Source organism: Ramlibacter alkalitolerans, assembly GCF_016722765.1.
Classification (GTDB): Bacteria; Pseudomonadota; Gammaproteobacteria; order Burkholderiales; family Burkholderiaceae_C; genus Ramlibacter; species Ramlibacter alkalitolerans.
The window spans coordinates 1-56,526 of sequence record NZ_JAEQND010000007.1 but is presented as its reverse complement, the minus strand read 5'-3'; the positions used below and the strand labels follow the sequence as shown (position 1 = coordinate 56,526).

Sequence of the window (56,526 nt, the reverse complement as noted above, 5' to 3'; positions counted from 1 at the left end):
CTCTTCGGTGGCATCCGGGAGGAGATCCTGGACTTCCTGCTGGGGCTCTCCCGGGAGGTTTCGGCCGCGCCCGGCGAGTACTTCTTCCACGAGGACGACGAGGCGCACTCGATGTTCGTCGTGCTGGACGGGCAGGCTGCGGTCGTCAAGGGCTGGGACGGCCATTCGTACGTGCTGATGAATCTCGGTCGCGGGGACTGCTTCGGGGAGATGTCGCTCATGGACATGTGCCGCCGCAGCGCCTCGGTGGTGGCGGTCGGAACGTGCCGCGCGATCGAGCTGTCTAGCGCCAGTCTCCTGAAGCTGTACGAGAAGGATCTCGAGCAGTTCGCGCTGATCCAGATGAACATGGGCCGCGAGGTCAGTCGCAGGCTGCGCGACGCGGACGAGCAGCTGTTCCAGGCGAAGATGGGCGTTCCCGGCGTGCTGGCCGCGTACGTGGTCCGGTCCACCTGATGAAGCGCTACGCCAACGAGCCGGCCTATGTGCTCCACCGCTACGACTGGAGCGAATCGAGCCTGATCCTGGAGCTGCTGACGCGCGAGCACGGCCGCATCGCCGTGGTCGCCAAGGGCGCCAAGAAGCCCAGCTCCAATTTCCGCCCCGTCCTGCTGCCCCTGCAGCCGCTGCACGTCGCCTTCGGCGGCGATGGCGAGATCCGCACGCTCAAATCGGCCGAGTGGCAAGGCGGCCAGGTGATGCCCACGGGCGATGCCCTGCTGTCCGGCTACTACCTCAACGAACTGCTGCTGCGGCTGCTGGCCCGCGACGATCCGCATCCGCCGCTGTTCGACGTCTACGGCGACGCCGTGCGCGTGCTGGCGGGCGAGCACCCGCAGCTGCTGCAGCCGGCGCTGCGCGCCTTCGAGCTGCTGCTGCTGCGCGAGATCGGCCTCCTGCCCTCCCTGGACCTGCAGACGGCGACGCTGGCCCCCCTGGAGGCGGACCAGCGCTACAGCCTGCATGCCGAAGGCGGCCTGGTGGAAGCCGGCGAGGAGGATGCGCGGGCCAGCCTGGCCGGCGCGCAGTGGGATGCGCTGCAGCGCGCGCTGGACGACCCCGCGCCCTTCGACGCCACCTTGCGGGCCGCCGCCACACTCGGCGAGCTGAAGCCGCAGCTGCGGGCCATGCTGCACTACCATTGCGGCGTTGCCACGCTGCGCACCCGGCAACTGATGATGGACCTGCAGGCCCTATGACTTCCGATCGGACCGCTCTGTCGGTCAACCTCAACAAGGTCGCCTTGGTGCGCAACACGCGCCACCTGGGCATTCCCAGCGTCACGCGGGCCGCCACCCTGTGCCTGCAGGCCGGCGCGCACGGCATCACGGTGCATCCGCGGCCGGACGCGCGCCACATCCGCCCCGAGGACGTGCGCGAGCTCGCGGCGCTGCTGAAGGCCTGGCCCGAGGCCGAATTCAACATCGAGGGCAACCCGTTCCACAACCTGATGGAGTTCGTGCGCGAGGTGCGGCCGCACCAGTGCACCTTCGTGCCCGACGCCGAGGGCCAGTTCACCAGCGACCACGGCTGGGACCTGGCGAAGGACGGCGAGCGCGTCAGGCCGCTGATCGCCGAGGCGAAGTCGCTCGGCGTGCGCGTGAGCCTGTTCATGGATGCGGACGCGCGCAGCATCCCGCTGGCCAGGGCCGTGGGCGCGGACCGGGTCGAGCTGTACACGGAGCCCTATGCGGCCGCCTGGGGCGGGCCGCAGCACGGCGAGCAACTGCGGCGCTTCGCCGATGCCGCGCAGGCCGCGCACGCCGTGGGCCTGGGCGTCAACGCCGGCCACGACCTCAATCGCGACAACCTGCCCGACTTCGTGCAGTCGGTGCCGGCCCTGCTGGAAGTCTCCATCGGCCACGCCCTGATCGCCGACGCCCTGGAGATGGGCTATGCGGCCACCGTGCGCGCCTACCTCGCAGCGCTGTCGCGCGGCAGCCGGATGCACGAGCAGTGATCTACGGCATCGGTACCGACATCTGCGACGTGCGCCGCATCCGCGCCTCGCTCGACCGGCACGGCGAGCGCTTCGCCCGCAAGATCCTCACCGATGGCGAATTCGCCACCTGGAAGACGCGCAGCGCGCGCTGGCCCGAGCGCGGCGTGCGCTACCTTGCCACGCGCTTTTCAGCCAAGGAAGCCTTCAGCAAGGCCGTGGGGCTGGGCATGCGCATGCCCATGACTTGGCGCGCCTGCGAGGTCGGCAAGCTGGCCAGCGGCAAGCCGGTGATCGTGCTGCACGGCACGCTCAAGGCCTGGTGCGAGGCGCGCGGCCTGCAGGCGCAGGTGAGCGTCACCGACGAGACCGACTACGCAGCGAGCTTCGTGATCATCGAACAGAAAGAGCAGAACCATGAGTGAACATGCCCCGGTGATCCTGGACGTCGCAGGACTCACCCTGAGCGACGACGACCGCCGCCGCCTGGCGCATCCGCTGGTGGGCGGCGTGATCCTGTTCGGCCGCAACTGGGAAAGCCGCGAGCAGCTCACGGACCTGTGCGCCGAGATCAAGGGCGTGCGCGAGGACCTGCTGATCTCGGTGGACCACGAGGGCGGCCGCGTGCAGCGCTTTCGCAGCGACGGCTTCACGCACCTGCCGCCGATGCGCCGCTTCGGCGAGCTGTGGTTCAAGGACGCGAAGGGCCGCGAGGGCTCCGGCGCGATGCGTGCCATGGTCGCCGCAACGGCTGCCGGCTACGTGCTGGGCGCCGAACTGCGCGCCTGCGGCGTCGACTTCAGCTTCACGCCGGTGCTGGACCTCGACTACGGCGAAAGCTCGGTGATCGGTGACCGTTCCTTCCACCGCGACCCGCGCGTGGCCACGCTGCTGGCGCGCAGCCTGATGCAGGGCCTGCTGCAGGCCGGCGTGGCCAACTGCGGCAAGCACTTCCCGGGACACGGCTTCGTCCAGGCCGATTCGCACCTGGAAGTTCCCGTCGATGGGCGCAGCCTGAAGGCCATCCTGGAGGAGGACGCGCTGCCCTACGAGTGGCTGGACGCGACGCTCACCAGCGTGATGCCCGCGCACGTGATCTACCCGAAGGTCGATTCGCTGCCGGCCGGCTTCTCGCCCCGCTGGCTCAACGAGATCCTGCGCGAGCGGCTGCAATTCCAGGGCGCCATCTTCAGCGACGACCTGAGCATGGCTGGCGCGCGCAAGATCGAGGGCCGGGACGTCTCGTTCACCGAGGCCGCGGTCGCCGCCCTGAGCGCCGGCTGCGACATGGTGCTCCTGTGCAACGAGTCGGTGAACAGCGAGGGCGGGGCTTCGATCGACGAGATGCTGGACGGCCTGTCGCAGGCGCAATCGCGCGGGGACTGGCGCGCCAACGAGGTGAGCGAGCAGCGCCGGCTTGCCCTGCTGCCGTGCGGGCCGTCGGTGTCGTGGGACTCGTTGATGACCGAGGCGCGGTACATGCGCGCGCTGCAACTGCTGCCGTGACGGGAGCAGGGACCCCGGCTCAGCGCGAAGCGTACGCGAGGCCGGATGCGACCCCGCCGAAAAGGTCGCCCTCGAGCAGCGGGGTGCCCGCAAGGCGCTCCTGCAGCAGTGCCTGGAAAGGCCGCAGGGCCGACGAGCCGCCGGTCAGGTAGATCGCATCGAGCTGCGCTGCAGAAAGGCCGGCACGCTCGACGCACTCCTGCGCGCAGTCGACGACCTGTTCCAGCAGCCCCACCAGATCCTGCGCCATGTCCGCCGGCCCGAACGCGGCCGACAGCCCGGCTTCCACTGCGGACAAGTCGATCGTCGCCTCCTCGCCCGAGACCGAACTGCGGATCTTCGCCTGCTCCACTTCGCTGGCCAGCAGGTGCCCGAGGTGGTGCTCCAGCACCGTCATCAGCCGATCGTGCAGGCGCGTGTCCTCGTAGTTCACGCGCAACTCCCGCACGTGCCGCACCACCTTGGGCGCGTACATGCGGTGGATCAGGTGCCAGCTCGCGAGGTCGATGAAGGTCGGACTCGGCACCTCGCGGCCGCTCGGCCCCACATGGCCGAAGCCGAGCAGCGGCATCACCCGCCGCAGGTTCAGCTTCTGGTCGTAGTCGGTGCCGCCGATGTGCACGCCGGTGGTCGCCAGGATGTCCTTGCGCCGGTCGGCGCGGGCCAGCCGCCCCGGCCCGAGCCGCGCCACGGTGAAGTCCGAAGTGCCGCCGCCGATGTCCACGATCAGGACCGAGCCGTCGCGCTCCATGCGGCGCTCGTAGTCCAGCGCCGCGGCGATCGGCTCCAGCTCGAAGGAAACGTGCGCGAAGCCGGCTTCGGCCGCCGCCTGCGCCAGGGCCTCCTGCGCGCGCTTGTCGCGGGCCGCATCGTCGTCGACGAAGTGCACCGGGCGCCCGAGCACCACGCGGCGCGGTTCGTGCCCGAGGTGCCGGCCGGCGCGGGCGCGCAGCTCGCGCAGGAAGCGGGTGATGATCGCGCGAAAGCTCAGGGTGCCGCTGCCCACGGCGGTTTCCTCATCGAGCAGGCTGCTTCCCAGCAGGCTCTTGAGCGAGCGCATCAGCCGCCCCTCGACGCCTGCGAGGTACATGCCGACCGCTTCGCGGCCGAAGTAGGTGGCGTGGTCCTCCGCGTTGAAGAACACCGCGGTCGGCATGGCGGTGGCGTCGCCTTCCAGCGGCACGAGCCGCGCCAGGCCGTCGGGCCCGATGAACGACACCGCGGAGTTCGAGGTGCCGAAGTCGATCCCGATGGCAGGCTCGCCGCGCGGCGTCCGCGGCATCAGCCCTCGCGCCGCAGCGCCGGGAACAGGATCACGTCGCGGATGCTGGGGCTGTCGGTCAGCAGCATCATGAGCCGGTCGATGCCGATGCCGCAGCCGCCGGCCGGCGGCATGCCGTATTCCAGGGCGCGCACGAAGTCGTGGTCGTAGAACATCGCCTCGTCGTCGCCCGCGTCCTTGGCGCTCACCTGCGCCTGGAAGCGCGCGGCCTGGTCCTCGGCGTCATTGAGCTCGGAGAAGCCGTTGGCCATCTCCCGCCCGGTGATGTACAGCTCAAAGCGCTCCGTCACTTCGGGGCGCTCGTCGTTCGCGCGGGCCAGCGGCGAGATCTCGGTCGGGTGCTCCATGATGAAGGTCGGCTGCCACAGCTTCTCCTCCACCTTCTCCTCGAAGAACAGGACCTGCAGCGAAGCCAGCGAGCGGGCCGACAGGCGCTCCTTCTCCTCGGTCATGCCCAGCTTGCGCAGCTGCTGGATCAGCCAGTCGCGGTTGCCGACGTTGTCGCCCGCCTCGGTGTGCTTCACGATCGCTTCCGGGATGGTCAGGCGCTCGAACGGCCGGGACAGATCCACTTCCTTGCCGCTGTACGTGAGCTGCTGCGTGCCCACGGCCTTCATCGCGGCATCGCGCAGCAGCGCCTCGGTGAAGTCCATCAGGTCGCGGTAGTTCCAGTACGCCGCGTAGAACTCCATCATCGTGAACTCGGGGTTGTGCCGCACCGAGATGCCTTCGTTGCGGAAGTTGCGGTTGATCTCGAACACGCGCTCGAAGCCGCCCACCAGCAGGCGCTTGAGGAACAGCTCCGGCGCGATGCGCAGGTACATCTCCTGGTCCAGCGCGTTGTGGTGCGTGATGAAGGGCTTGGCGTTGGCGCCGCCGGGGATCGGATGCAGCATCGGCGTCTCGACTTCCAGGAAGCCGGCCTGCACCATGAAATCGCGGATCGACGACATCGCCTTGCTGCGCGCGACGAAGCGCTTGCGCGCCTCTTCGTCCATCATCAGGTCCACGTAGCGCTGGCGGTATTTCACTTCCTGGTCGGCCACGCCGTGGAACTTGTCCGGCATGGGCCGCAGGCTCTTCGTCAGCAGGCGGATCGAGGTCGCGTGCAGCGAGAGTTCGCCGGTGCGCGTCTTGAAGATCCTGCCTTGCGCACCGACGATGTCGCCGAGGTCCCAGCGCTTGAATTCGTTGTACGTCTCCTCGCCTACCGCGTCGCGCGTCACGTAGACCTGGATGCGGCCGCTGCCGTCCTGCAGGGTGGCGAAGCTCGCCTTGCCCATCACCCGCTTGAGCATCATGCGGCCGGCCACCTGCGCCGTGGCGCCCTCGGCTTCGAGCTGTTCGGCCGCCTTGGCGCCGTGCGCGGAATGCAGCGCCGCGCTCTGGTCGCCGGGCTTGAAGTCGTTCGGGAAGGCGGGCCCGCCACCCTGCCGCTGCGCCTCGCGCAGGGCCTTGAGTTTTTCGCGGCGTTCGGCGATCAGCTGGTTTTCGTCGGTGGGCAAGGGGGTGCGGTCGTCGGACATGCGGCGGGCGCGCGAAGCGCTGCTGGAGGGGAAACCCTCGATTTTAGTTCGCCGGGCTGGCCGCCCCTCCCGCTCAGTGGGCGACGCCGTGCTGGCCCACGACTTTCAGCACGGTGAGCAGCAGGATGCGGGCGTCCAGGGCCAGCGACTGGTGCTCCAGGTACCAGGCATCGAAGTCCACCTTCACCGGGATCGGCAGCTCGTCGCGTCCGTTCACCTGGGCCCAGCCGGTGATGCCCGGGCGCAGCACGTGCACGCCGCGGCGCGTGCGCAGCTCGATCAGGTCGTCCTGGTTGAACAGGGCGGGCCGCGGGCCCACCAGGCTCATGTCGCCCTGGAGCACGCTCCAGAGCTGCGGCAGTTCGTCCAGGCTGGTGCGCCGCAGGAAGCTGCCGATCGGGCTCAGCCAGCGCTCGGGCGAGGTCAGCAGGTGCGTGGGCAGCACCGGCGTGTCGATGCGCATGCTGCGGAACTTGGGCATGCGGAAGAGGCGGTTGTGGCGGCCGACGCGGTCCGACCAGTACAGGACCGGCCCCCGCGAAGTGAGCTTGACCGCCAGCGCGACGAGCGCGATGGGCACCGCCAGCACCAGCAGGCCGCAGGCGGAGACGAGGAGGTCGATCAGGCGCTTGCTCATGGTCCAGGCTGCGATTCTGCAGCGGCGCGCCGCACGCCTTCGGCCGCGGTCAGGCGGGGCTGCCATCCGAGCAGGCGCTTCGCCTTGCCGGCGTCCACCTGCAGCGAGCCGCACAGGCTTTCCGCCAGCCGCGCCTTGCCTGCGCCGGCGGCGAGCGCCCGTAACAAGCCGGACGGAAGCGGGAACAGGCGCGCCGGACGCCCCAGGCCTTCGGCGATGCACCGCACCAGCTCCGGCGTCGAGAGGTCCTCGGCATCGCCCGCCAGCAGCAGTTGGTTGGCGGCCGCCGGATGGTCCAGGCACAGCGCCAGCAGGTCGACCAGGTTGTCGATGGCGATGAAGGTGCGCGCGTTGCGGATCGAGGCGAAAGGCAGCGGCAGCCCGCTGCGCACGGCCCGCAGCAGGCGGCCGAAGTTGCCGGGTGCGTCCGGCCCGGCCACCAGCGGCGGCCGCAGGATCACGTGTTCCAGCGGGCCCGCGCGCACGATCTCCTCGGCGCGCAGCTTGCTGCGGGCGTAGGGCTCCGCCGGCTCCGGCGGGTCCGCTTCGGTGAAGGGCTTGCCGTGCGTCACGTTGCCGTTGACCCCGATGGAGCTCACGAAGACGAAGCGGCGTGCCCCAGCCGCCGCGGCCGCGGCGAGCATGTCCTGCGCCGCACGGGTGCTGGCCGTGAACTCCGCCGCCTCCCCCCCGCGGTGCGCGATCGAGGCGAGATGCACGACCACGCTGCCGGCCGGCACGGCCGCCGCGAGCGTCGCGACGTCGTCGTAGCCGGCGACCGCCACGGCGCGCACGCCGGCGGGCGGCGTCCACGCATGGCGCGAGACCGCGACCACCGGCCGCCCCGCTGCATGGAGGTGCCGCACCAGGGCGCGACCGATGAAGCCGCTGGCGCCGGTGACGACCACCGCGTCGTGGCGTTGAAGGGCCATGGGCGCGCTCACAGCAGCGACCGGTACAGCGCCGTCATCCCGCGCTTCATCGCTGCGACGCTGAATTCGTCGTGGGCCCAGCGCACCGCCGCCGCGCCCATGCGCGCGCGCAGGCCGGCGTCGCTGGCGAGCGTGTCGATCGCATCGGCCAGGGCGGCCACGTCGCGCGGGGGCACCGTGAGGCTCGTGACGCCGGCCCGATTGAGGTAGTTCACCCCGTTGCCCAGCTCGCAGACGATGGTGGGCTTGCCGCACGACATGGCCTCCGCGCTGGCGATGCCGAAGGCCTCCGAGGGCTCGATCGAGGGCAGGCAGAAGAAGTCGCAGGCGTGCATCGCGGCGGTGAGTTGCGCGTTGCCGACTTCACCCAGGAACAGCACGCGCTCGCGCAGGCCCAGTTCGTCGACCTGGCGCACCAGCTCCTGCGTCAGCGCGCCGGCACCGATCATCACCAGCACGGCTTCGCTGCGCACCCGCGCCATGGCGGAGAGCAGGTAGCCGTAGCCCTTGTAGTAGACGTGCCGGCCGACGGTCAGCGCCAGCGGCCGGCCGCGGGAAAAGGCCTGCAGGCGCTCCCGCAACTGCGCGTCGGCGCCGGCCGGATCGAGCCGGTCGAAGTCGATCCCGATCGGTACCTGGACCACCTTGGCGGCCACGTCGACCTGGTGCAGTTGCTCCGAGCTCGCGTAGTGGTTCGGCGTGAAGACCACGATGCGGTCGGCGCGCAGCACGGCGCGCCGCTGGATGGGGCGATAAGCCTTGAGCAGCAGCCGCTGGCGCACGATGTCGCTGTGCCACGTCATGACGACCGGCACGTCGCGGCCGCACGCCAACGCCGCGAGGTCGCCCCAGGGGTTGGGCGCGTGCACGTGCAGCAGGTTGCAGCGGCCGCTGCGCAGTTCCGCCCGCGCGTGCTGCAACACGCCGGGGCTGAGCGTCACGGACGCCAGGCGGCCGAAGGCGCGGGCCTGGATCATGCGATACGGCGCCGGCTCCACGTGGGAACGCCCGGCCGGCGACTCGCCCGCCACCAGCGTGCCTTGCACTTCGGGCAGCAGGGCGCGCAGAAGGGTGTCGGCGTGCGCCTCCACGCCGGCATAGGGCGGCGGCACGAACTTCGCGATGTGCAGCGGTCGGATCCCGGTCACAGCGGCGGCTGGTTGCGGATCGAGGAGGCGTGCGCCAGGTAGCGCATCAGCAGGAAGTAGCGGTTGGGGCCGAGCACCCACAGGGCGAACCTGAATCCGTACGAGAGGATGCGGATCTGCAGGCCGTGGCGCGACAGGTCGGCGCCGGTCGCGCGCGGGGCCTTGCGCACGCGCGGCCCCATCAGGCGCTTGCTGCGGGCGAAGCGCACCAGGGCCGAGTCCGGCTGGAACGGGTCCTCGGCGAGCGGGAAGCCATACGCCGGATTGGCATAGATGCGCCGCAGCGTCGGCGAGACGTATTCGCCGCTCGGGAAATAGTCGAAACCGTATTCGATGCGCGAGAGCGCCTCGAAGCCGGCGGCGAGCAGCTCGCGCGCGTAGTCTTCCAGCAGGGGCGCGAGGTCGGCCCGGCTGCCTTCCGGGAAGCGGGCCTGGCGCTTGGCGATCGACTGCGGCCGGTGCGGGTCGAAGCTGCTGAAGTGGAAGAGGCGCAGGGGCGCCGTGCCATTCACAAGGTAGCGCCCGTCCACCACCGACAGCGTGCGTTCGTGCAGGTTCCACTGCGCCATGTTGATGCCGGGATCCTTCAGGATGCGGCAGCCGTCGAAATAGCAGGGCGCGAGGTTCACCCACTTCTGGTCCACGAAGACGCCGCTCTGGGTTTCGTGGAAACCGTCGCTCAGGCACCGGTCCGACCACCAGCGCAGGAAGCGGCGAGCCTCGTCGCAGCGCTTGACCGCGATGAAGCCGAGATTGAAGTTCCCCACGCGCAGGAACTCGATGTCGTCGGGGCGGTGGCCGTCGAGGATCGGCGTGGTCGAGGCCGGCGTCACGACGATCGTGCCGTCGACGAGCGCCTCGTACACCGGGGACAGGTGGTCGTAGGCGACCATGTCCGGGTCGACGTAGATCGCCGTTTCGTACGCTTCGAGCAGCAGGAGCAGGCAGTGCGGCTTCACGTTGGTGCTCAGCTCGATGACGTCGAAGCGCAGTGCGTGCGCGGCGAAATCCGGCAGGCCGATGTCTTCCACCCAGGTGATGCTCACGCCAGGGTAGCGGGCGGCGAACGCGTCGTCGCGGCGGTCCACCAGCACCACGTGGAAGTCCGCGTCCGGGTGCTGCGCCGTGAACGAGCGGTGCAGCAGCAGCGCCTGCGCGAAGTAGTTGCGCGCGCAGATGGTGAACGCCGCATGCCTGCGCAGTCCGTCCCGCAAGGGTTTCAGCATTCCCTATCCTCCAGAGTCATGCGCGCTGCCCCATGCGCCGCGTCAGGCCGTCCAGCAAGCCCCGGCAGCAGGCGGCCAGGTGGTCCCACTTGTGCTCCGGTGCGATCACGGGATAGGCCGCCGTCCAGAGCAGCGCGCGCCAGCCGATCTGCAGCCGCACCGGCAGTGTCGCCGCGTTCGAATGCAGCGCCAGGTAAAGCGCGTTGCGCACGATGTAGTAGTGGCGCAGCGGGCTGCGGATCGTGATCCTGCGGCCCGCGAAGGCGACCAGCCCGTCGCCCAGCGCATGCCGGATCACCACGTCGCCGACGGCGATCACTTCCAGCCCGTGCACCTTGCGGGCCCGCCAGCACCACTCGGTGTCGACCCAGTCGATGAACAGGTCCTCCTGCATCAGGCCCACGGTGCGCAAGGCCGCCGCCGGGATGAGGGTGCCGGAGGCGATCGCATCGGCCACCACGTTCAGGCCCGGTGCGGGCGCGAAAGCCTGGATGAACGGAGCATGGCGGATGAAGGGGCGCACCTTGCCGGCGAGCGTGTCGTAGAAGGCCGGCGCCAGCGCCGCGAAGCGGATGCCCTGCTCGACGCAGCTGGCCGCCGTCGCCAGCATGCGGGGCACGAAGTCGGGCGGGTACACCGTGTCCTGGTCGCTCAGCCAGACATAGTCGGCGCCCTCTGCCAGGGCCAGCGCGATGCCGCGGTTCTGGGCCGCCGCGATGCCGACGTTCTGCCCGAGCGGCAGGTAGCGGGCAGGCGCCACATCCGGAGGGCGCCCGCTGCCCTCGGTGTTGTCGACGACGATCACCTGCGTGGCCTGGGCGACCATGCTGTCCAGGGCGGCGCGCAGCACCTCCGGCCGGGGCCGGTAGGCGACGACGACGCAAAAGATCTTGGGGGCGTTCATGCTTCGCGCTACCGCCTTGCCAGCACGGTGAGGAATTCGGCGCGGGCCAGCGAGCGATGCTGGCGCAGCGCCGGCCACAGCGCGCCCAGCGGGCGCTGCTGCTTGCGTGGCAAGGCCATGAAGCCCGCGTAGTCGATCCCGCGTCGCAGCGCCTCGCTGCTGGCGTACACCTCCATCGCGGTCAGCACCGGCGTGCGCAGCGCCTGCACGCTGCGGAATCCCGCTTGTTCCAGGGCCTTTCGCAGGGTGGGCAGCGTCCACAAGGTGAGGTGCCGCGGCGGCTCCAGCCCGCGCCAGTGCGCGCCGTAGCGGGCATGGCCGAGGCTGGCGATGTTGGGCGTCTGCAGCCACAGCGTCCCGCCCGGGCGCACCAGCCGATGCAGGGCCTGCAGCCAGGAGACGGGATCGTGCACGTGTTCCAGCACGTGGCTCAGGGTGACCCACGCGAAGGACTCGGCTTCGGTGGCCTGCAGCAGTTCGAGGCCACCCTGGCGGACCTCGAGTCCGCGCTCGCGCGCATTCGCGACCGCGACGCCGTCGAAGTCGATCCCGTGCACCGACCATCCCGCCGACCGGGCCAGCTGCAGGAAGTCGCCGCTGCCGCATCCCACGTCGAGGAGCCGGGCTTGCGCGCCAGCCGGAAGAAGCGGAAGGCTGCGCAATTGCTGCACGAGCGCATCGCGCAGCAGGGGAATGCACGGCACGACATACCGGCCCACCGGAAGCTGCGGCTCCAGGCGGGTGCCGAAGCGCGCGTTCCGGTAGCCGTTGGCGAGCGCGCGCAGCACGCGCGCGGCACGGCCGCGTGCCGAAGCGGCCGGACTCCGCCCGCGCGGATCGTCCGGCGCCGCATGGGTCAGGTAGCTCGCGTAGGCGCGGCCGATGCTTTCCTCGGTGGGCCGCGGGTCGAGGTAGTGCGTGCCGCAGGCGGTGCAGGCATGCACGTCCCAGCGGTCCTCCGAGCAGTGGAACAGTCCGTCCTCCAGGCCCGGGTGGACAAGGGTGCGGCGCTCCGTCCCGCAGACCGGGCAACGGCCGGGAGATTCCAGTTCCCTGGCGGGCCAGCGCTCGCGCATCACGTTCTTCAGCTGCGGCTCCACGCGAGCAGGCCCAGCACGCCGGCGAGCGCGAGGCTCGCTGCCAGGGAGGTGCGCAGCAGGTGCTGCCAGGCCGGCGCCGCTTTCCACGCGCAGGCGTGCAGCAGCAGCGCATCCACCGTGACGCGCAAGGTCCACACGAAGGCTGCACCGGCGATGCCGAAGCGCTCGAGCGCCCACCACAGAGCGAGCAGGTAGGGTGCGAGCTGCAGCAGGTGCAGCCAGGCGATGACGTCGGTGCGGCCCTTGCTCTGGAGCAGCGTGAGCGGCAGGTGCGCCAGGCCGTTCACGGCCACGCCCACGATCAGCCACTGCCACACCGGTGCACTGGCGCTGGCCAGCTCGGGGCCGACCCACAGGCGCAGCACCAGCGGCCCGAGCCATGCGCCCAGCGCCATGGCAGGCAGCCACGCCAGCAGCAGCAACTGCAGCGTCTTGCGGGCGGTCGCATACGCCTGCGTGGCCGGACGGTCGTCGCCCATGCCCTGCGCCTGCACGAACAGCGGGAACAGGACCGACATGATCGCGATGGGGAACAGCGGCAGGCGCGTGAGGACGTCGAAAGGCACGGTGTAGTGCGTCACGGCGGCGGCGGAGATCACCGCCGCGATGGCGAAGCGATCCAGGTACACGAACAGCGGTCCGACCACCTGGCTCACCGTCATCCAGCCGCCGAACTTCAGGAGGCCGCGCACATCGGCGGCGGGCAGGGGGGCGGCACGGGGCGCGAAGCGGTCGCGCGTCTCCCAGGCGAGGACGGTGGCCGCGGCCATGCGCGCCAGCAGCAGGCTGCAGAAGATCCAGGCGATGTCGGGCGTGAGCAGCGATGCGAGCAGCGGCCCGGCATAGGTCGCGATCCCCAACGGGATGCGCACGATGTTCACGTTGACGAAGCGGCTGTGCGCTTCCAGGATGCCCGCGCTGCTGTTGAACCACAGCGTGAAGGGGATGCACAGCACCAGCAGGGTCCACGCGATGCCCGGTGCCGCCGTCTGCGTGGACAGGACGGGCCAGCGTGCGGCGACCACGGGATAGAGCGCCAGCAGCAGCACCGTCCACAGCAGCCCCAGCCCCAGCATCAGCCGGCGCCCGGTGTGCGCCAGGGCGGCGGTGGCCTGCGGGTCGTGGTCCTGCGCCTTGCGGGCGATGTGCATGGTCAGGGCCCGGCCGATGCCCAGGTCCAGCACGCTGAAGTAGCCGACCACCGTCCAGCCGAGGGCGAGGGTGGCGAAACCCTCCTGGCCCAGGTGCCGCACGAGCGCAGGAATGGCCAGCACGCCCACCAGCACCGGAACCGCGATGCCGCCCACGTTGAGGGCGACGTTGAGGGTGTGCCGCCTGGGCAGCGCCGGAGCGGATGCGAGCTGCTTCTGGAGGGTCATGCAGTGGAAGGGAAGCGGGGCAGCGTCGGCACCGGCGTGCCACGCCAGTCGGGAGGCCCGATTCTAGGGGGCGCGCACGAGCTGCCCGCGACGATGGAAGACAATCGACGGCTACGCCCATGTCCCTGCGCCGCCTCCCGCCCTTCGACCTGACCCACGCCCTGCAGGCGCTCGTGGACGTGTTCCTGCTGCTGCTCGCGTGGGCGCTGGCGTTCTGGCTGCGCTTCAACCTCGACGTGCCGCAGGAGTACCTCGACCTCGCGGTGATCTCGGCCCCCGTGTGCGTGCTGGCCCACGGTCTCACGCTGGGCGCCATGCGCGTGCACCGGCAGGTCTGGGACTTCATCGGCCTGCCGGACCTGCGCCAGCTCACGCTGGGCGTGCTCCTGGGCGGCCTGGTGACGGCGATGGCGGTGATGATGTTTCGCCTGCCCCTGTTCCCGCGCTCGGTGCTGCTGCTGCATCCGGTGCTCGCCCTGGTGCTGCTGGGCGCGGTGCGCGCGGCCTGGCGCACGGTGGTGGAGCACCTGGGCACCGGCCGCGCCGACAAGCAGCCGCTGGTCGTCGTGGGCAGCCTGCAGGATGCATCCGGCGCGCTGCGGGCCCTCAAGGGCGCCGGCGCCTGGGAACCGGTGGCCATCCTGTCGCCCTTGCGTGCCGAGGTCGGACGGGCGCTGCAGAGCGTGCGCGTGCTCGGGACGGTCAGCGAACTGCGCGACGTGTGCGAGTTCGTTCATGCCCAGACCGTCCTCGTCGCCAGCGCTCCGGGTTCCGCCGAGCGACGGGAAGCGCTGATGCTGGCCGCCGACGCCGGCACCCGGCTGCTGCACATGCCGCGCGCGGACGAATGGCTCAACCCGCACCCGGAGGCCGTGCGCCAGGTGGAGCTGGAAGACCTGCTCGGACGCGAGCCGGTCGCCCTCGACGTCGCCGGGCTGGCGGAGCTGTTTTCCGGTCGCACCGTGCTGGTGACCGGTGCCGGCGGCTCCATCGGCTCCGAGCTGTGCCGGCAGATCGCGCGCTTCGGCGCCGCGCGGCTGGTCTGCGTCGACGTCTCCGAATACAGCATCTACGCGCTGGAACAGGAACTGCGCCAGGCGCATCCGCGCATGGAGGGCGTGTACTACACGGCCAACGTGCGCGATTTCGGGCGGCTGCGCGCGATCGCCTGCGAGCAGCAGCCGACGGTGGTGTTCCACGCGGCGGCGTACAAGCATGTGCCGCTGATGGAGGAGCACAACGCGATCGAGGCGCTGCGCACCAACGTGCTGGGCACCGTGCAGGCGGCCCGCGCGGCGGCGGCCTGCGGCGCCCGCCGCTTCGTGATGATCTCCACCGACAAGGCCGTCAATCCGACCAACGTGATGGGCGCGAGCAAGCGGCTCGCCGAGCTGATGGTGCAGGCGATCGCGGTGCAGGAGCCGGGCACCCAGTTCGTCTCGGTGCGCTTCGGCAACGTGCTGGGGTCCAGCGGCTCGGTGGTGCCGCTGTTCACGCGCCAGATCGCGCGCGGCGGCCCGGTGACGGTCACGCACCCCGAGATCGTGCGCTACTTCATGACGATCCCCGAGGCGGCGCAGCTGGTGCTGCAGGCGGGGCTCATGGGCCGCTCGGGCCAGATCTTCGTGCTGGACATGGGCGAGCCGGTGAAGATCGTGGAGCTGGCGCGCATGCTGATCCGCCTGTCCGGCAAGAGCGAGCAGGAGGTTCCGATCACCTTCACCGGCCTGCGGCCGGGCGAGAAGCTGTACGAGGAACTGCTGGCCAGCGACGAGACCAGCGAGCCGACGCCGCACCCCAAGCTGCGCATCGCCAAGACCGCCGGGCCGCTGCCCGAGGTGGCCGAGGTGCTGCGCTGGATGGAGGAGGCGGGGCCGCAGCCGCAGGTGGCCGAGGTTCGTGCGTGGCTGGGCCGCCGGGTGCCCGAGTACGCGCCGGCGGACTCAGGTCGTGATGCCGGTGCGCGTGAGGACGTCGCTGACCAGCTCGAGCCGCACGAGCGGGTTGTCCAGCTCCATCAGCCGCTGTTTCAGCGCCACCGGTAGCGGCAGCAGCTCGCACCAGCGGTTGGCGACCCAGGCGCAGTCGTCCAGGCGCCACGGCGGCAGCAGCGGCATGGGCCCGGGCTGGTCCGCCTTGAGCTGCAGCGAATGGATCAGGCGCTGCAGCGCATCGGCCGTGCCCTGCAGGTCCTCCGGGATCGGCACGTTCATGTCGGCCGGCAGGCGCTCGACGTCGGCGACCCAGAGGCCGTGGCGCAGCTGGTCGCTGGCGGTGATGCGAAAGCGCTGGGTGCCGGTGGCGCGCACGAGCATCAGGCCGGCCTGGGGCTGCTCGAAATCGTGGATGGTGGCCAGGGTGCCGACCTGCGAGAAGGCTTCCTGGGTGCCGGGCTGGCGCACTTCGTTGCCCCGGGTCAGGGAAACGACGCCGAAGGGCGCGCCGGCCTTGCGGCATTTGGCGATCATGTCGAGGTAGCGGACCTCGAACACGCGCAGGGACAGCAATCCGTCGGGAAAGAGCACCGCGCTGAGCGGGAACAGGGGCAGGGACTGCAGTGTCAGTGTGGCGGGCACGGGCGCTCTCTGTGGCTGCCGCTATGATCCCACGACTCTCCTGATCCATGTTCTTCCAGATCATCTCCTTCCTGCTCGACGTCGTCGCCGGCCTGCTCGGCGGCGCCTGCCTGTTGCGGCTGTACATGCAGGTGCAGCGGATCCCCTTCGGCAACCCGGTCGGCCGCTTCATCTTCGCGCTGACGGACTGGATCGTGGTGCCGCTGCGGCGCGTGCTGCCTTCCTACCGCAAATGGGACTCGGCGAGCATCATCGCCGCCTATCTCATCGAACTGGCGCAGTTCGGCATCCTCTGGCTGATGGCCGGCCGCAGCGGCGGCGCCGGGCTGGTGCCGGTGCTGGCGCTGTTCGGGCTGGTGCGGCTGGTGATCTCGGGCCTGATCGGCCTGGTGATCGTCTATGCGATCCTGTCGTGGGTGCAGGCCGATTCGCCCATCGCCGACGTGATCGACCGCCTGTGCGCCCCGGTGCTGCGACCCTTCCGCCGCATGATCCCCCTGGTCGGCGGCTTCGACCTGAGCCCGCTGGCGCTGCTGGTGGTGCTGCAGGTCGCCGCGATCATCGTCGCGCATCTGCAGGATGCGGTGATCCGCTGACGGCGCGTCGCGGACGCCGGGGAGCTTCAACGCAAAAGCCGCGAAAGGAAAAAACAAAAGCCGCAAAGAACCCCGTCCGGAATCCTTTTGCGGCTTTTGCGTAGCTTTTGCGGCTTTTGCGTTCGAACCTGTCCGTGCACGCGCAGGTCCGTATTTACTCCACCGCGTCCGCCGCCTGGCGCGTGAGCATCGCCAGGACGTTCGCGACGGTCTTGCGGAGTTCGCGGCGGTCGCAGATCAGGTCGACGGCGCCTTTTTCCTGCAGGAATTCGGCCCGCTGGAAGCCCTCCGGCAACTTCACGCGCACGGTCGATTCGATCACCCGCGGGCCCGCGAAGCCGATCAGCGCCTTGGGCTCGGCGATCACCACGTCACCGACGAAGGCGAAACCGGCGCTCACGCCACCCATGGTCGGGTCGGTCAGCACGCTGATGTAAGGCAGGCCCTTCTTGGCCAGGCGCGTGAGCGCGGCGTTGGTCTTGGCCATCTGCATCAGCGACAGCAGGCCTTCCTGCATGCGCGCGCCACCGGTGGCGGTGAAGCACAGGAAGGGCACCTTCTGTTCGACCGCCGTCTCCACGCCGCGGACGAAACGCTCCCCGACCACGCTGCCCATCGAGCCGCCCATGAAGTCGAACTCGAAGGCCGCCGCCACCAGGTTGATGCTGTGCACCGCGCCACCCATCACGACCAGGGCGTCGGTCTCGCCGGTGTTCTCCATCGCCTCCTTCAGGCGCTCGGGATACTTGCGGCTGTCCTTGAACTTCAGCGGATCCACCGGCACCACTTCCTGCCCGACCTCGTAGCGGCCTTCCGCATCGAGGAAGGCGTTCAGGCGGGCACGGGCGCCGATGCGGTGGTGGTGGTTGCAGCTGGGGCAGACGTTCTGGTTCTGCTCCAGGTCGGTCTTGTACAGCACCGTCTCGCAGCTGGGGCACTTGATCCACAGGCCTTCCGGCACGCTGCGCCGCTCGTTCGGATCCGTCGGCTGGATCTTCGGGGGCAGCAGTTTTTCCAACCAGCTCATGTGTGTGCTTTCCTTCGGGGGAATCAGGAGTCTAGCGCGACGCGGATCTCGCGCAGGAAGGACGAAATCGCCGGCAGGACTTGTTCACGCGGCTGGTCTTCGACCACCTGGATGACCTTGGTGCCGATCACCACGGCGTCGGCGACGCGGCCGATCGTCTTCGCCGTCACGGCATCGCGAATGCCGAAACCGACCCCGACCGGCACCTTCACGTGCTTGCGGATGCGCGGCAGCGCTTCCTCCACCGCGGCCGTGTCGAGGTGGCCGGCGCCCGTCACGCCCTTGAGCGAGACGTAGTAGACGTAGCCACTTGCCACCCGCGCGACCTGCTGGATGCGCTCGTCGGTGCTGGTGGGGGCCAGCAGGAAGATCAGGTCGAGGCCGTGCGACTTCAGCTGGCCGGCGAATTCCTCGCACTCTTCCGGCGGATAGTCGACGATCAGCACACCGTCCACGCCCGCGGCAGCGGCATCGCGGGCGAAGCCGGCCTTGCCGTGCGCCAGTTCGTAGCGCTCGACCGGGTTCGCGTACCCCATCAGCACCACGGGCGTCTGGGTGTCGCGCTGGCGGAAGCTGCGCACCATCTCCAGCACGTGCTGCAGCCCGATGCCCAAGGCCAGGGCGCGTTCGCCGGCCTTCTGGATCACGGGTCCGTCGGCCATCGGGTCGGAGAAGGGCACGCCCAGCTCGATCACGTCGCAGCCCGCTTCGACCATCGCGTGCATCAGGTCGGGCGTGATGTCGGCGAAGGGGAAGCCGGCGGTGATGTAGGGGATGAGGGCCTTGCGCTTCTCGCGGGCCAGGCGCTCGAAGGTGGCGGCGATGCGGCTCATTGCTTCGGCCCTCCCTTCAGGCTCAGGCCGCGCATGGAGGGCCGGTCGTAGAAGTCGACGCCGGCGAGATCGGCCACGGTGCCGATGTCCTTGTCGCCGCGGCCGGAGAGGTTCACCAGGATGTGCTGGTCGCTGCGCATCGTCTTCGCCAGCTTCATCGCATAGGCGATCGCGTGGCTCGATTCCAGCGCCGGAATGATGCCTTCGGTGCGGCACAGGTAGTGGAAGGCTTGCAGCGCTTCCTCGTCGGTGATGCCCACGTATTCGGCACGGCCGCTGTCCTTGAGCCACGCGTGCTCGGGGCCCACGCCCGGATAGTCGAGCCCGGCGCTGACGCTGTGCGTCTCGATGATCTGGCCATTGGCGTCCTGCAGGATGTAGGTGCGGTTGCCGTGCAGCACGCCGGGCGCGCCGCGCTGCAGCGAGGCCGAGTGCTTGCCGCTCTCCAGCCCTTCGCCCGCCGCCTCGACGCCGATCAGGCGCGTGTCCGCGAACGGGATGTAGGGATGGAAGATGCCCATCGCGTTGCTGCCGCCGCCGACGCAGGCGATCACGGCATCGGGCTGCCTGCCGGCCAGTTCGGGCATCTGCTCGATGCACTCCTTGCCGATCACGCTCTGGAAGTCGCGCACCATCATCGGGTAGGGGTGCGGGCCCGCCACCGTGCCGATGATGTAGAAGGTGTTCTCGACGTTCGTGACCCAGTCGCGCATGGCCTCGTTCAGGGCGTCCTTGAGCGTCTTGCTGCCGGACTCCACCGGCACCACGCGCGCGCCCAGCAGGTTCATGCGGTAGACGTTGGGGCTCTGGCGCTGCACGTCGTTGCTGCCCATGTACACCACGCACTCGAGGCCGTAGCGGGCGCAGATGGTGGCCGCGGCCACGCCGTGCTGGCCGGCGCCCGTTTCGGCGATCACGCGCGGCTTGCCCATGCGGCGGGCCAGCATCGCCTGGCCGATCACGTTGTTGATCTTGTGGGCGCCGGTGTGGTTGAGGTCTTCGCGCTTGAGGTAGATCTGCGCGCCGCCCTGCTCGCGCGACATGCGCTCGGCGTGGTACACGGGCGAGGGCCGGCCGACGAAGTGCTTGAGCTCGTAGTTGAATTCGCGCAGGAACTCGGGGTCGTTCTGGTACCTGGCATACGCCTCGCGCAGTTCCGCGATGGCGTGGGTCAGCGTCTCGCTGACGAAGCTGCCGCCGTAGATGCCGAAGTGGCCGGTGGCGTCAGGCTGCTGGTAGGTGGGCATTCCGGGACCTTGAAAGGAGCACGTCGGCGCCGCGCACGGCAGCGACGAACTGGGAGATCAGGCCGGCGTCCTTGATGCCCTTGGCGGACTCGACGCCGGAACTCACGTCAACGGCCAGCGTGGTGAAGCGCGGCCGCACCTGCGCGATGCCATCGGCCACGTTTGCAGGTGTGAGCCCACCAGACAAAACGGCGTGACAGCTGACGTTTGGTGGCAGGCGTGACCAAGGGAATGTCCGTCCGGCGCCGCCGTAGCCCTCGACGTGGGCGTCGAGCAGCAGGGCATTCGCCTGTGAGTACCTTGCGGCGAATTCTAGCAAGTCGAAGGCGGCGGACGCGTCGGCGGGGATGCGCGCGGCGCGCATCCACGGCCGGCCGGCGCTCGCCTCGGCGCAGAACTCCGGCGACTCGTCGCCGTGGAACTGCAGCAGCGCGTTCGGCACGCGTTCGCAGGCGGCCCGCACCACCTCCACCGGCTCGTTCACGAACAGCAGCACCGGCGTGACGAAGGGCGGCAGCCGCCGCGTCAGTTCGCCGGCGCGCCCGGCGCTCACGAAGCGCGGGCTTTTCGGGTACAGCACCAGCCCGATCGCGTCCGCGCCGGCGGCCACGGCCGCATCCACGTCCTGCTCGCGCGTGAGGCCGCAGATCTTGATGCGGGTGCGGTGGTCCAGCGGGCTCGTCATGGCAGCCAATGATACGCAGCGGCCTGCGCCGGCAGCCCCCATTGTTCCTCGTACACGGGCCCGAGGAAGTACAGGCCATCGGGGGCGAAGGTCGGCGCGGCGGCGTCGCGGCTGCGCGCCGCGAGGACCTCGCGCATCCACTCCGGCGGGCGGGCACCTTGGCCGACGTGGATGAGGCAGCCCATGATGTTGCGGATCATGTGGTGCAGGAAGGCGTTGGCCTGGAACTCGAAGCGCCAGTAGGGGCCGCGGCGGCTGATGGCGATTTCGGCGAGCGTCTTCACCGGCGTGGGCGACTGGCACGAGGAGGCGCGGAAGGAAGTGAAGTCGTGTTCGCCGAGGAGGTGGCCCGCCGCTTCGCGCATCGCCTCGCCATCGAGCGGGCGGAAGACCCAGCCGACCCGGCCGGCTTCCACGCTGGGGCGCACCGGCGCCTCCAGCAGCACGTAGGCATAGCGGCGCGCCCGGGCGCTGTTGCGGGCGTGGAAGGCGTCGGGGACGCCGCGGGCCCATTGCACCGCGATGTCCGGCGGCAGGAAGGTGTTGGTGCCGCGGACCCAGGAGAAGTCTTCGCGGCGAACGTCGGTGTCGAAGTGGACCACCTGCATCACGCCGTGCACGCCGGCATCGGTGCGGCCGGCGCAGACGGTGGCGACGGGCACCGTGGCGAAGCGTTGCAGGGCCGCTTCCAGGTGGTCCTGCACGGTGCGGCCCGAAGGCTGGCTCTGCCAGCCTTCGTAGGCCTGTCCGTTGTAGGTGATGCCGAGGGCGAGTCGCAAGGGGGCTTTGCGGCGGTTGGTAGGCTGGTGGTGAACCGCGTCAGCGCGTGAACCCCGGCGATGCGTGCCAGCGCTGGGGTTCGGCCTTCGGCGCTCACCGCAGCCTACGGGAGCAAGCCTTCCGCGGCGCTCAGCCGATCTCCGCCAGCAGCCGCTGCGCGCGCGACTTCAGGTCCCCCGACGCTTCGGCGAGGACTTCCTCGGCGAGGCTGCGCGCACCATCGGCGTCGCCGATCGCGTTGAATTCCTCGGCCAGCGCCAGCTTGGTGGCGAGCGGGTTGTCGGCGTCGCCGCCGGCCCCGGCGCCCAGGTCGGGCGAGAGGGTGGACGGCTGGTCCAGGTCGAAGGCCAGCGGCGGCATGTCGAGATCGGCGGACGGCACCTCGGCGGCCGGCGCCGGCGCATGGGCGGCGGGCAGGTCCAGGTTGAGGCCGGCCAGGTCGAATTCGAGCATGCCGCTGTCCGGCACCGTGGCCGGCGCGACCGCCACCGGCGGCGGCACCACCACGGGCGGCGGCGGCGTGAAGTCGAGGCTGTTGTCGTCGTCCAGGGACGGCGTTTCGATCCGCACCGGCTCGGGTTCCGGCGCGCTGAAGTTCACGTTCAGGGGTTCGGGTTCGGCGCGACCGAAGACGGGCTCGGCCGCGTGCGGCTGGAGCGTCTCGGGCTCGTCGTCACCGAGCGAGAAGTCGAGATCCAGGTCGACGTCGTGTGCCGGCGCGGGAGGTGCCACGTGGGTCTGCGTGGCGCCGAAGGCATGGGCGCCGGCCCCCACGGCTGCAGCCGCAGCGGCTGTCGCGACGCCCGCACCGGCCCGCGCGCCGGGCTGTCCGCCCGGGCGGTACAGCGGATTGGACGGATCGAGTTCGTGGCCGAGGTCGCAGATGTGCTCCCATTCCTGGCCGCTGCCCTGCGTCAGGTTGTAGGCCTCGGCCGCCACCGTCTCGAAGGCCTTGACGTCGCGCCGCTTGGCATAGATCTCGAGCAGCTTGGCGTGGATCGCCACGCGCTGCGGGTTGATGCGCAGCGCTTCCTTGAGGATCTCCTCGGCCTGCAGGTCGCGCCCGTAAGCGAGGTACACGTCGGCCTCGGCCACCGGGTCGACGTCGCCGGCCGCATCGAGCTGGCTGGGCGAGTACACCATCGATGAGCCGGTGGGATTGTTCGCCTCCGCGGTGTCGATGCGCTGGCCGCCGCTGGCGCCGAAGAAAGAATCGGGCTGCAGGCGGCTTTCGAGGAAGGAGCTGTCGACGGCGGCCGTCTTGCGCTTCTGCCGGAACTTGTAGAAGCCCAGGCCGGCGAGCACCGCCAGCAGGCCGACGACGAGCGCCGGCACCAGCGGGTTCTCCAGCAGGTCGTCGACCAGGCTGGGTTCGGGCGCCGGCGGGGGCGGCGCGGGCCTGCGCACCGGCGGCTTCACGGCGGCGACGGGGCCGCTGGCGGCCGGGCTCGTGCTCGCCGCGGGGCCGGAAGCGCTCGTCGTCGGACCCGAGGCGGTGGCCAGCGGACTGGAAGCGGTGGCGGCGGGGCCGGAGGCAGCGCTTGCCGCCGGCGGCACGCCCGCTGGCGTGGTCTGGGTGGCTGCGGTCGTCGCCGCGGTGGTCGCGGCAGGTGCCGCGGCCGGCGTCGCCATGCTGGCGGTCGGCGCGGATGCCGGGCGGGCGGCGGTCGCCGCGGCCGGTGCCGGCGTCGTCGCGGCCGGTGCCGAAGCCGGTCGTGCGCCAGCGGTGGCGGGCGCGGGCGTCGTGGTGGTGGCGGGCGCCGTCGTGGCGGTGGGCGCGGAGGCGCCACGCTGGGTGGCACTCACGCCGGGCGGGGCGGTGACGCCGGGCGGGGCGGTCACGCCGGCGGCGGGGCGGGCGCCGGTGCCGGCTGCGCCGCCGGTGGCGCCGGGGGTGCTGCCCGCCAGCCGGTTCAGCTCGGACAGGTTCTTGTTCAATTCGGCGACGCGCGTCGCCTCGTCCCTGGCCTGGCGTTCGCGCGCGATCTGGTCGGCGCTGCCGCTGCGGCCCTGCACGGCGCCCTTGGAGAGCGTCAGGCGATCGCCGGGGCCGGCGGGCGCCTTCTTGTCTTCGACTTCGGCCTGCACCCGGCCGGACGCTGCACGCCCGGCGGCCGGCGCGGCGGCGGTGGGCACACCCTCGGCCAGCCGGCGACGGAATTCGTTGAAGTCGCGGCTCTGCGCGACGAGCGTCTGATGGGCTTCCTCGTGCGGCACCGCGGCGGCCTGCTGCCCGCTCGGCATGTCGAGCACGGCGCCGGCGCGCAGGCGGTTGACGTTGCCATCGACGAAGGCATCGGGATTGGCACGCAGCATCGCGACCAGCATCTGGTCGAGAGAGACGGCGCCCGGCTTGTTGGCCGACGCCAGCTTGCCGGCCGTGTCGCCGGCATGCACGGTCACGCGCTTGCCCGGCTCGCCCGAAGGCGCGGGGGCCGGTGCAGCGGCGCGGGGCTCGGCCGGCGCGGTGGAGCGCGCCGAAGGCGCCGGCGCGCGGGCCTCGCCCGGGGCAGTGGCGCGCGCGGAAGGCGCGGGGGCCGGCGCGGGGATGGTGCCCGGCGTGGCCGCGGGACGTGCCGGCACGCCCTGCGTCGAAGGAGCGGTCTGCGCCTGCAGCGGTGCCTGGCGCGTGCTGGGCGGATCGAGCAGCAGCGTGAAATCGCGCTGGACGCGGCCGGTGGCCCACGTCGCCTCGAGGATCACGTCGACGAAGGGATCGTTGACCGGGCGGTCGCTGGCCAGGTGCAGGAAGTAGCTGCCGTTGGGGCGCCGCTGCAGCGTGATCTGCACGTTGCTGAGGGCGGGGCTGAACTCGACGCCCGCGGCGCGGAACTGCGCGGGCGACGCGATGGTCGCCTTGAGCGAGGAAACTTCTTCCGGCGAGATCTCGGGCAGTTCGATGTCCGCGCGCAGCGGTTCGCCCAGCGCGGATTGCACGGAGACGCGGCCAAGTGCGAGTGCCAGCGCATCGGGAGAGGCAAGGCCGAAAGCAACTGCCGCCGCGAGTGCCAGCGTGGACAGGCGTAACTTCGGCAAGCTCTTCTGTGGCGACGTCCCCACTGCTCGGTCGAGAGGCAGTTTTGTTCTCTTCATGCGGCCAGTTGCCCGGAGGCTATATTCGAAAAAGGACCATAGCAGCAACGTCTTAGGCTGACAAGCTGAGGCACCTCTTAATGTCCGGGAGCGCGGCGGGCGTGGCATGTGGGCGCTCGCATTGTGGTGGGGGGACAACGCGCCGTTACGCGGGGATACAGATGCCGTCGCCGCCGTGTTTCGGGTGGAGGCGGCACCACCGTCATTCCGCAGAGGCGCACCACCGTCATTCCCGCGGAGGCGGCACGACCGTCATTCCCGCGGAGGCGGGAATCCAGGGCTTCCAAAGACAAAGCGCCGCGATGCGGCGCTTTGCTCTGGGCCCCCGCCTGCGCGGGGGTGACGGAGAGAGGAGAGGGGCGCCGGGGTGACGGAGAGGGGCCCGGAGGTGACGGAGAGGGGCCCCGGGGGTGACGGAGCGCTCCCCTTACGCCTCCAGCAGGATGCGCAGCATCCGGCGCAGCGGCTCGGCGGCGCCCCACAGGAGCTGGTCGCCGACGGTGAAGGCGCCGACGTACTCCGGCCCCATCGCCAGCTTGCGGATGCGGCCGACGGGGATGCCCAGGGTCCCGGTCACCGCCACCGGCGTGAGGTCCTTCAGGGTGGCTTCGCGCGTGTTCGGCACCACCTTCACCCACGCGTTGTCGGCCGCGATCATGGCCTCGATGTCCGCCGTCGGCACGTCCTTCTTCAGCTTGAAGGTCAACGCCTGGCTGTGGCAGCGCATCGCGCCCACGCGCACGCAGAAGCCGTCCACCGGCGTGGCGGCGGTGCCGAAGCCTTCACCCTGGCCCAGGATCTTGTTGGTCTCGGCGCCGCCCTTCCACTCCTCGCGCGAGACGCCGTTGCCCAGGTCCTTGTCGATCCAGGGGATCAGCGAGCCGCCCAGCGGCACGCCGAAGTTGGTGGTCTCTTCCGCCGTCATCGCCTGCTGGCGCGCCAGCACCTTGCGGTCGATCTCCAGGATCGCGGACTTGGGGTCGTCCAGCAGGTTGCGCACTTCGGCGTTCAGCGTGCCGAACTGGGTCAGCAGCTCGCGCATGTGCTGCGCGCCGCCGCCCGAGGCCGCCTGGTAGGTCATGGTGGTCATCCACTCGACCAGGCCCGCCTTGTACAGGGCGCCCACCCCCATCAGCATGCAGCTGACGGTGCAGTTGCCGCCGATCCAGTTGCGCCCGCCCTTGGCCAGGGCATTGCGGATCACCGGCAGGTTCACCGGATCGAGCACGATGACCGCGTCGTCCTTCATGCGCAGCGAGGAGGCGGCGTCGATCCAGTGGCCGTTCCAGCCGGCCGCGCGCAGCTTGGGGAACACCTCGGTGGTGTAGTCGCCGCCCTGGCAGGTGATGACGACGTCGCACTTCTTCAGCGCCTCGATGTCGAAGGCGTCCTGCAGCGTGGTCTCGTTCTTCGCCTGCTTCGGCGCCTTGCCGCCCGCGTTGGAGGTGGAGAAGAACAGCGGCTCGATCAGGGCGAAGTCGCCTTCGGCCTGCATGCGGTCCATCAGGACCGAGCCGACCATGCCGCGCCAGCCGACCAGGCCGACCAGCGGTTGTTGTGCGTTGGAGAGAGTCATCGGAGTGCGCGCCTTTCAGTTCAGGAGGTGATCTGGTTCCCCCGGCTCGTCCGGGGCCGGGGGAGGCACGCGACGAACCGGAGCTTGCTAGCTCTTGGTAATCGTCTTCGTGGTGATGGCCGCAACGACGGCGTCGCCCATTTCGCGGGTGCCGACCTTGCGCGTGCCTTCGGACCAGATGTCCGCCGTCCGCAGGCCCTGCGACAGCACGTCCTTCACCGCGGACTCGATCCGGTCGGCGGCGGCGGGCTGGTTGAGGGAGAAGCGGAGCATCATGGCGGCTGACAGTATTGTAGCCAATGGGTTTGCAACACCCTTACCGGCGATGTCGGGCGCGCTGCCGTGGGACGGTTCGTACAGCCCCTGGTTGGCGGCGTTCAGGCTGGCCGAGGGCAGCATGCCGATGGAGCCGGTGAGCATCGCGGCCTCGTCGGACAGGATGTCGCCGAACATGTTGCCGGTGACCACCACGTCGAAGGACTTGGGAGACTTCACCAGCTGCATGGCGGCGTTGTCCACGTACATGTGGTCCAGCTTCACGTCTGCGTACTGCTGGCCCACTTCGGTGACCACGTCCTTCCAGAACTGGAAGGTTTCCAGCACGTTCGCCTTGTCGACGGAAGTCACCTTCCGGTTGCGCTTGCGCGCCGCCTGGAAGGCGACATGGGCGATCCGCTCGATCTCCGGGCGGGCGTAGCGCATGGTGTCGAAGGCTTCCTCGGCGCCCTGGAAGGCGCCGTCGGGTGCGGCGCGGCGGCCGCGCGGCTGGCCGAAGTAGATGTCGCCGGTCAGCTCGCGGATGATCAGGATGTCCAGGCCGGCGACCAGTTCCGGCTTCAGGCTGGAGGCGTGCGTGAGCTGCTCGTAGCAGATGGCGGGGCGGAAGTTGGCGAACAGGCCCAGGTTCCTGCGCAGGCCCAGGATGGCCTGCTCGGGGCGGAACTGGCGTTCCAGCTTGTCGTACTTCCAGTCGCCGACGGCGCCGAACAGGATCGCGTCGGCTTCCTTGGCGAGCTTGAGGGTGGCTTCCGGCAGCGGGTGGCCGTGCTTGTCGTAGGCCATGCCGCCCACATCGGCGAACTCCAGCTCGACCTTGAGGTCGAGGACTTCGAGCACCTTGACCGCCTCGTCGACGATCTCCGTCCCGATGCCGTCACCGGGGAGGACTGCGATTTTCATTTGTGCGCCTTCACAGGGATCAATTCAACAGCCGGACGCAGAGGGCGCAAAGGGTACGCAGAGGACGCAAAGAAAACCCCTTGAAGATTTCTTTGTCTCTTTTGCGTCCTCTGCGTATCTTTCGCGTCCTCTGCGTCCGGAAGTCCGTTTTAGAGCGTATGCGCCAGCCAGGGCTTCTTTGCCAGGCGCTCGGCTTCGTAGGACTTGATCTTGTCGGCGTGGCGCAGGGTCAGGCCGATGTCGTCGAAGCCGTTCATCAGGCAGTAGCGGCGGAACGGCTGCACCTCGAACGGGATCTCCTCGCCCTGCGGCTTGACGATCACCTGCCGGTCGAGGTCCACCGTCAGCTCGTAGCCGGGGAAGGCCAGCACCTCGTCGAACAGCTTCGCCACCGTGGACTCGGGCAGCACGATCGGCAGCAGGCCGTTCTTGAAGCTGTTGTTGAAGAAGATGTCGGCGAAGCTCGGCGCGATCAGCGCGCGGAAGCCGTACTGCTGCAGCGCCCACGGCGCGTGCTCGCGCGAGGAGCCGCAGCCGAAGTTGCGGCGGGCCAGCAGCACGCTCGCATTCCGGTAGCGCGGCTGGTTCAGCACGAAATCCGGATTCGGCTGGCGGCTGGCCGGGTCCTTCCCGGGCTCGCCGTGATCGAGGTAGCGCCACTCGTCGAACAGGTTCTCGCCGAAGCCGGTCTTGCGGATCGACTTCAGGAACTGCTTGGGGATGATCGCGTCGGTGTCGACGTTCTCGCGGTCGATGGGGGCGACGATGCCTTTGTGGACGATGAATTGATCCATGGGGGTCTCCGGGCTATTTCTTTCTCGCCGCGTCCTCGATCGTCTGGCCGGCCTTCTGCAGGTCCTGGCCGGCCCCCTTGATGGTGTTGCAGCCGGCCAGCACGAACAGGGCGGCAAGCAGGGTGGCGATCGTTTTCACTGGCGAGACTCCTCTGGTTGGTATGGTCTTCAGGCGAACTGGCGCACGTCGACGAAATGCCCATGCACCGCCGCCGCCGCCGCCATCGCGGGGCTCACCAGGTGCGTGCGGCCGCCCGCGCCCTGGCGGCCTTCGAAATTGCGGTTGCTGGTGGAGGCGCAGCGCTCGCCCGGCTCCAGCCGGTCGGCGTTCATCGCCAGGCACATCGAGCAGCCCGGCTCGCGCCATTCGAAGCCGGCGGCCTTGAAGATCTCGTGCAGCCCCTCGCGCTCGGCCTGCTCCTTCACCACGCCGGAGCCGGGCACCACCATCGCGAGCTTCACGTTGGAGGCCACCTTGCGACCGAGCTTCCTCACCATCGCGGCCGCCTCGCGCATGTCCTCGATGCGGCTGTTGGTGCACGAGCCGATGAACACCTTGTCGATGGTGATGTCGTTGATCGGCTTGCCCGGTTGCAGCGCCATGTACTGCAGCGCGCGCTCCATGGCGTTGCGCTTGTTCGCGTCCTTTTCCTTGTCGGGGTCCGGCACGCGGGCGTCGATGGAGGTCACCATCTCCGGCGAGGTGCCCCAGGTCACCTGCGGCACGATCTGCGTGGCATCGAGCTTGACCACCGTGTCGAACTGCGCGTCGGCATCCGAGTGCAGCGTGCGCCAGTAGGCGACGGCCTGGTCCCATTCCACGCCGGTGGGCGCCAGCGGCTTGCCCCGCACGTACTCGATCGTCTTCTCGTCGACCCCCACCATGCCGGCGCGCGCACCGGCCTCGATGGCCATGTTGCACACCGTCATGCGGCCTTCCATCGACAGCGAGCGGATCGCCGGGCCCGCGAACTCGATGGTGTAGCCGGTGCCGCCGGCGGTGCCGATGCGGCCGATGATGGCCAGCACGATGTCCTTGGCCGTCACGCCGGCGGCGAGCTTGCCGTCCACCTGGACCAGCATGTTCTTCGCCTTGCGCGCCAGCAGCGTCTGCGTGGCCAGGACGTGCTCCACTTCCGAGGTGCCGATGCCGTGCGCCAGCGCGCCGAAGGCGCCGTGCGTCGAGGTGTGCGAATCGCCGCAGACCACGGTCATGCCGGGCAGCGTCGCGCCTTCCTCCGGCCCGATCACGTGCACGATGCCCTGGCGCTTGGACAGGAACGGGAAGTAGGCGGCGGCGCCGAACTCCGCGATGTTCTTGTCCAGCGTCGTGACCTGCTCCTTGGAGATCGGGTCGGTGATGCCGTCGTAGCCGCGCTCCCAGCCGGTGGTCGGCGTGTTGTGGTCGGCGGTCGCCACCACGGAGCTGATGCGCCAGACCTTGCGCCCGGCTTCGCGCAGGCCTTCGAAGGCCTGCGGGCTGGTCACTTCGTGCACCAGGTGGCGGTCGATGTAGAGGACGGCGGTGCCGTCTTCCTCGGTGTGGACGACGTGCTCGTCCCAGATCTTGTCGTAGAGGGTGCGTCCCATGGAGGCTTTCCTTTGGCGTGAAATTCTATGCGGCGAGCGTCTGCGGCTCCTGCGCGCGGGACTGGAGGTGGTCGACCAGCAGGCGGGCGGTGAGCGGCAGCGTGGAGAAATCGCGGGCGACGAGCCGGATGTCGCGCGTGGCCCAGGCGTCGGTGAGGCGCACGCACTCCAGGTCGCCCACGCCGTGCATCAGCGTGAAGGCGCGGCGCGGCATCACGCCGACACCCAGGCCGTTGTGGATCATGCGGCACATCGCGTCCAGGCCGGTGACGTGGATGCGCAGGCGGATGGTGCGGCCGGCGGCCGCCGCGGCCTCGCGCATCGCCAGGTAGATCGAGCTGTTGGAGTGCAGGCCGACGTGGTCGACATCGAGCGTGTCGGCGAAGGCGAGCGAAGGGCGCCGGGCCAGCGCGTGGCCGCGCGGCACGATCAGCACCAGTTCGTCCTGCCGGTAGGGCAGCGCCTGCAACTCGTGCGCCGCGACCGCGCCGACGTTGCAGATGCCCAGGTCCGCCGCGCCCTCCTGCACCGCGCGGATCACCTCGGTGGACAGGTGCTCCTCGAGGTCGATCTTCACCTGCGGGTGGGCCTGGCTGAAGGCGCCGAGGTCCTCCGGCAGGAACTGCACGATGGCGGAGATGTTGGCGTGGATGCGCACGTGCCCCTTCACGCCCTCGGCGTACTCGGAGAGTTCGGCCTGCATCTTCTCCAGGCTGAACAGCACCGAGCGCGCGTGGTGCAGCAGGCTTTCGCCGGCCGGCGTGAGCTTCACCCCGCGCGTGTGGCGATAGAGCAGCGGTGTTTCCAGCGTGGCTTCCAGGTCCGACAGGCGCTTGCTCACCGCCGAGGCGGCGATGAATTCGCGTTCGGCCGCGCGGCCGATCGAACCGAGCTCGCACACCGCCACGAACAGTTGCAGCGAGGTGAGGTCGATCCGGCGGGCGAAGGAGCGTTCGGTGGGGCGCATGCGGGTGGCACAGCCATCGCCGTACGCGATGACCGAGCGCCATTTTCTCCTGAATGCGCCTGTCTGGCCATCGCGATCCGCGATGGCCTTCCTGCTAGGCGGGAAGCACGGCGGCCAGGGCGTCCGTGAGCCGGGTCACTTCGCCTCCGAACGCTTCCACGCGGCCGGCGAGCGCGTCCAGCGGCTGGCCGGCGCGCAAGGCCTGTTCCAGGTCGGCCGCGAGGCCGGCCAGGGGCACCGCACCCAGCGTCGCGGCGGCCCCCTTGCAGTTGTGGACCAGGCGCTCGGCCCCCGTGCGATCGCCGGCTGCCAGGTGTTCGGCCAGGCGCTCCCGGCAGTCGCGGTAGGCCTCCATGAACACGCCCAGCATCTGCAGGTAGAAACCGGGGTCGGTGCTGGGCGTGAACTCCAGGCCGCGCGCCACGTCCAGCCCCGGCACCCCGGCCAGCGCCGCGAGCCCGGGCTCCTGCGGCGTGGTCCCCGCAGCCGCGACCAGGGGCGCCGGGTCCGCCCCCGGCAGCCAGCCGGCGACCACCCGGTACAGCTCCTGCGGGTGGATCGGCTTGCTGACGAAGTCGTTCATGCCGGCGGCCAGGCAGCGTTCGCGGTCGCTGGCCATGGCGTTGGCCGTCATGGCGATCACCGGCACGGCGAGGCCGAGTTCGCGGATCCGTCCGGTCGCCGTCACGCCGTCCATCACCGGCATCTGCATGTCCATGAGGACGACGTCGAAATGGTCCTCCTGCAGCCGCTGGACGGCGTGCACGCCGTTCTCCGCGACCTGCACCGCGACGCCCGCCTCCTGAAGGATCTCGCTGGCCACCTGCTGGTTGACCGGGTTGTCCTCCACCAGCAGCACGCGCGCACCGCGCAGCGCCGGCGGCGCGGCGAGCGCCAGGCCGGCGGCCGGAGCCGGTGGCGCGGCCTGCCCCTCGCCGCGCAGCGCGCGCAGGGCGCCCACGGCCAGGTCGAAGACGGCCGAGGCGCTGGTCGGCTTGCGCAGCACCCGCGCGCCGGGCAGCCGCTCGGCCACCTCGGCGCCCTGGTGCCCTGCCGTGACGATCAGCACGGGCTCCACCTGCGCCTCCTGCAGCCGGCGTGGCGCTTCGTTCGCGTCCAGCCCCGGCATCTGCCAGTCCAGGAAGAAGAAGTCGAAGGGGCGGGCCGCCTGCCGCGCCTGCGCGAGCAGCGCCAGCGCTTCGCTGCCCGAGCCCGCTTCCTCCACCTGGAAGGTGAGTGCCCGCAGCAGCTCGCCGAGCGCTTCGCGGGCGCTGGCGTTGTCGTCGACGACGAGCGCGCGCAGGTTGCGCAGGTCGGGCCAGGGCAGGGCCGGGCGCGCGGCCTGCGGCGCCGCATCCAGCCAGGCGGTGAACCAGAACGTGCTGCCCTCGCCGAAGCGGCTGTCGACGCCGACCTCGCCGCCCATCATCTCCGCCAGGCTGCGCGAGATCGCCAGGCCCAGGCCGGTGCCGCCGTACTTGCGCGTGGTGGAGCGGTCAGCCTGCTCGAACTGCTGGAACACGCGCTGCGCCTGTTCCGGCGTGAGGCCGATGCCGGTGTCGCGCACGGCGAAGCGCAGCAGCATGCGGCCGTCCTCGCGCCGCTGCACCGACACGCGCAGCACGACCTCGCCGCGCTCGGTGAACTTCACCGCGTTGTTCAGGTAGTTGATCAGGACCTGCCGCACACGCAGCGGATCGCCGGCCAGCTGCGGCGGGACTTCGGCATCCACCGTGAACACCAGCTCCAGCCCCTTGGCCTCGGCCTTTTCCGCGACGACGCCGGAGACCTGCTCCAGCAGCGCGTCGAGCGCGAACACTTCCTTCTCGAGCGCCAGCTTGCCGGCCTCGATCTTCGACAGGTCGAGGATGTCGTCGACGATGCCGGCGAGGTGCTCGCCCGCCGCCTGCACCTTGCCCAGGTAGTCGCGCTGGCGCTCGGTGAGCTCGGTGTTGAGCGCCAGGTGCGACATGCCGAGGATCGCATTGATCGGCGTGCGGATCTCGTGGCTCATGTTCGCCAGGAAGGCCGTCTTCATCTCGGTGGCGTCCTCCGCCAGCGCACGGGCGCGGCGCAGTTCTTCCTCCGCCTCGCGCCGGCGCGTGACGTCTCGCCCCACCGCGACGACGCCGATCGCGCTGCCGTCGGCGTCGCGCATCGGGCTGCGCATGAACTCGAGCCGCACGCGCCGCCCGTCCGGGTAGTCGAACCAGGCCTCGGTGCTGGCGTCCTCGTTCCCCTGCAGCACCTGCGCATCCTGCGCCCGCACGTGCTGTGCCATCGCCGGCGGCAGCACCTCCTCCACGGTCCTTCCGGCCACCGCCTCGGCGGGCATGCCGGCGAGTTCCACGTAGGCCTCGTTGCAGCCCAGGAAGGTGCCGTCGGCGTCGCGGTAGGCGATCAGGTCGGGGCTGGAGGAGAGCACCGCGCGCAGCAGCGCCTGCTGGCGCTGCAGTTCGTCGCGCGCGCCGGCGCTGCGCCGCAGTTGCGTGCGCACGTTGAGCGAGAGCACCGAGACGATCAGCACGCACACGCCCAGCGTGAGCAGCAGCGACACCAGCATCGCGGCGCGGTCGCTTGCCAGCGTGAGCTTGCGCTGCGCGAGCGCCGCCTCCAGCGCGTCTTCCAGCTCGCCCGCGGCGGCCAGCGCGTGCAGGCTGGCCCCGTCCTCGTCGCGCAGGGTGTCGTCCAGTTGCGCCAGCAGCCGCGCCTGCGTGCCTTCGGCGACGCTGCGCCCCAGCGGCTCGAGGCCGGCCCGGCATTCCGGCGCGCCGCGGCCGGAGCGCAGGCAGGTGCGGATCCCGGCCAGCTCGAGGCGGGCCTCCTGGATGTCGTCCATGTCCTGGGCAGCCGCCGCGAAGCGCACGTTGGAGCGGTAGGTCAGGCTGGTGGAGGCCAGCAGCACCAGCACCATCGCCCAGAAGAACGCGTCGACGGCGCGCTCGCCGCGGCGCGAGCGCGCCCGCCCCTGGCGTTCCGCCAGGCGCTGCTGCACCACGATGGCGGCGCCCAGCAGGATCAGCGCCAGCGCGGTGTTCACCGCGACGGGCGGCAGCCACGCCTCGGCGGCGACCTGGCCGGCGTTCCAGAGATAGGCCACGGCGGACAAGGTGCCGATGGCGATCACCTGGGCGGCGCAAAGGAGCACGATCCAGCCGACGCGCGGGCGTTGCAGCAGGGCGATGCCGGGCCCGAGCAGCACGAAGGCCCAGGCGGTGTACGGCGACATGCGGCGTGCGGCGGGCCGCATGGCGTATGCGCTGTCGGGGAACAGGCGCGCGTCGATGCCCAGGTCGACGCGCGCCAGGTACTCGAACAGCGTCGCGGCGCCAAGGGCGAACACGAAGAACGCCACGGCCGCGGCGGCCGCCGTCGACCAGCGCCGGCGGCGGATCTGCAACTGCAGCGCGAGGCCGGCCGCGAGCACGCCGAGGGCCGTGTTCGGCTTCATTTCGACGGCCCCGGGGAGCGCGATCTTCAGCATGTCGAGGCCGAGCGCCCACCCGAGCAGGACGGCCAGGCCGAGAGCCATCGTCACCCAGGCGGCGGTCGATGCCAGGCGGCTGCGCGCCGGGGCAGGGGAGGCCTCATTCATCTGCAGTAAGCATTTTTCTTAGAAAAACGGGCAAACATACCCGACGAGGGCGGCACCGTCCAGTTCTGGGGGCTTGCCGGACGCAGGATCGCGCTTCAGCATCGCGCCCATGCAACGGTTTCGTTTCGGCATCGCGGCGGCGCTGCTGCTGGCCGCTGCGGCGACAGCCCAGGAACGGCGCAACGTCTTCCAGGATCCCTTCCTGCAGGTGAGCGCCGCCCTGGCTGGCTGCCCCGTGCCGCGGCCCCCCGGTCTGACCGAGGAGGAGGTCCGCAAGGCAGCGCACGTGCGCGCGCAGCATGGCACCAGTTGCTATCACTCGGGGCGCTGCCGGCTGCCGAATTCGTACCTGTACGACAAGGAGATCATCCCGCGGGTGCAGCAGTACCTGCGGCGGGATGGGCGCTTCGAGGACACCAGCGTGTGGATCCTGGGCGAGCGCCGGATCGTCACGCTGATGGGGTGCGTGCGCACGCCGGCGCAGAAGGAGGAGATGGAGCGGGCGGTGCTGCTGGTGGACGACGTGATGGGGGTGGTGAACCAGCTGATGGTGGGGACGCGGGAGAAGGCGCGCTACGAGCTGGCGAAGCCGTGAGGGAGGGAAGCCCTGGATTCCCGCCTTCGCGGGAATGACGGCTCGGACGCCCCGGATTCGTCATCCCGCGCAGGCGGGGACCCAGAAAAAAGGCCCGCGAAGCGGGCCTTTGCCGTCGAACCAAGAAACGATCAGCGCTGGCCGATCGGCTTCACGTCGCGCTTGGTCGAGCCCGTGAACAGCTGGCGCGGGCGGCCGATCTTGTACTCGGGGTCGCCGATCATCTCGTTGAGCTGCGCGATCCAGCCGACCGTGCGGGCCAGCGCGAAGATCGCGGTGAACAGCGAGACCGGGATGCCGATCGCGCGCTGCACGATGCCCGAGTAGAAGTCGACGTTCGGGTACAGCTTGCGGGAGACGAAGTACTCGTCTTCCAGCGCCACCTTCTCCAGGGCCATCGCCAGCTTGAACAGCGGGTCGTTGTGCAGGCCCAGCTCGCTCAGCACCTCATGGCAGGTCTCGCGCATCAGCTTGGCGCGCGGGTCGTAGTTCTTGTACACGCGGTGGCCGAAGCCCATCAGCTTGACGCCGCTGTTCTTGTCCTTGACCTTCTCCACGAACTCGCCGATCTTGGCCACGCCGCCCATCTTCTGGATGTCTTCCAGCATGTTCAGCGCTGCCTCGTTGGCGCCGCCGTGCGCCGGCCCCCACAGGCAGGCCACGCCGGCCGCGATCGCCGCGAACGGGTTGGTGCCGGAGGAGCCGCACAGGCGCACCGTGGAGGTGGAGGCGTTCTGCTCGTGGTCCGCGTGCAGGATGAAGATGCGGTCCATCGCGCGCACCAGCACGTCGTTGGGCTCGTAGTCCTCGCACGGCGTGGCGAACATCATGCGCATGAAGTTCGAGGTGTACGACAGCGCGTTCTTCGGATAGATGTAGGGCTGGCCCGAGCTGTACTTGTACGCCATCGCCACCAGCGTCGGCATCTTGGCGATCAGGCGGATCGCCGAGATCTCGCGGTGCTCGGGATTGTTGATGTCCGTGCTGTCGTGATAGAAGGCCGACAGGGCGCCCACCAGGCCGGTCATCACCGCCATCGGGTGCGCGTCGCGGCGGAAGCCGCGCAGGAAGAACTGCATCTGCTCGTTGACCATCGTGTGGTTGGTCACGCGCGAGACGAAGTCCTTCTTCTGGGTCTCGTTGGGCAGCTCGCCGTACAGCAGCAGGTAGCAGGTCTCGAGGTAGTCGCACGTGGTGGCGAGCTGCTCGATCGGGTAGCCGCGGTACAGCAGTTCGCCCTTGTCGCCGTCGATGTAGGTGATGGTCGACTGGCACGACGCCGTGGACATGAAGCCGGGGTCGTACGTGAACATGCCCGTCTGGGCGTAGAGCTTGCGGATGTCGATGACGTCCGGGCCGATCGTGCCGTGGTAGACCGGCATCTCGACGCTGGGGCTGCCGTTGCTGAACGAGAGAGAGGCCTTGTAGTCAGCGAGTTTCATAGTAGTTCCTGTCATGGTTCAATGCCCACGTCCCGGCGATGCGGCCGCGGGCACGCGCAGCATCTCCAGCACTTCCTGGATGTCCGGCCGGTCCAGTGCGCCCGTCGGTCCCTTGCGCTTGAGCAGCAGGTCGAGCAGGTCGTTGTCCGCCAGGTCCATCAACTCCCCGAGCGCCTTCGCCTGCCCCAAGGTCAGGCGCGACGCGAAGCGGTCGAAGAAGCGTTCGATGAACAGGTCGTTCTCTAGCAAGCCCCGGCGGCAGCGCCACCGCAGCTTGCTCAGCCCACGCTCATCGAGCAGCTCGTCGTCCATTGTCGCTCCGGTTTTGGCGTGTTGTCTTTTGACCTGCGTCAGATCGCGCGCCGGACCATCAGCTCCTTGATCTTGCCGATGGCCCTGGTCGGGTTCAGGCCCTTGGGGCAGACATCGACGCAGTTCATGATGGTGTGGCAGCGGAACAGCCGGTACGGGTCTTCCAGGTTGTCCAGGCGCTCGCTGGTCGCCTCGTCGCGGCTGTCGGCGATGAAGCGGTAGGCCTGCAGCAGGCCGGCCGGGCCGACGAACTTGTCGGGGTTCCACCAGAAGCTCGGGCAGCTGGTGGAGCAGCTCGCGCACAGGATGCACTCGTACAGGCCGTTGAGCTCCTCGCGCTCCTCGGGCGACTGCAGGCGCTCCCGGTCCGGCTTGATGCTGTCGTTGATCAGGTAGGGCTTGATCGAGTGGTACTGCTTGAAGAACTGCGTCATGTCGACGATCAGGTCGCGGATGACGGGCAGGCCGGGCAGCGGCTTGAGCACGATCGGGTCCTTGAGCGTGCGCAGGTTGGTCAGGCACGCCAGGCCGTTCTTGCCGTTGATGTTCATGGCGTCGGAGCCGCAGACGCCTTCGCGGCACGAACGCCGGTAGGCGATCGTCGGGTCCTGCGCCTTGAGCTTCATCAGGGCGTCGAGCAGCATGCGCTCGTCGCCCTGCAGCTCGATCTCCACCGTCTGCATGTACGGCTTGTCGTCCTTGTCCGGGTCGTAGCGGTAGATGTGGAAGGTGCGCTTTTGCATGTCTTGGGTCTTTGGTAACTGCTATCAGAAGGTGCGCACCTTGGGGGGCACCGATTCGACGGAGAGGGGCTTGAGCTTCACCGGCTTGTACGCGAGGCGGTTGCCTTCGCTGTACCAGAGCGAGTGCTTCATCCAGTTGGCGTCGTCGCGGCCGAGCGGCGTGACCGGATCGTCGGCCGGGCGCTCGTAGTCGCTGACGGTGTGGGCGCCGCGGCATTCCTTGCGGGCGGCCGCCGAGACGATCGTCGCCTGGGCGGCCTCGATCAGGTTGTCGACCTCCAGCGCCTCGATGCGCGCGGTGTTGAACACGCGCGACTTGTCCTTCAGGCCGATCGCGTTGACACGCTCGCGCAGCGCCGCGACCTGGCGCACGCCTTCGTCCATCATCACCTGGGTGCGGAACACCCCCGCATGCTTCTGCATGGAGGCGCGCAGGTCGTTGGCGACGGTCTGCGCGTATTCGCCGGAGGTGGCGCTGTCCAGGCGGTTCAGGCGCTCGAGCGAACGGTCGGCGGCGTCGGCCGGCAGCGGCTTGTGCGACTTGGTGCCGCTGGCGAATTCGACGATGTGGTTGCCGGCGGCCTTGCCGAACACCAGCAGGTCCAGCAGCGAGTTGGTGCCCAGCCGGTTGGCGCCGTGCACCGACACGCAGGAGCACTCGCCCACGGCGTACAGGCCGTTGAGCGGGCTGTTGTCCTCGCCGTTCTTCTGCAGCACGACCTGGCCGTGGATGTTGGTCGGGATGCCGCCCATCTGGTAGTGGATGGTGGGCACGACGGGGATCGGCTCGCGCGTGATGTCGACGTTGGCGAAGTTCACGCCGATCTCGTACACCGAGGGCAGGCGCTTGTGGATCGTCTCGGCACCGAGGTGGTCGAGCTTGAGCAGCACGTAGTCCTTGTTGGGACCGCAGCCGCGGCCTTCCTTGATCTCCTGGTCCATCGAGCGGGAGACGAAGTCGCGCGGGGCGAGGTCCTTCAGCGTGGGCGCATAGCGCTCCATAAAGCGCTCGCCGTTGCTGTTCAACAGGATGGCGCCTTCGCCGCGGCAGCCTTCGGTGAGCAGCACGCCGGCGCCGGCCACGCCGGTCGGGTGGAACTGCCAGAACTCCATGTCCTCCAGCGGGATGCCGGCGCGCGCCGCCATGCCCAGGCCGTCGCCGGTGTTGATGAAGGCGTTGGTCGAAGCCTGGAAGATGCGGCCGGCGCCACCGGTGGCCAGCAGCACGGTCTTGGCGTGCAGCACGTGCAGGTCGCCGGTTTCCATCTCCAGCGCCGTCACGCCGACGACGTCGCCCTCGGCGTCGCGGATCAGGTCCAGCGCCATCCACTCGACGAAGAAGGAGGTCTTGGCGCGCACGTTCTGCTGGTACAGCGTGTGCAGCATGGCGTGGCCGGTGCGGTCCGCCGCGGCGCAGGCGCGCTGCACCGGCTTCTCGCCGTAGTTGGCGGTGTGGCCGCCGAACGGACGCTGGTAGATCGTGCCGTCGGGGTTGCGGTCGAACGGCATGCCGAAGTGCTCGAGCTCGTACACGACCTTGGGCGCTTCGCGGCACATGAACTCGATCGCGTCCTGGTCGCCGAGCCAGTCGGAGCCCTTGATCGTGTCGTAGAAGTGGTAGTGCCAGGTGTCCTCGGACATGTTGCCCAGCGAGGCGCCGATGCCGCCCTGCGCCGCCACCGTGTGCGAGCGGGTGGGGAACACCTTGGACAGCACGGCCACGTTGAGGCCGGCCATGGACAGCTGCAGGGAGGCGCGCATGCCGGAGCCGCCGGCGCCCACGATGACGACGTCGAACTTGCGCGTCGTGGTGTTGCTCTTGGTGTAAGCCATCTTGTTCAAACCCTCCAGAGGACCTGGATCGCCCAGCCGACGCAGCCGAGGAGCCAGACGATGACGAGGATCTGCAGCACCAGGCGCGCCCCCACCGGTTTCACGTAATCCATCAGCACGTCGCGCATGCCCACCCACACGTGGTACAGCATCCCCACGATGGTGGCGAAGGTGAGCATCTTCATCGGCTGCGGCACGAAGATGCCGGCCCACTTGTCGTAGCCGATCTCGCCGCGGAAGAAGATCAGCTGCGCCAGCAGGACGAGCGTGAACACCGCCATCAGCACCGCGGTGACGCGCTGCGCGAGCCAGTCGCGCGTGCCGTAGTGGGCACCGACGACGGTGCGGCGGGAGCCGTAGTTGACTGCCATTTTTCTTGACTCCTGGAGGTCTTAGTACAGGCCGAACAGCTTGGCGCCGAGCACCACGGTCAGCACGAGGCTGGCGATGATCGTGGCCTTGGCCGTGGTCGCGCCGTATTCCTTGCCCACCGCGGCGTGGCTGACGTCGCTCCAGACGTGGCGCAGCCCGGCGAAGAAGTGCGTCAGGTAGGCCCAGAGCAGCGCCAGCAGCACCAGCTTGAGCAGCACGCCCGAAGCGCCGGTGTTGAGGGCGTTGCGCAGCCGGGCGAAGGAGATCTCGGAGGAGATCGACTTGTCGAACACCCACATCACCAGCGGCAGCAGCACGAACATCAGCACGCCGCTGATGCGGTGCAGGATCGACACGATGCCGGCGACCGGAAGGCGGTAGGTCGGCAGATCCCTGAACGCGTTGATGTTCCGGAACTCAGGACGCTTCCCGGCGGCTTCTGTCATATGTCTGTTTCTTTCAGGATGGCGCATGGGCGGAGGGGGGAGATGGGGGAAGGGGACGCGGACAACCCAAAATTCTATTTCAACGGAACAACCTGACGCCGAGGTTGCAATTGGGGCCGGCCCTGATGCGTGTCCGTTTGCGCTAGCTCAATTCGTTGCGATAGTGATAGCCGTCGGTGCGATAGAGGCCGCGGCGCAGCTCCATCGGCACGTCGTTGTAGGTGTAGGAGAGGCGTTCCACCGACAGCAGCGGGGCGCCCGCCTTCAGCGCGAGCAGCGCCGCCTGCGGCTCCTCCGCGGCCACGGCCCGGATCTTCTCCTCCGCGCGCACCATGCGCACGCCGAAGGCGAGCTCGAACAGCGCATAGGTCGGCCCCTGGTGGCCCGCCATCTGTTCGGCCGTCAGGCCCTTGAAGGTGTTGCCCGGCAGCCAGATGTCTTCCAGGATGGTGGGCCGGCCGGCGAACGAGAGGATACGCCGCACCTGCACCACCGGGTCTCCGGTGCGCAGCTGCAGTGCCCGGGCGACCTCGGCGCTCGCGCGCGTGCGCCGGCATTCGAGCACCTTGCGCTCGGCGGGCAGGTCCTCCGGTGCGCCGCTGTCCGGCACCAGCTTGAGGAAGCGGTAGCGCACGTGCTGCTCCGCGTGCGTGGACACGAAGGTGCCCTTGCCCTGCCGGCGCACCACGAGGTTCTCGGCCGCGAGTTCGTCGATGGCCTTGCGCACGGTGCCCTGGCTCACGCGGAAGCGCGCGGCCAGTTCCATCTCGCTCGGGATCGCCTCGCCGGGCTTCCATTCGCCGGCCTGCAGGCTTTGCAGGATCAGGCCCTTGATCTGCTGGTAGAGGGGGCTGAATGCGGGCGTGGCCGGATCGGCCACTGTTTCGGCGCTGGTGGGGGTGGGGGCGGCCATGGGTGTTTGCGTAGGCTGGCGGTGAGCCGCGAAGCGCGCGAACCCCAGCGCTTCGCGCATCGCCGGGGTTCGGCCTTCGGCGCTCACCGCCAGCCTACGTGTGCCTCCAATCATATCTTATATAAGACATAAGACAAATTGACTCCTCCGGGTTTGCCCGGGTACACTCCAGGGCTGTCCCGCAGGGCATCAGCATCACCGCCAAGCGCCCCTCTCGACTCCCCATCGCAACTTCCATTCGGAGATTTCCATGAGCAAGAAGCCCGTCCGCGTTGCCGTTACCGGCGCCGCCGGCCAGATCGGTTATGCCCTGCTGTTCCGCATCGCCTCCGGCGAGATGCTGGGCAAGGACCAGCCCGTGATCCTGCAGCTGCTGGAGATCCCCGACGAGAAGGCCCAGAAGGCCCTCAAGGGCGTGATGATGGAACTGGAAGACTGCGCGTTCCCGCTGCTGGCCGGCATGGAAGCGCACGGCGACGCGATGACGGCCTTCAAGGACACCGACTACGCGCTGCTGGTCGGCGCCCGCCCGCGCGGCCCCGGCATGGAGCGCAAGGACCTGCTGTCCGCCAACGCGGCGATCTTCACCGCCCAGGGCAAGGCCCTCGACAAGGTGGCCTCGCGCAACGTCAAGGTGCTGGTCGTCGGCAATCCCGCCAACACCAACGCCTACATCGCGATGAAGAGCGCGCCCAGCCTGCCGCGCAAGAACTTCACCGCCATGCTCCGCCTGGACCACAACCGCGCGCTGTCGCAGGTCGCCGCCAAGACCGGCAAGCCGGTCGCCGCGATCAAGAAGCTCACCGTGTGGGGCAACCACTCGCCGACCATGTACGCCGACTACCGCTTCGCCACCATCGACGGCCAGCCGGTCAAGGACATGATCAACGACCAGGAGTGGAACAAGAACACCTTCCTGCCCACGGTGGGCAAGCGCGGCGCCGCCATCATCGAGGCGCGCGGCCTGTCGTCCGCCGCTTCGGCCGCCAACGCCGCCATCGACCACATGCGCGACTGGGCCCTGGGCTCCAACGGCGAGTGGGTCACCATGGGCATCCCGTCGGACGGCCAGTACGGCATCCCGAAGGACGTCATGTTCGGCTTCCCGGTCACCACGCAGAACGGCGAGTACAAGCTGGTGGAAGGCCTGGAGATCGACGCCTTTTCGCAGGAACGCATCAACCTCACGCTCAAGGAACTGCAGGAAGAGCAGGCCGGGGTCGCGCACCTCCTTTGAGGTGCGCTCCGGTCGGGCGTTGAGCGTCGAGCGTTCAGCGTCCTGACACCCGCCCGACGCCCAACGCCAACGCCCAACGCTCAACCACGAACGTGCAGCATCCCCGCACCATCCTCCTCGGCGCCCAGGCGCGCACCGGCACCATCCCGGTGTGCGACCACTACAGCGGCGTCGAGGCGCGCATGCGCAAGAGCCTGCAGCTCCAGCAGGAGATGACGCAGGAGTTCGGCGCCTGCGTGTTCGACGTCACCCTCGACTGCGAAGATGGCGCGCCGGTGGGCGGCGAGGCGGAGCATGCGGCGCTGGTGGTCGAACTCGCGCTGGGCGCGCGACCCGATGCGCGCGTGGCCGTGCGCGTGCATCCGGTCGACCATCCCGCGTTCGAGAGCGACATCGCCACCATCGCGGGCCAGGCCGGCCACCGGCTGGTGCACGTCATGCTGCCGAAGGTGGAGCGGCCCGAGGACATCGAGCGCGCCGCCCGCGCCCTCGATGCGGCGGGCGCCATGGGCCTGCCGCTGCAAGGCCTGATCGAATCGCCGGCGGCCGTCCACCGCGCCTTCGACATCGCGGCGCACCCGCGCATCCAGTCCCTCAGCTTCGGGCTGATGGACTTCGTCTCGGCCCATGGCGGCGCGATCCCGTCGGAGGGCATGGGCGTGCAGGGCCAGTTCACGCACCCGCTGGTGGTGCGCGCGAAGCTGGAAATCTCGTCGGCCTGCCATGCGCACGGCAAGGTGCCGTCGCACGGTGTCGTCACCGAGTTCCGCGACGAACGGTCGTTCCGCGCCGCGGCGTCGCGCGCAGCCAACGAGTTCGGTTACACACGGATGTGGAGCATCCACCCGGACCAGATCCGGTCCATCGTGGAATTGTTCGCACCCTCGAAAAACGAAATACACAAGGCGTCACAACTTCTGCGAGCCGCAGAGCGGGCAGGTTGGGCGCCGATCAGCTTCGACGGCAAACTCGAGGACAGGGCGAGCTACCGCTACTACTGGCAGGTCCTGGAAAGGGCCCACCAGACCGGGCGACCGCTCCCCGAAGAAGCGCGCGAATGGTTCGCGCGCTCCCAGTCCAACGGAGAGACTCCATGAAGTTGCTGATTGCCTCGCTCGTCACTGCCCTGTTCGCCGCCGGCGCCTTCGCGCAGACGCCGGCGGGGTCCGCCGACAAGGCGCACGCGAAGAAGCCGGTTTCCGCCAAGAAGGTACCGCCGGCAACCAAGCGCCAGGCGATCGAGGAAGCCACGCCCACCGAAGATGCGGATCCGTCCGAGAAGCTGAACGCCGCGGAACTCGAGATCGCCAAGCGCGTGCACACCGGCGAGATCCAGTGCGAGCTGGGCCAGAAGGTGAGCATCAAGCCGATGAAGCGCGATGGATTCTTCTTCGTCTCGCGCGGCGTCTACAAGTACGTGATGCACCCGGTGGAGAGCCGTACCGGCGCCATCCGCCTCGAGGATCCCGCCCGCGGCGCCCTGTGGCTGCAGCTCGGGAACAAGTCGATGCTGATGAACCAGAAGGAAGGCAAGCGCCTTGCCGACGACTGCGTCAGCCCCGAACAGGCCGACTTCGCCAGGAACATGAAGCCCGTGAACCTGCTGGAGCCGGGCAAATGAAGACCCCTTAACCGTCACTGAGAGACCCCATGTTGCAAGCCTACGTTGAACACGTTGCCGAGCGCGCTGCGCTCGGTATCCCGCCGCTGCCGCTGTCGGCCAAGCAGACCGCTGACGTGATCGAACTGATCAAGTCCGCCCCCGCGAAGGAAGAAGGCTTCCTGCTGGACCTGCTGACCCACCGCGTGCCGCCGGGCGTGGACGACGCCGCCAAGGTCAAGGCCAGCTTCCTGGCCGCGGTTGCACATGGGGATCTCGCGGTCAACGCGATCGACAAGGCCAAGGCCACCGAGCTGCTCGGCACCATGGTCGGCGGCTACAACGTCAAGCCGCTGATCGACCTGCTGGACGACCCGCAGGTGGCGCAGATCGCCGCCGACGGCCTGAAGAAGACGCTGCTGATGTTCGACTACTTCCACGACGTCGCCGAGAAGGCGAAGGCGGGGAACAGGTTCGCCACCGAAGTGATCCAGTCCTGGGCCGAGGCCGAGTGGTTCACCAGCCGGCCCGAAGTGGCGCAGAAGATCACGGTCACCGTGTTCAAGGTGCCCGGCGAAACCAACACCGACGACCTCTCGCCCGCGCCCGATGCGTGGTCGCGCCCCGACATCCCGCTGCACACCCTGGCGATGCTGAAGAACAGCCGCCCCGGCGCGGCGTTCAAGCCGGAAGAAGAGGGCAAGCGCGGCCCCATGCAATTCATCGAGGACCTCAAGGCCAAGGGCCACCAGGTCGCCTACGTCGGCGACGTGGTCGGCACGGGTTCCTCGCGCAAGTCCGCCACCAACAGCGTGATCTGGGCCACCGGCCAGGACATCCCCTTCGTGCCGAACAAGCGCTTCGGCGGCGTCACGCTGGGCGGCAAGATCGCCCCCATCTTCTACAACACGCAGGAAGACTCCGGCGCGCTGCCGATCGAAGTCGACGTCGCGCAGTTCGAGATGGGCGACGTGATCGACATCTTCCCCTACGAGGGCACGATCGAGAAGGACGGCAAGGTGGTCTCGCGCTTCGCGCTGAAGTCCGACGTGCTGTTCGACGAAGTGCGCGCCGGCGGCCGCATCAACCTGATCATCGGCCGCTCGCTGACGGCCAGCGCGCGCCAGTTCCTGGGCCTGGGCGCCTCCACCACCTTCCGCCTGCCCAAGGCCCCGGTCGATTCGGGCAAGGGCTTCACCCTGGCGCAGAAGATGGTCGGCCGCGCCTGCGGCCTGCCCGAAGGCAAGGGCGTGCGGCCCGGCACCTACTGCGAGCCGCGCATGACCACCGTGGGTTCGCAGGACACCACGGGCCCCATGACCCGCGACGAGCTGAAGGACCTGGCCTGCCTGGGCTTCTCGGCCGACATGGTGATGCAGTCCTTCTGCCACACCGCCGCCTACCCGAAGCCGGTGGACGTGAAGACGCACCGCGAGCTGCCCGCGTTCATCTCCAACCGCGGCGGCGTCGCCCTGCGCCCCGGTGACGGCGTGATCCACTCGTGGCTCAACCGCCTGCTGCTGCCGGACACGGTCGGCACCGGCGGCGACAGCCACACGCGCTTCCCGATCGGCATTTCCTTCCCGGCCGGCTCCGGCCTGGTGGCCTTCGCAGCGGCCACGGGCGTGATGCCCCTGGACATGCCCGAGTCCGTGCTGGTGCGCTTCGAGGGCGAGATGCAGCCCGGCATCACGCTGCGCGACCTGGTGCACGCGATCCCCTTCTATGCGATCCAGCAGGGCCTGCTGACCGTCGCCAAGGAGAACAAGAAGAACGTCTTCTCCGGCCGCGTGCTGGAGATCGAGGGCCTGCCCAACCTGAAGGTGGAACAGGCCTTCGAACTGTCCGACGCCTCGGCCGAGCGTTCCGCCGCCGGCTGCACGGTGAAGCTGAACCAGGAGCCGGTCGCCGAGTACCTGCAGTCGAACGTGGTCCTGATGAAGAACATGATCGCGCAGGGCTACGTCGACAAGCGCTCGCTGGAGCGCCGCATCCGCGCCGTCGAAGCGTGGCTGGCGAACCCGCAGCTGCTCGAAGCCGACCGCGACGCCGAGTACGCCGCCGTGATCGAGATCGACCTGGCGGAAATCAAGGAACCGCTGCTGTGCTGCCCGAACGACCCGGACGATGTCAAGCCGCTGTCCGTGGTGCAGAACACGAAGATCGACGAAGCCTTCATCGGTTCGTGCATGACCAACATCGGCCACTTCCGTGCCGCCTCCGCGCTGCTGGAAGGCAAGCGGGACATCCCGGTCAAGCTGTGGGTCGCGCCGCCGACCAAGATGGACGCCGAGCAGCTGACCAAGGAAGGCCACTACGCCAACTTCGGCGGCGCCGGCGCCCGGACCGAGATGCCCGGCTGCTCGCTGTGCATGGGCAACCAGGCGCAGGTGCGCGAGGGCGCGACGGTGGTTTCCACCTCCACCCGCAACTTCCCGAACCGCCTGGGCAAGAATACGCAGGTGTTCCTGGCCTCGGCAGAACTGGCAGCGATCGCCTCGAAGCTGGGCCGCCTGCCCACGGTGGCCGAGTACGCCGCCGACATGGGCGTGATCAACCAGCAGGGCGACAAGGTGTACCGCTACATGAACTTCGACCAGATCGCGGAATATGCGGACGCGGCGAAGGAAGTGGCGGTCTGATCTGGCAACCCTGTAGGCTGGCGGTGGAGCGAAGCGAAACCCCAGCGCTGGAAAAAGCGGCCCGCGGGCCGCTTTTTCCTTGGCTTCTCCAGCCTTAGCGCAGCGCCTTGTAGCGCTCCAGCTCGCGCATCTGCGTACTGCTCAGGCCGGCCAGCGACTGGCTCGACATGGAGTAGCTCGCCGGCCCGGCGCCCATGGACCTCGTGTCCGTCACCGCCACGCCGCTCTGCGTGCCGGGCTTGCCCTGCCGGGGCGTGCCGGACAGCGCGACCTCGCTGCTGAGGGCCGCATTGCCCTGGATGTCGGTCGCCGTCTTGGCGGCCGCCGGCGTCGCGACCGTGGAGCCGCTGGTCCCTGCCCCGATCACGGCCTGCTGTGCGGAAGCGAGCGCCGCGGCCCCGCCAAGGGCGCCCGCGACCACGACCAGCTGGAATTTGCGGAAGTTCATCTTTGCCTCCTTCGGATGATCTTCCATCGATATGGGGCAGCATCGGCGCCGGAGGATGCGCGTCACGCGGCAAGCGGTGTGCGTGGCGGCCGACAGACTCACTCGCGGCGGCGCGCCCCCGCGCAATGGCGCAACCGTTAGGATCGCCGCACAACCCCAAGCACAAAAGGCGCAGCGATGTTCCGTTCCTTCTTCCTGCTCCGCCGCTGGTGGCCGTGGTCCATCCTCGGCACGATCCTGATCCTGTTCACCACCTGGTACCGGGTCCAGCTCGACGTGCAGATCAACGACTGGTTCGGCAGCTTCTACGACCTCGTCCAGAAGGCGCTGAGCACCAAGGGAAGCGTGACGCTGCCGCAGTTCTGGGCGCAGCTCTCCACCTTCCTGCACATCGCGATGATCTACATCATCGTCGCCGTGTTCGTCGACTTCTTCGTCAAGCACTACATCTTCCGCTGGCGGCAGGCGATGAACGACTACTACATGCAGTACTGGGAGCGGCTGCGCAAGATCGAGGGCGCCGCGCAGCGCGTGCAGGAGGACACGATGCGCTTCGCCAGCATCATGGAAGGCCTGGGCATCGACCTGGTGCGCAGCGTGATGACGCTCGCGGCCTTCCTGCCGATCCTGTGGACGCTGTCGGACCAGATCACGCAGCTGCCGATCGTCGGCGCCATTCCGCATTCGCTGGTGTGGGTGTCGATCGGCTGGGCCGTGTTCGGAACCGTGCTGCTGGCGTTCACGGGGATCCTGCTGCCCGGCCTGCAGTTCCAGAACCAGCGGCGCGAGGCAGCGTACCGCAAGGAGCTGGTGTACGGCGAGGACGATCCCGCGCGCGCGCAGCAGCCGGTCGTGACGACCCTGTTCAAGGAAGTGCGGCGCAACTACTTTCGCCTCTTCTTCCACTACCTGTACTTCGACGTGGTGAAGTGGTCGTACCTGCAGGTGAGCGTGCTGGTGCCGCTGATCGCGCTGGGCCCGACGGTCGTGGCCGGCGTGATCACGCTGGGCGTGATGCAGCAGATCTCGCGCGCCTTCGACAAGGTGACCGAATCGTTCCAGTACCTCGTGTACAGCTGGAGCACGATCGTGGAGCTGATCTCCGTCTACAAGCGCCTGCGCGCGTTCGAAAGCCGGATCCACGACGCCGACGCGCCGGAGCCGCCGGACGGCGCCCTGCCGGCGCGTACATAGCCCGTTCCGATGATCTGATTCCAGGAAACCACAGCGCGCCAAGGAACGTTTGGCGCGCTGTGCGGCGCCCCTTAGCATGGCTCCATCTGCATGGCGAAATACAGGGAGCGAGGAATGCAAGGGAAGATCTGGGGCAAGGCGGTCGTTGCGGTGGCACTGGGCCTGGCCTGCGCGGCTGCATCGGCGCAGCGCAACGTCGCGGTGTTCGGTTCGGCCGGAACGGGCTTCGGCATCGGCGTCGCGACGCCGCTGACCGAGAGCGTCAACCTGCGGGCCGACGTGATGCTGGGCCGCCTGGACCGTGATTTCAGCACGGACACCATCGATTACGACGGCCGCTTCAAGCTCAGGAACCTGGGCGTGTACGGCGACTGGAGGGCGTTCAACGGATCATTCCGTGCCTCCCTCGGCGCGGTGTACGCGACCACCCGCGCCGACCTGCACGGTGTTCCCCGCAACGGCACCCTCACGATCGGCAATACCACGGTGAACGCCACCGGCGAATCGATCACCGCCACCGCGCGCATGCCGCACCTGCGTCCGTACGTGGGCATCGGCTGGGGCCTGGCCGACCTGAGCCGCCGCGGCTTCACCTGGGGCGTGGACGTGGGCGCCATCATCGGCCGCCCGCGTGTCGACCTGCAAGTCTCGCCGGGGCTGGCGGCTGCCGTTCCGGCCGCGGACATCGAACTGGAGCGGCAGCGCCTGCGCCAGGATGTCCGCAAGCTGCGTGCCGAGCCCGTCCTCAAGCTCAGCGTCGGCTACGTGTTCTGAGTCCCGCCGGTGCGCTGGGCAAGTTCGCGCAGCGCGTCGGCCGTCCGGCGGTCCGCGGGGAAGAAGGTCTCGAGGGCCAGCTCCTGCAAGGTCACGTCCACCGGCGTGCCGAACACCGTCACGGTGCTGATCAAGGCCAGCACGCCCGCATCCGTGCGCAGCTGCAGCGGCATCGCGACGCCCAGCACTTCGCCGGCGAGCCGCGTAGCTTGCGCTTCGGCGGGCACCGGATAGGTCCGCAGCTCCTGCTCCAGCGCCTGCAGCACCGGATCGCCGGTGGCCTGGATCTGTTGGCGCAGCCGCTCCAGCAGGTGATGCCGCCACTGCCCCAGGTTCACGATGCGGGGCGCGACGCCCCCTGGGTGCAGGCTCAGGCGCAGCACGTTCACCGGCGGCTGCAGCAGGGCGGGTGCCGCGCCGGCCAGCAGGTGCGGCACCATGGCATTGGCGGCCACCAGGTTCCAGTGGCGGTCCACCGCGAGGGCGGGATGGGGCTCGTGGCTGCGCAGGATGCACTGCACCGCCTCGCGCGCGGCCGAGAGCGCCGGATCGTCCAGCGGCCGCTCGCGGTACATGGGCGCGTAGCCGGCCGCCACCAGCAGCGCGTTGCGCTCCCGCAGCGGCACGTCGAGCCGTTCCGCCAGCCGCAACACCATCTCCCGGCTCGGGCTGGAGCGCCCCGTTTCGACGAAGCTCAGGTGCCGGGTCGAGATCTCCGCCTCGCTGGCCAGCTCGAGCTGGCTCATGCGCCGCCGCAGCCGCCAGTCGCGCAGGTGTTCGCCGAAGGGGCGCATCCCGCTGGCGGCAGGCGGAGCGACGCGGAGGTCCATGGCGCATGGTAGATGCGCCGCGTGCTCGTTTCCATCACCCGCACGGTTGACCCCGCCGGCATGGGCGTGGATCCTCATCTTGTATGCTGGCAGGCCCGGGCGCGTGGCGCCTGCCTGCTTCCTGCGAGAGAGAGAAGAGATCCGATGAGCCGCGTTTTCAATTTCAGTGCCGGTCCCGCCGTGCTGCCCGAACCCGTCCTGCGCCAGGCCGCCGACGAAATGCTGGACTGGCACGGCAGCGGCATGTCGGTCATGGAGATGAGCCACCGCGGCAAGGAATTCATCTCCATCCACGCGCAGACGGAAGCCACCTTGCGCGAGCTGATGGACATCCCGGCCGACTACAAGGTGCTGTTCATGCAGGGTGGCGCGATCGGCGAGAACGCCATCGTGCCGATGAACCTGATCGGCCGCACCGGCCGTGCCGACTACGTGCTGACCGGCGACTGGTCGAAGAAGTCGCACAAGGAAGCGAAGACCTATGGCCAGGTCCAAGTCGCGGCCACGGCGGAGTCGAGCAAGTTCACCGCCATCCCGAAGCAGGCCGAGTGGAAGCTCGATCCTGGCGCGGCCTACGTGCACATCTGCTCCAACGAGACGATCGGCGGCGTGCAGTTCCACTGGACGCCCGACACCGGCAGCGTGCCGCTGGTGGCCGACATGTCGTCCGACATCCTTTCGCGGGCGATCGACGTGCGCAAGTACGGGCTGATCTACGCCGGCGCGCAGAAGAACATGGGCCCTTCGGGTCTCACCGTGGTGATCGTGCGCCAGGACCTGCTGGGGCACGCGCTGCCGATCACCCCCACGGCGTTCAACTACAAGTTGCAGGCCGAGGCCGATTCCATGTACAACACCCCGCCGACGTACGCCATCTACATCGCGGGCCTGGTGTTCCAGCACGTGAAGAAGATGGGCGGCCTGAAGGCCGTGGAGGAGCACAACCGCGCCAAGGCGAAGCTCCTGTACGACCTGCTCGATGCCAGCAGCTTCTATCGCAACGGCATTGCCCGGGAGGATCGCTCGCTCATGAACGTGCCGTTCTGGCTGAAGGACGAAACGAAGAACGAGGCCTTCCTCAAGGGGGCCGAGGCGCGCGGGATGTTGCAGCTCAAGGGCCATCGCTCCGTGGGCGGCATGCGCGCTTCGATCTACAACGCCATGCCGATCGAAGGCGTGCAGGCCCTGGTGCAGTACATGAAGGAATTCGAGTCCCAGCATGGCTGATCGCGCCGCCTTCGCGGTCCTGGTGCTGAACCAGATCTCGAAGGCGGGACTGGAGCGCCTGCCCGCCGAGCGCTACGCGATCGGCAAGGACATCGCACAGCCCGACGCGATCCTGGTGCGTTCCGCGGACATGCACGCGATGGAGATCCCGGCCTCCGTGCAGGCCATCGCCCGCGCCGGTGCCGGGACCAACAACATCCCGGTGCGTGCGCTCGATGCGCGCGGCGTGCCGGTGTTCAACGCGCCGGGCGGCAATGCCAACGCAGTGAAGGAACTGGTGCTCGCCGGCATGCTGATGGCCGCGCGCAACCTCGGTGCGGCGCAGCGCTTCGTGGCCGCCATCGATGCGAAGCAGGCCGGTCTCGACCGCTTGATCGAGGAGGGCAAGAAGCCCTTCGCCGGCTTCGAGCTGTGCAGCCGGACGCTGGGCGTGATCGGCCTGGGCAAGGTCGGCTGCCTGGTCGCCGATGCGGCGATCAAGCTGGGCATGCAGGTGCTGGGCTTCGACCCCGAGATCACGGTCGATGCCGCCTGGAGCCTGCCTTCGCAGGTGCAGCGCGCCGCCAGCGTGGAAGACGTCCTGCGCAACGCGCAACTGGTGACGCTGCACGTGCCGCTGCTCGCCGCGACGCGCCACCTCGTGAAGGCGCAGAACCTGCGCCTGATGCGCCCCGACAGCGTGCTGCTGAATTTCTCGCGCGAGGGTGTCGTCGACGACGCGGCGGTGGTGGCCGCGCTGGACGCGGGGCAACTCGGAAGCTATGTCTGCGACTTCCCCAACGCCGCGATCCTGGGCCATCCCCGCGTGATCGCGCTGCCGCACCTGGGCGCCTCCACGCGCGAGGCCGAAGACAACTGCGCGCGCATGGTGGCCGACCAGCTGCGCGACTTCCTGGAACACGGCAACATCCGCAACGCCGTCAACTTCCCCGAAGTGAGCATGGCGCGCGGCTCCAACTGGCGCGTCGCGATCGCCAACGCCAACGTGCCGAACATGCTCGGACAGATCTCCACCGCGATGGCCGAGGGCGGATTGAACATCCACAACATGGTCAACAAGTCGCGCGGCGACATGGCGTACACGCTGGTGGATGTCGACAGCGCGGTCGATGCGTCGGTGCTGGAAAGGATCCGCGCCATCGAGGGTGTGCTGGCGGTGCGCTACCTGCCGCTCACCTGACGCGAGGGCGCGTTTACCTCAAGCTCTCGTCTGGCGGCACAATGCCGCAAAGCAACAACGAGAGGTCCGAGAATGGCGCACGCGTTCCCAGAAACACTCCAGAGCTTCAAGGCCGGGCGTGGTCTCGAAGGAAAGTTCTATTCCCTTCCCGCGCTTGCCCATCATTACCCGCAGGTGAAACGCCTGCCGGTCTCCATGCGCATCGTGCTCGAGTCGGTGCTGCGCAACTGCGACGGCCGCAAGATCACGGCCGAGCACATCGACCAGGTCGCCAACTGGCAGCCCAATGCCGAGCGGACGACGGAGATCCCCTTCACCGTCGCCCGCGTGGTGCTGCAGGACTTCACCGGCGTGCCGCTGCTGGCCGACCTGGCAGCGATGCGCAGCGCGGCGCAGCGCCTGGGCAAGGATGTCGGCCGCATCGAGCCGCTGGTGCCGGTCGACCTCGTGGTCGACCACTCGGTCATGGTCGACCACTACGGCACCCGCGACGCGATCGACCTCAACATGAAGCTGGAGTTCTCGCGCAACCAGGAGCGCTACCAGTTCATGAAGTGGGGCATGCAGGCCTTCGACACCTTCCGCGTGGTGCCCCCCGGCTTCGGCATCATCCACCAGGTGAACCTCGAGTACCTGGCGGGCGGCATCCACCAGCGCGAGGATGGCGTCTGCTACTTCGACTCGCTGGTCGGCACCGACAGCCACACGACCATGATCAACGGCATCGGCGTGGTGGGCTGGGGCGTCGGCGGGATCGAGGGCGAAGCGGCCATGCTGGGGCAGCCGGTCTACTTCCTCACGCCGGACGTGGTCGGCTTCGAGCTCTCGGGCGAGTTGCGCGAAGGCTGCACGGCCACCGACCTGGTGCTCACCATCACCGAACTGCTGCGCAAGCACAAGGTGGTCGGCAAGTTCGTCGAGTTCTACGGGGCAGGCACGCGGGCCCTCGCGGTGCCGGACCGCGCGACCATCGCCAACATGGCGCCCGAGTACGGCGCCACGATGGGCTTCTTCCCGGTGGACGAGCGCACGCTCGACTACTTCGAGGGCACCGGCCGCAGCAAGGAGCAGGTGAAGATGCTCGAGGCCTACTTCAAGGCCCAGGGCCTGTTCGGCGTGCCGATGCCGGGCGAGATCGACTATTCCACCGTGGTGCGGCTGGACCTCGGCGACGTGGTGCCCAGCCTCTCGGGCCCCAAGCGTCCGCAGGACCGCATCGAGATCGGCAAGGTCGCCAGCACCTTCCGCAGCCTGTTCTCGAAACCCGTGTCGGAGAACGGCTTCAACCAGCCCGAGGAGATGCTGCTCACGCGGCACCTGATCGACAAGCCGGACACCGCCGACGACCGCACGACGGACAACCCGCCGACGCCGCTGGCGGCCCCGCGCTTCGAGATGGAAATGGAGGCGAACAAGCCGACGCTGACGGCGGCGCACGCGAAGTCGGTGCCGCCGGTGGAAGTCGGCGACATCGCGATCGGCAACGGCGACGTGCTGATCGCGGCCATCACGAGCTGCACCAACACCTCGAACCCCGGCGTGCTGCTCGCCGCCGGCCTGCTGGCGAAGAAGGCCGTGGAGAAGGGCCTGAAGGTCAAGCCGCACATCAAGACCTCGCTGGCGCCCGGCTCGCGCATGGTCACGGAGTACCTGCGGGATGCGAAGCTGCTGCCCTACCTGGAGGAGCTGGGCTTCACGCTCGCGGGCTACGGCTGCACCACCTGCATCGGCAACTCCGGCGACCTCACGCCCGAGATCAACGACGCCATCGCGCAAAGCGACCTGGTGTGCGCCGCCGTGCTTTCCGGCAACCGCAATTTCGAAGCGCGCATCCACCCGAACATCAAGGCCAACTTCCTCGCCAGCCCGCCGCTGGTGGTGGCGTACGCGATCGCCGGCACCATGCTGCGCGACCTGATGACGGAGCCGGTGGGCCAGGGCAAGGACGGCAAGGATGTCTGGCTCGGGGACATCTGGCCCTCCAGCGACGAAATCCACAAGCTGATGAAGTACGCGATGAACCCCAAGGGCTATCGCGCCAGCTACGGCAAGGTCAAGAGCGACCCGGGCAAGTTGTGGGAAAACATCCAGGGTGTCTCCGGCGATACCTACGACTGGCCGGAAAGCACGTACATCGCCGAGCCGCCGTTCTTCGAGGGCTTCGGGCTCGAGGCGCCCGGCTCGGAGGCCGGGGCCGCGGCGGGCACGGCGGCCCCCGTCGCAGTGCGCGACGCGCGCATCATGGCGCTGTTCGGCGACTCGATCACCACCGACCACATCTCGCCCGCCGGCTCCATCAAGGAGAACTCGCCGGCCGGCCGGTGGCTGCTGGAGCACGGCGTGAAGAAGACCGACTTCAACAGCTACGGCTCGCGCCGCGGCAACCACGAGGTGATGATGCGCGGCACCTTCGCCAACGTGCGCATCAAGAACCTGATGCTGCCGCCTGGCCCCGACGGCTCGCGCGAGGAAGGCGGCCTGACGCTCTACCGCGACGCGCAGGGCAACGCGGAGCAGATGTTCATCTACGACGCCGCGATGAAGTACATGGCCGAAGGCCGGCCGACGGTGATCTTCGCCGGCGAGGAATACGGCACCGGCTCGTCACGCGACTGGGCGGCCAAGGGCACGCAGCTGCTGGGCATCAAGGCGGTGGTGGCGCGCAGCTTCGAGCGCATCCACCGCAGCAACCTGGTGGGCATGGGCGTGCTGCCCTTGCAGTTCACGGGGGACATGAGCTGGCAGTCGCTGGGCCTCACGGGCGAGGAACTGGTCGACATCGAGGTGGACCCGCAGCTCAGGCCGCAAAGCCAGGCCGCACTGATCATCAAGCACCCGAACGGCGACTGCCGTGAAGTCAAGCTGATGCTGCGCATCGACACGCCGATCGAGACGGACTACTACCGGCACGGCGGGATCCTCCCCTACGTGCTGCGGCAACTGCTGGCGGGGTGACGCAAGAGGTCCTGATCTGCGGCGGCGGCATCGGCGGGCTCGCGGCCGCGGTGGCGGCCCGGCGCGCCGGCTGGGAGGCGCGCCTGTTCGAGCAGGCGGAGGTCTTCTCCGAAGTCGGCGCGGGCATCCAGCTCGGGCCCAACGCGACCCGCATCCTGCGCGAATGGGAGCTGCTGCAAGGCGAGCTGGGGCAGCAGGCGGTGGCTCCGCCGCGCCTGCGCGTGCGCGATGGCACCGATGGTGACGAACTCGGCTTGCTCGAACTGGGCGGGACGATCGCACGGCGCCATGGCGCGCCCTACCTGACCGTGCACCGGGCGGACCTGCAGGGAGCGCTGCTCGCCGCGGCCGAAGCCGCCGGCACGCGCCTGCATCCGGGCTGCCGGGTCGTATCGGCGGAGGCGGTGGATGCGGTGGTGCAGTTGCGCACGACGCGCACCTCGCCGATCGAAGGGGACGCGCTGGTCGTCGCCGACGGCGTGTGGAGCCTGTTGCGCGCCGAGGTGCTGGCCGACGGGCCGCCGCAGCCCACCGGCCACCTGGCGTATCGCGGCCTCGTGCGGCAACAGGACCTTCCCGCCGGGCTGCGCAGCGACGAGGTCACGGTGTGGCTGGCGCCGCGCATGCACCTGGTGACGTATCCGGTGCGGCGCGGCGAATGGCTCAATGCGGTGTGCGTGGTGCAGGGCACGCAGCCTGGCGATCCCCGCGACTGGGATCACGCGGCTTCCCAGGCGCAGCTCGAGGCCGCGCTCGGCCCGGTGTGCAGCGAAGTGCGCGAACGCGTGGCCGCGCTGCCGTCGTGGCGACTGTGGGTGCTGCATGACCGTGCCCCGGTGGCCTCGCCCGACGCGATGGCGCAGGGCCGCATCGCGCTGCTGGGGGATGCCGCGCATCCGATGCGGCCTTACCTGGCGCAGGGTGCGGGCATGGCGATCGAGGATGCGCGAGAGCTGCAGCGCGTGCTGGCGGTGGCCGACGACCGCACGCTCGACGTGCCGACGGCCTTGCGGCGCTACGCCCTGAACCGCTGGCAGCGCGACGCGCAGGTGCAGGAGCGCTCGCGCCGCAACGGCACGATCTTCCATGCCACAGGGCCGCTGCGCATGGCGCGCAATGCGGCGATGAAGATGCTGGGGAGCGGGCTGCTGGACCAGCCGTGGTTGTATGGGAAATAGCGCGCGATTTTCGTAGGCTGGCGGTGAGCGCCGAAGGCCGCGAACCCCAGCGCTTCGCGCATCGCTGGGGTTCGCGCAGCTCACCACCAGCCTACGAGCAGCAGCGAGCCACTCCGGAAACAGCACCCCATCCAGCAACTTGCGCGGGCAGGGCGATCCGCCCGTGCCGCGCTTGATCACGGGGCAGCCGCGCCTGGCGCGCAATGCGGCGATGAAGATGCTGGGGAGCGGGTTGCTGGATCAGCCGTGGTTGCATGGGAAATGAGGCGAGCTCCATCCCGTCATTCCCGCGCAGGCGGGAATCCACCGCCGCTGCGCGGCGGCTCTGGGCCCCGGCGGTCTCAACCCGTCAATGCAACGGTGGATGCCAGCCTTTCGGCTGGTGACTCGAATCCCAAAGTCTCTCTGGGACGTGTATTGAGCTTTCTGGCGACCTGGTCTAGCTGCTCCTGCGTGTACAGAGACAGGTCGTCGGTTCGCTTTAGGTA

50 protein-coding genes and 1 pseudogene (1 of these 51 only partly in view) are annotated in these 56,526 nt (G+C 69.2%); 18 read left to right on the top strand and 33 right to left on the bottom strand.

Annotated features, from left to right (window positions below; translation table 11 throughout):
- The 5 genes in view from JI746_RS13290 to nagZ are tightly spaced (each overlapping or abutting the next) and all read left to right on the top strand, a layout consistent with a single transcriptional unit that may run on beyond the window.
- On the top strand, positions 1-456 hold the 3' portion of the coding sequence (locus JI746_RS13290) for a Crp/Fnr family transcriptional regulator (protein WP_201690092.1). Its footprint begins 36 nt before the window's first position; the window shows 456 of its 492 coding nt (coding positions 37-492); its start codon lies off the left edge, out of view; it ends in the stop codon at positions 454-456.
- Positions 456-1,199, top strand: coding sequence for a DNA repair protein RecO (recO, locus tag JI746_RS13285; protein WP_201690090.1), 744 nt, complete (start codon positions 456-458; stop codon positions 1,197-1,199). The genes JI746_RS13290 and recO overlap by 1 nt, the downstream gene beginning before the upstream one ends.
- A complete protein-coding gene (locus tag JI746_RS13280) occupies positions 1,196-1,960 on the top strand; it encodes a pyridoxine 5'-phosphate synthase (protein WP_201690088.1) in 765 nt (254 codons plus the stop codon). The genes recO and JI746_RS13280 overlap by 4 nt, the downstream gene beginning before the upstream one ends.
- Positions 1,957-2,364, top strand: coding sequence for a holo-ACP synthase (gene acpS / locus JI746_RS13275; protein ID WP_201690086.1), 408 nt, complete (start codon positions 1,957-1,959; stop codon positions 2,362-2,364). Before JI746_RS13280 ends, acpS begins: the two co-directional genes overlap by 4 nt.
- Positions 2,357-3,445, top strand: coding sequence for a beta-N-acetylhexosaminidase (nagZ, locus tag JI746_RS13270; protein WP_201690084.1), 1,089 nt, complete (start codon positions 2,357-2,359; stop codon positions 3,443-3,445). Before acpS ends, nagZ begins: the two co-directional genes overlap by 8 nt.
- Positions 3,446-3,464: 19 nt before the next feature.
- Here the strand turns inward: nagZ and JI746_RS13265 are convergent, their stop codons facing one another.
- From JI746_RS13265 to JI746_RS13225, 9 genes are all read right to left on the bottom strand, one after another.
- A complete protein-coding gene (locus JI746_RS13265; RefSeq protein WP_201690082.1) occupies positions 3,465-4,727 on the bottom strand; it encodes an Hsp70 family protein in 1,263 nt (420 codons plus the stop codon).
- Positions 4,727-6,253 (bottom strand): lysine--tRNA ligase, encoded by a 1,527-nt coding sequence (gene lysS / locus JI746_RS13260; protein ID WP_201690080.1) that lies wholly within the window; start codon positions 6,251-6,253, stop codon positions 4,727-4,729. The genes JI746_RS13265 and lysS overlap by 1 nt, the downstream gene beginning before the upstream one ends.
- Positions 6,254-6,326: 73 nt before the next feature.
- Positions 6,327-6,890 (bottom strand): sugar transferase, encoded by a 564-nt coding sequence (locus JI746_RS13255; protein WP_201690078.1) that lies wholly within the window; start codon positions 6,888-6,890, stop codon positions 6,327-6,329.
- Positions 6,887-7,822 (bottom strand): NAD-dependent epimerase/dehydratase family protein, encoded by a 936-nt coding sequence (locus JI746_RS13250; RefSeq protein ID WP_201690077.1) that lies wholly within the window; start codon positions 7,820-7,822, stop codon positions 6,887-6,889. Before JI746_RS13250 ends, JI746_RS13255 begins: the two co-directional genes overlap by 4 nt.
- Before the next feature lie 8 nt (positions 7,823-7,830).
- Positions 7,831-8,970 carry a glycosyltransferase gene (locus JI746_RS13245; protein WP_201690076.1) on the bottom strand — a complete coding sequence of 380 codons (1,140 nt, stop codon included), beginning with the start codon at positions 8,968-8,970 and terminating at the stop codon, positions 7,831-7,833.
- The gene (locus JI746_RS13240; protein ID WP_201690075.1) at positions 8,967-10,196 is read right to left on the bottom strand and encodes a glycosyl transferase; all 1,230 of its coding nucleotides are present in this window, start codon (positions 10,194-10,196) and stop codon (positions 8,967-8,969) included. Before JI746_RS13240 ends, JI746_RS13245 begins: the two co-directional genes overlap by 4 nt.
- Before the next feature lie 16 nt (positions 10,197-10,212).
- Complete coding sequence (locus JI746_RS13235; protein ID WP_201690074.1) at positions 10,213-11,100, bottom strand: glycosyltransferase family 2 protein; 888 nt, start codon at positions 11,098-11,100, stop codon at positions 10,213-10,215.
- A gap of 8 nt (positions 11,101-11,108) precedes the next feature.
- Positions 11,109-12,200, bottom strand: a complete 1,092-nt coding sequence (locus tag JI746_RS13230) for a class I SAM-dependent methyltransferase (RefSeq protein ID WP_201690073.1) — start codon at positions 12,198-12,200, stop codon at positions 11,109-11,111.
- The gene (locus JI746_RS13225; protein WP_201690072.1) at positions 12,185-13,579 is read right to left on the bottom strand and encodes an oligosaccharide flippase family protein; all 1,395 of its coding nucleotides are present in this window, start codon (positions 13,577-13,579) and stop codon (positions 12,185-12,187) included. The genes JI746_RS13230 and JI746_RS13225 overlap by 16 nt, the downstream gene beginning before the upstream one ends.
- Before the next feature lie 119 nt (positions 13,580-13,698).
- On the opposite strand from JI746_RS13225, the gene JI746_RS13220 reads away from it, so the two are divergent.
- Positions 13,699-15,624 (top strand): polysaccharide biosynthesis protein, encoded by a 1,926-nt coding sequence (locus tag JI746_RS13220; RefSeq protein WP_201690070.1) that lies wholly within the window; start codon positions 13,699-13,701, stop codon positions 15,622-15,624.
- Here JI746_RS13220 and JI746_RS13215 read toward each other — a convergent pair.
- Complete coding sequence (locus JI746_RS13215) at positions 15,523-16,155, bottom strand: LON peptidase substrate-binding domain-containing protein (RefSeq protein ID WP_201690068.1); 633 nt, start codon at positions 16,153-16,155, stop codon at positions 15,523-15,525. The genes JI746_RS13220 and JI746_RS13215 overlap by 102 nt on opposite strands.
- Before the next feature lie 47 nt (positions 16,156-16,202).
- Between JI746_RS13215 and JI746_RS13210 the strand changes: the two genes are divergently transcribed.
- Positions 16,203-16,751, top strand: a complete 549-nt coding sequence (locus tag JI746_RS13210; RefSeq protein ID WP_201690066.1) for a YggT family protein — start codon at positions 16,203-16,205, stop codon at positions 16,749-16,751.
- A gap of 154 nt (positions 16,752-16,905) precedes the next feature.
- Here JI746_RS13210 and accD read toward each other — a convergent pair whose 3' ends face one another.
- The 13 genes from accD to JI746_RS13145 all read right to left on the bottom strand — a co-directional run bounded on the left by accD (position 16,906) and on the right by JI746_RS13145 (position 34,117).
- On the bottom strand, positions 16,906-17,778 hold the full coding sequence (accD, locus tag JI746_RS13205) for an acetyl-CoA carboxylase, carboxyltransferase subunit beta (RefSeq protein WP_201690065.1): 873 nt from the start codon (positions 17,776-17,778) through the stop codon (positions 16,906-16,908).
- Positions 17,779-17,801: 23 nt separating this feature from the next.
- On the bottom strand, positions 17,802-18,611 hold the full coding sequence (trpA, locus tag JI746_RS13200; RefSeq protein ID WP_201690064.1) for a tryptophan synthase subunit alpha: 810 nt from the start codon (positions 18,609-18,611) through the stop codon (positions 17,802-17,804).
- The gene (gene trpB, locus JI746_RS13195) at positions 18,608-19,858 is read right to left on the bottom strand and encodes a tryptophan synthase subunit beta (RefSeq protein WP_201690063.1); all 1,251 of its coding nucleotides are present in this window, start codon (positions 19,856-19,858) and stop codon (positions 18,608-18,610) included. Before trpB ends, trpA begins: the two co-directional genes overlap by 4 nt.
- Positions 19,836-20,543 carry a phosphoribosylanthranilate isomerase gene (locus JI746_RS13190; protein ID WP_201690062.1) on the bottom strand — a complete coding sequence of 236 codons (708 nt, stop codon included), beginning with the start codon at positions 20,541-20,543 and terminating at the stop codon, positions 19,836-19,838. Before JI746_RS13190 ends, trpB begins: the two co-directional genes overlap by 23 nt.
- Entirely contained in the window at positions 20,540-21,322 is a 783-nt protein-coding gene (gene truA / locus JI746_RS13185) for a tRNA pseudouridine(38-40) synthase TruA (protein ID WP_201690061.1), read from the bottom strand. The genes JI746_RS13190 and truA overlap by 4 nt, the downstream gene beginning before the upstream one ends.
- A gap of 130 nt (positions 21,323-21,452) precedes the next feature.
- Positions 21,453-24,359 (bottom strand): FimV/HubP family polar landmark protein, encoded by a 2,907-nt coding sequence (locus tag JI746_RS13180; protein WP_236599819.1) that lies wholly within the window; start codon positions 24,357-24,359, stop codon positions 21,453-21,455.
- A 484-nt stretch (positions 24,360-24,843) separates the two neighbouring features.
- Positions 24,844-25,992, bottom strand: a complete 1,149-nt coding sequence (gene asd, locus JI746_RS13175; RefSeq protein ID WP_201690057.1) for an aspartate-semialdehyde dehydrogenase — start codon at positions 25,990-25,992, stop codon at positions 24,844-24,846.
- Positions 25,993-26,079: 87 nt separating this feature from the next.
- Entirely contained in the window at positions 26,080-27,171 is a 1,092-nt protein-coding gene (gene leuB, locus JI746_RS13170; protein WP_201690056.1) for a 3-isopropylmalate dehydrogenase, read from the bottom strand.
- Between the two features lie 149 nt (positions 27,172-27,320).
- Positions 27,321-27,965 (bottom strand): 3-isopropylmalate dehydratase small subunit, encoded by a 645-nt coding sequence (leuD, locus tag JI746_RS13165; RefSeq protein ID WP_201690054.1) that lies wholly within the window; start codon positions 27,963-27,965, stop codon positions 27,321-27,323.
- Between the two features lie 13 nt (positions 27,966-27,978).
- Positions 27,979-28,104: an entericidin A/B family lipoprotein gene (locus JI746_RS13160; RefSeq protein ID WP_201690052.1), complete on the bottom strand. Its 126-nt coding sequence runs from the start codon at positions 28,102-28,104 to the stop codon at positions 27,979-27,981.
- Positions 28,105-28,133: 29 nt separating this feature from the next.
- Positions 28,134-29,555: a 3-isopropylmalate dehydratase large subunit gene (gene leuC / locus JI746_RS13155; protein WP_201690050.1), complete on the bottom strand. Its 1,422-nt coding sequence runs from the start codon at positions 29,553-29,555 to the stop codon at positions 28,134-28,136.
- A 25-nt stretch (positions 29,556-29,580) separates the two neighbouring features.
- Entirely contained in the window at positions 29,581-30,522 is a 942-nt protein-coding gene (locus JI746_RS13150; RefSeq protein ID WP_201690049.1) for a LysR family transcriptional regulator, read from the bottom strand.
- Positions 30,523-30,616: 94 nt separating this feature from the next.
- Positions 30,617-34,117, bottom strand: coding sequence for a hybrid sensor histidine kinase/response regulator (locus JI746_RS13145; RefSeq protein ID WP_201690048.1), 3,501 nt, complete (start codon positions 34,115-34,117; stop codon positions 30,617-30,619).
- Positions 34,118-34,226: 109 nt separating this feature from the next.
- Between JI746_RS13145 and JI746_RS13140 the strand changes: the two genes are divergently transcribed.
- Positions 34,227-34,712, top strand: coding sequence for a BON domain-containing protein (locus JI746_RS13140; RefSeq protein ID WP_201690047.1), 486 nt, complete (start codon positions 34,227-34,229; stop codon positions 34,710-34,712).
- 131 nt (positions 34,713-34,843) lie between these two features.
- On the opposite strand, the gene gltA is transcribed toward JI746_RS13140, so the two are convergent.
- The 7 genes from gltA to JI746_RS13105 form a co-directional block, all read right to left on the bottom strand.
- On the bottom strand, positions 34,844-36,154 hold the full coding sequence (gene gltA / locus JI746_RS13135; RefSeq protein WP_201690046.1) for a citrate synthase: 1,311 nt from the start codon (positions 36,152-36,154) through the stop codon (positions 34,844-34,846).
- An 18-nt stretch (positions 36,155-36,172) separates the two neighbouring features.
- Complete coding sequence (locus JI746_RS13130; RefSeq protein ID WP_201690045.1) at positions 36,173-36,466, bottom strand: FAD assembly factor SdhE; 294 nt, start codon at positions 36,464-36,466, stop codon at positions 36,173-36,175.
- 38 nt (positions 36,467-36,504) lie between these two features.
- A complete protein-coding gene (locus JI746_RS13125; RefSeq protein WP_201690044.1) occupies positions 36,505-37,209 on the bottom strand; it encodes a succinate dehydrogenase iron-sulfur subunit in 705 nt (234 codons plus the stop codon).
- Positions 37,210-37,233: 24 nt separating this feature from the next.
- Complete coding sequence (gene sdhA / locus JI746_RS13120; RefSeq protein ID WP_201690043.1) at positions 37,234-39,042, bottom strand: succinate dehydrogenase flavoprotein subunit; 1,809 nt, start codon at positions 39,040-39,042, stop codon at positions 37,234-37,236.
- Positions 39,043-39,047: 5 nt separating this feature from the next.
- Complete coding sequence (sdhD, locus tag JI746_RS13115; protein WP_201690041.1) at positions 39,048-39,413, bottom strand: succinate dehydrogenase, hydrophobic membrane anchor protein; 366 nt, start codon at positions 39,411-39,413, stop codon at positions 39,048-39,050.
- Between the two features lie 21 nt (positions 39,414-39,434).
- Positions 39,435-39,860, bottom strand: a complete 426-nt coding sequence (sdhC, locus tag JI746_RS13110; RefSeq protein WP_201690040.1) for a succinate dehydrogenase, cytochrome b556 subunit — start codon at positions 39,858-39,860, stop codon at positions 39,435-39,437.
- A 142-nt stretch (positions 39,861-40,002) separates the two neighbouring features.
- Complete coding sequence (locus JI746_RS13105) at positions 40,003-40,773, bottom strand: GntR family transcriptional regulator (protein WP_201690038.1); 771 nt, start codon at positions 40,771-40,773, stop codon at positions 40,003-40,005.
- A gap of 250 nt (positions 40,774-41,023) precedes the next feature.
- Between JI746_RS13105 and JI746_RS13100 the strand changes: the two genes are divergently transcribed.
- The 4 genes from JI746_RS13100 to JI746_RS13085 all read left to right on the top strand — a co-directional run bounded on the left by JI746_RS13100 (position 41,024) and on the right by JI746_RS13085 (position 46,252).
- Positions 41,024-42,010, top strand: a complete 987-nt coding sequence (locus JI746_RS13100) for a malate dehydrogenase (protein ID WP_201690036.1) — start codon at positions 41,024-41,026, stop codon at positions 42,008-42,010.
- Between the two features lie 92 nt (positions 42,011-42,102).
- Positions 42,103-43,107: an HpcH/HpaI aldolase/citrate lyase family protein gene (locus JI746_RS13095; protein WP_330892997.1), complete on the top strand. Its 1,005-nt coding sequence runs from the start codon at positions 42,103-42,105 to the stop codon at positions 43,105-43,107.
- Positions 43,104-43,631: a hypothetical protein gene (locus tag JI746_RS13090; RefSeq protein ID WP_201690035.1), complete on the top strand. Its 528-nt coding sequence runs from the start codon at positions 43,104-43,106 to the stop codon at positions 43,629-43,631. Before JI746_RS13095 ends, JI746_RS13090 begins: the two co-directional genes overlap by 4 nt.
- Before the next feature lie 29 nt (positions 43,632-43,660).
- On the top strand, positions 43,661-46,252 hold the full coding sequence (locus JI746_RS13085) for a bifunctional aconitate hydratase 2/2-methylisocitrate dehydratase (protein WP_201690033.1): 2,592 nt from the start codon (positions 43,661-43,663) through the stop codon (positions 46,250-46,252).
- Between the two features lie 94 nt (positions 46,253-46,346).
- On the opposite strand, the gene JI746_RS13080 is transcribed toward JI746_RS13085, so the two are convergent.
- On the bottom strand, positions 46,347-46,700 hold the full coding sequence (locus JI746_RS13080) for a hypothetical protein (RefSeq protein ID WP_201690031.1): 354 nt from the start codon (positions 46,698-46,700) through the stop codon (positions 46,347-46,349).
- 177 nt (positions 46,701-46,877) lie between these two features.
- On the opposite strand from JI746_RS13080, the gene sbmA reads away from it, so the two are divergent.
- Positions 46,878-47,894, top strand: coding sequence for a peptide antibiotic transporter SbmA (sbmA, locus tag JI746_RS13075; RefSeq protein ID WP_201690030.1), 1,017 nt, complete (start codon positions 46,878-46,880; stop codon positions 47,892-47,894).
- 114 nt (positions 47,895-48,008) lie between these two features.
- Positions 48,009-48,668, top strand: a complete 660-nt coding sequence (locus JI746_RS13070) for an autotransporter outer membrane beta-barrel domain-containing protein (RefSeq protein ID WP_201690029.1) — start codon at positions 48,009-48,011, stop codon at positions 48,666-48,668.
- Here JI746_RS13070 and JI746_RS13065 read toward each other — a convergent pair.
- Positions 48,656-49,498: a helix-turn-helix domain-containing protein gene (locus JI746_RS13065; RefSeq protein ID WP_201690028.1), complete on the bottom strand. Its 843-nt coding sequence runs from the start codon at positions 49,496-49,498 to the stop codon at positions 48,656-48,658. The genes JI746_RS13070 and JI746_RS13065 overlap by 13 nt on opposite strands.
- A 144-nt stretch (positions 49,499-49,642) precedes the next feature.
- Here JI746_RS13065 and serC point away from each other — a divergent pair, with 144 nt between their 5' ends.
- The 4 genes from serC to JI746_RS13045 all read left to right on the top strand — a co-directional run bounded on the left by serC (position 49,643) and on the right by JI746_RS13045 (position 56,038).
- The gene (serC, locus tag JI746_RS13060) at positions 49,643-50,725 is read left to right on the top strand and encodes a 3-phosphoserine/phosphohydroxythreonine transaminase (protein ID WP_201690027.1); all 1,083 of its coding nucleotides are present in this window, start codon (positions 49,643-49,645) and stop codon (positions 50,723-50,725) included.
- On the top strand, positions 50,718-51,905 hold the full coding sequence (locus JI746_RS13055; protein ID WP_201690026.1) for a phosphoglycerate dehydrogenase: 1,188 nt from the start codon (positions 50,718-50,720) through the stop codon (positions 51,903-51,905). The genes serC and JI746_RS13055 overlap by 8 nt, the downstream gene beginning before the upstream one ends.
- 72 nt (positions 51,906-51,977) lie before the next feature.
- A complete protein-coding gene (locus tag JI746_RS13050; RefSeq protein WP_201690025.1) occupies positions 51,978-54,860 on the top strand; it encodes an aconitate hydratase in 2,883 nt (960 codons plus the stop codon).
- Positions 54,857-56,038 carry an FAD-dependent monooxygenase gene (locus tag JI746_RS13045; RefSeq protein ID WP_201690024.1) on the top strand — a complete coding sequence of 394 codons (1,182 nt, stop codon included), beginning with the start codon at positions 54,857-54,859 and terminating at the stop codon, positions 56,036-56,038. Before JI746_RS13050 ends, JI746_RS13045 begins: the two co-directional genes overlap by 4 nt.
- Before the next feature lie 341 nt (positions 56,039-56,379).
- Here the strand turns inward: JI746_RS13045 and JI746_RS28420 are convergent.
- Positions 56,380-56,526 (bottom strand): annotated as a pseudogene (locus tag JI746_RS28420) (IS30 family transposase); the annotation flags it as partial.

Bases quoted from the DNA above. Each gene is read 5' to 3' on its own strand.
- recO (WP_201690090.1), top strand. From the start codon at position 456: ATGAAGCGCTACGCCAACGAGCCGGCCTATGTGCTCCACCGCTACGAC.
- JI746_RS13280 (WP_201690088.1), top strand. From the start codon at position 1,196: ATGACTTCCGATCGGACCGCTCTGTCGGTCAACCTCAACAAGGTCGCC.
- nagZ (WP_201690084.1), top strand. From the start codon at position 2,357: ATGAGTGAACATGCCCCGGTGATCCTGGACGTCGCAGGACTCACCCTG.
- JI746_RS13265 (WP_201690082.1), bottom strand. From the start codon at position 4,727: ATGCCGCGGACGCCGCGCGGCGAGCCTGCCATCGGGATCGACTTCGGC.
- lysS (WP_201690080.1), bottom strand. From the start codon at position 6,253: ATGTCCGACGACCGCACCCCCTTGCCCACCGACGAAAACCAGCTGATC.
- JI746_RS13255 (WP_201690078.1), bottom strand. From the start codon at position 6,890: ATGAGCAAGCGCCTGATCGACCTCCTCGTCTCCGCCTGCGGCCTGCTG.
- JI746_RS13250 (WP_201690077.1), bottom strand. From the start codon at position 7,822: ATGGCCCTTCAACGCCACGACGCGGTGGTCGTCACCGGCGCCAGCGGC.
- JI746_RS13240 (WP_201690075.1), bottom strand. From the start codon at position 10,196: ATGCTGAAACCCTTGCGGGACGGACTGCGCAGGCATGCGGCGTTCACC.
- JI746_RS13235 (WP_201690074.1), bottom strand. From the start codon at position 11,100: ATGAACGCCCCCAAGATCTTTTGCGTCGTCGTCGCCTACCGGCCCCGG.
- JI746_RS13225 (WP_201690072.1), bottom strand. From the start codon at position 13,579: ATGACCCTCCAGAAGCAGCTCGCATCCGCTCCGGCGCTGCCCAGGCGG.
- JI746_RS13220 (WP_201690070.1), top strand. From the start codon at position 13,699: ATGTCCCTGCGCCGCCTCCCGCCCTTCGACCTGACCCACGCCCTGCAG.
- JI746_RS13210 (WP_201690066.1), top strand. From the start codon at position 16,203: ATGTTCTTCCAGATCATCTCCTTCCTGCTCGACGTCGTCGCCGGCCTG.
- accD (WP_201690065.1), bottom strand. From the start codon at position 17,778: ATGAGCTGGTTGGAAAAACTGCTGCCCCCGAAGATCCAGCCGACGGAT.
- trpA (WP_201690064.1), bottom strand. From the start codon at position 18,611: ATGAGCCGCATCGCCGCCACCTTCGAGCGCCTGGCCCGCGAGAAGCGC.
- trpB (WP_201690063.1), bottom strand. From the start codon at position 19,858: ATGCCCACCTACCAGCAGCCTGACGCCACCGGCCACTTCGGCATCTAC.
- JI746_RS13190 (WP_201690062.1), bottom strand. From the start codon at position 20,543: ATGACGAGCCCGCTGGACCACCGCACCCGCATCAAGATCTGCGGCCTC.
- asd (WP_201690057.1), bottom strand. From the start codon at position 25,992: ATGACTCTCTCCAACGCACAACAACCGCTGGTCGGCCTGGTCGGCTGG.
- leuB (WP_201690056.1), bottom strand. From the start codon at position 27,171: ATGAAAATCGCAGTCCTCCCCGGTGACGGCATCGGGACGGAGATCGTC.
- leuD (WP_201690054.1), bottom strand. From the start codon at position 27,965: ATGGATCAATTCATCGTCCACAAAGGCATCGTCGCCCCCATCGACCGC.
- leuC (WP_201690050.1), bottom strand. From the start codon at position 29,555: ATGGGACGCACCCTCTACGACAAGATCTGGGACGAGCACGTCGTCCAC.
- JI746_RS13150 (WP_201690049.1), bottom strand. From the start codon at position 30,522: ATGCGCCCCACCGAACGCTCCTTCGCCCGCCGGATCGACCTCACCTCG.
- JI746_RS13145 (WP_201690048.1), bottom strand. From the start codon at position 34,117: ATGAATGAGGCCTCCCCTGCCCCGGCGCGCAGCCGCCTGGCATCGACC.
- JI746_RS13140 (WP_201690047.1), top strand. From the start codon at position 34,227: ATGCAACGGTTTCGTTTCGGCATCGCGGCGGCGCTGCTGCTGGCCGCT.
- gltA (WP_201690046.1), bottom strand. From the start codon at position 36,154: ATGAAACTCGCTGACTACAAGGCCTCTCTCTCGTTCAGCAACGGCAGC.
- JI746_RS13130 (WP_201690045.1), bottom strand. From the start codon at position 36,466: ATGGACGACGAGCTGCTCGATGAGCGTGGGCTGAGCAAGCTGCGGTGG.
- JI746_RS13125 (WP_201690044.1), bottom strand. From the start codon at position 37,209: ATGCAAAAGCGCACCTTCCACATCTACCGCTACGACCCGGACAAGGAC.
- sdhA (WP_201690043.1), bottom strand. From the start codon at position 39,042: ATGGCTTACACCAAGAGCAACACCACGACGCGCAAGTTCGACGTCGTC.
- sdhD (WP_201690041.1), bottom strand. From the start codon at position 39,413: ATGGCAGTCAACTACGGCTCCCGCCGCACCGTCGTCGGTGCCCACTAC.
- sdhC (WP_201690040.1), bottom strand. From the start codon at position 39,860: ATGACAGAAGCCGCCGGGAAGCGTCCTGAGTTCCGGAACATCAACGCG.
- JI746_RS13105 (WP_201690038.1), bottom strand. From the start codon at position 40,773: ATGGCCGCCCCCACCCCCACCAGCGCCGAAACAGTGGCCGATCCGGCC.
- JI746_RS13100 (WP_201690036.1), top strand. From the start codon at position 41,024: ATGAGCAAGAAGCCCGTCCGCGTTGCCGTTACCGGCGCCGCCGGCCAG.
- JI746_RS13090 (WP_201690035.1), top strand. From the start codon at position 43,104: ATGAAGTTGCTGATTGCCTCGCTCGTCACTGCCCTGTTCGCCGCCGGC.
- JI746_RS13085 (WP_201690033.1), top strand. From the start codon at position 43,661: ATGTTGCAAGCCTACGTTGAACACGTTGCCGAGCGCGCTGCGCTCGGT.
- JI746_RS13080 (WP_201690031.1), bottom strand. From the start codon at position 46,700: ATGAACTTCCGCAAATTCCAGCTGGTCGTGGTCGCGGGCGCCCTTGGC.
- sbmA (WP_201690030.1), top strand. From the start codon at position 46,878: ATGTTCCGTTCCTTCTTCCTGCTCCGCCGCTGGTGGCCGTGGTCCATC.
- JI746_RS13070 (WP_201690029.1), top strand. From the start codon at position 48,009: ATGCAAGGGAAGATCTGGGGCAAGGCGGTCGTTGCGGTGGCACTGGGC.
- JI746_RS13065 (WP_201690028.1), bottom strand. From the start codon at position 49,498: ATGGACCTCCGCGTCGCTCCGCCTGCCGCCAGCGGGATGCGCCCCTTC.
- serC (WP_201690027.1), top strand. From the start codon at position 49,643: ATGAGCCGCGTTTTCAATTTCAGTGCCGGTCCCGCCGTGCTGCCCGAA.
- JI746_RS13055 (WP_201690026.1), top strand. From the start codon at position 50,718: ATGGCTGATCGCGCCGCCTTCGCGGTCCTGGTGCTGAACCAGATCTCG.
- JI746_RS13050 (WP_201690025.1), top strand. From the start codon at position 51,978: ATGGCGCACGCGTTCCCAGAAACACTCCAGAGCTTCAAGGCCGGGCGT.